This window comes from Methylobacterium sp. JK268 (genome assembly GCF_054052225.1).
Map to the genome: position 1 here is coordinate 1 of NZ_JBSVZN010000032.1, position 57,337 is coordinate 57,337.

A 57,337-nucleotide genomic window follows, 5' to 3' on the forward strand; every position below is an offset into this window, starting at 1 on the left:
AGTGGTCTGAGTTAGAAGAGGTTTGACAGTTTAGCCGGGTAGGCGGATTGTTGGGTACTTCCTGATGGAGGTGCGCCATGTCGCGTGGCCCAAAGGCAGTCGCTCTCGATCTCAGCCGGCAGGAGCAGGGTGAGATACAGCGCCTGCTGCGCCGACACGGGACCGGGCGGGCGCTGGTTTCGCGCCTGCGCATCATCCTGGCCTGTGCCGAACCGGGCGCGACCAACCTGGGGGTGGCGACGGCACTGGGGGTCAGCCGCCAGACGGTGGCGCTCTGGCGGGGCCGCTTCGCCGCGCATCGGCTGCCGGGGCTGGTCGACGCGCCGCGCTCCGGCGCGCCCCGCAGCATCGATGACGAGGCCGTCGAGCGCCTGGTCGCTCTCACTCTGGAAGAGGCACCGGCCAACGCCACGCACTGGAGCACCCGCGCGATGGCGCGCCGTACGGGCATGAGCCAGAGTGCGGTGTCACGCATCTGGCGCGCCTTCGGTCTGCGGCCGCACCAAGCCGACACCTTCAAGCTCTCCGCGGATCCGGCGTTCGTGGAGAAGGTGCGCGACGTCGTCGGCCTCTACCTCGCCCCACCCGATCGCGCGCTGGTGTTGTGCGTCGACGAGAAGCCGCAGATCCAGGCGGTGCAGGGTACGGCTGCAGCCTTTCCCCTCCGGCCGGGCCAGGCCGAGCGCGTGACACACGACTATCGCCGGCATGGCACGCTCGACCTGTTTGCCGCCCTCGACGTGAAAGCCGGAACGGTGATCGGGAGTTGCAAGCCGCGTCATCGCAGCGTCGAGTTCCGCGCATTCCTGGAGCAGGTCGAGAGCAGCGTCGCACGCGATCTGGAGGTGCATCTCGTGCTCGACAACCTGAAGACGCACAAGACGACCCTAGTGCATGACTGGTTGGTCCAGCATCCGCGGTTCCACCTTCACTTCACGCCGACGAGCGCGTCGTGGCTCAATCTCGTGGAGTGCTGGTTCTCCGTTCTGAGCCGGCGTCGGCTGGAGCGCGGTGCGTTCAGCAGCACAGAGGGCCTGGAGGCCGCGATCCGAGACTACATCGCCGAAACCAACGCTCATCCCAGGCCATTCGTCTGGACCAAGTCAGCCGACGCGATCTTGGCCAGTGTCAGCCGATTCTGCACACAGATCTCTAACTCAGACCACGAGGAGTGGCTCACCATCAACGAGGCGGGACGGGCCATCGCGACGTCACCCTACGCCACGCCGGCGCTCAAGGATCTTTGGCTGGAGATCCGGCGGTCCTACGAGGAGACCGGCGTCGGCTGGGCCGCGGGCCGCGAGTGGCGCGGCGCGATGGCCAAGGGCACCGAGGTCGCCGCCTTCCGGCTGCACCGGTCGGAGATGGACGCGCTCGCCGCCGCCATCGGGCGCGGCCGGGACCGGCTCATGACCGACGAGTGGCTGAACGCGAAGAAGGTCGCCGCGCTCCTCAACCAGAACCCGGACCGGGGGAGGTTCCGCGAGGTCTGGGACGTCCTCCTCGAACGCCTGGGGGCGGGGAAGCCCGCCGTCCAGGACGGCGTGGCGCTTCGGATGGAGGGGCGCCTGCTGGCCGGCAAGTCCGTCCCCTGCCTCCACGTCGACGACGTCGACGCCCTGGGCCGGATCACCGGCGGCCGCCGTTCGGCTGGACCGAAGGGGGACGAGTGGCTCGGCATGGCCGACGCCGCCGCGCTTTTCGGGAAGCACCAGTCGGACCCGACGTTCCGGAGGTCGTGGCAGGACCTGGTCGCGGCGGCGTGCCAGGGGCCCGTGCTGGATGGAGCCCGCCCCGTGAGGATCGAGTTCAGGACCGCGACGAAGGCGGTCTGGTGCCTCCACCGGGACGAGGCCGAATGGTTCGCCAAGCGGACCTGGCCGAGGCGGCACGGCCCGGCGCGCAAGCCCTACGTGCCGCTCGCGGGCTTGCGCCACGACGAGGCCGTCGATGGCATGCGGGACGCCTTCGACCTGTTGGCCGAGGAGGTGGACGGCTTGATCGCCGACGCCTCGCCCGTCTCGCTCCTTGGTCGCGAGGGCCTGCGCTTCGAGCGCCTGCCGGAAGGCGGCTTGGCCGTGCACCCGGACGACGTCGCCGGGTTCCTCGAAGCCGTCGGGGAACTCTCAGGGCCGGCCCACGCGCCGTGACGGGCACCCGCGTCCGCGGGTAGCCCGGCGTCGGCGCCGTCGAACGACCTCGTGGCCCCGCGGCCGGGCTGCGCATGACCTCGAACCATCTCCTCCGGCATCCTGGCGCCGGCGACGCCAGGAAGGTCCGAGCCCCGCACCGTGCTGGCGGGCGAGAGGCCGAGGCTGACGAGGTCGGGGACAGGGTTGCCGATGACGGTTTGGTCGAGGTCGCGTACCTGGGATTCGGCCCCACCCCCGGCGTCGGGAAGCGGACCCAGGTTGAGGAACACGCGCCGACATCACGTGCGGCACAGCCTGCACTAAAGCGTTCGCGGCGTTGCCACGAGCGCGCCCCTCAGGCTCCCTCAGCCTCGGAGGGGCAGAGGAATTCGGTCATCGTTCATTTGGGGTTGATGGCCCCTCCTGAACTTCTCCAGCGCCGCCCTCAGGCGGCGAGGAGCGTCCCGGGACGACGCACGGCCCGACGGCCCGCGTTCGCGCCCCCGAGGGGCTGACCCCCCTCGCTCGCGGCCTTCACCGCGAGACCTCGGTCCTTGATCACCCCGGCCGAGTTCACGTCCCGATGCTCGTCCAGCCCGCACGGGCAGACGTGACGGCGAAGGGACAGCGGCTTCGGAGCCACCGCCTTGCATCGCCGACACTCCTGCGACGAACCCCTGGCGTCGACGCAGATCATCTCGCCACCGGCCCTGGTAGCCTTCCAAGGAGCCGACACTGCCAACCGAGACACCACGGTTCGAAAGCGCGGCTCGCGCGCTCCGGATGCCGCCACCCGCCCCGGCGGGGCGATGCGGCGGCCTCGAAAAGGTCCTGCGCCGGCGGTCTCGTCATCCCCGAGCCTCCAGGGCGAGTTCCTGCATGTCCGCGGCTACCATGGCGGCGAAAGCCGCAACCTCCCCGGACCGGAGGTCCGCCCGGGAGTTCGGGCCGTCCCGCCGGACGGCCAAGGCTTGGTCGAGGACCGGCGCCCAGCACTGCGGGAACGTCATCAGTCCGTATAGGCCGGCATCGGTCTTCGTCGTCAGTCGCCCAGTGAGGAGGGTGTAGTGCAAGCGCGCGGTACCGAGGACCAGGGAAGACGCCTCCCATGCCGGCAGCGCCTCGCCACGGGCGGCCGCGACCGCCTCCGCCGCCAGCAGCAAGAGATCGCGGTTGATGTCCCGTATCGGGACGCGATGCTCCAGCCCCGGCGGCGTCGCCCCTCGGGCGGCGACCGCGCCCGTCGCAAACGCGTACCGGTCCGGTGCCCGGCGCCCATGCGACCCGGTGGGCAGGAAGCGTCCGCGCCGGACGTGCGGTCCTGACGCCTCCCACGTCCCGAGGCGCAGCTCCTCCTCAGTCACGTAGATCCCGTCGAGGCATGAGAGCGGATGCCCAGGCCCGATGCCGCGGTGAACGGCTTCGACCGCGTGGGTGTGGCCCGGACCCTGCGTCGCGGCGACGAAGTTCACGTCGCTCGCACCGGGCCGGAAGTCGCCCGAGACGGCGGAGCCCACGAGGTGAAGGGACCGGACGAGACCGGGTAGGGCGGCATCGACGACGGCGAGGTATGCCCGTGCGGTCTCAGCCGCCGCCGTATCTACCGGCGTCGAAGCGGCCCAGGACGAGCGCAGCAGCGGGATGCCCTTCAGGCAGCGCTTGGCGGGGCGCGTCATGATCGCGAGCTCCTTCCGTTCGCCGCTCGCGCGGAGCGGACGGGGCGACGCCGCGCCTCCGCGGCGGTCGCGGCGGCGTTCCTCCGGTCGACGCCGGCAGGGCCGGACGCGCCGTGGCCCTGGGATGGGGAAGCGGCCGTCCCGGACGACAGGTCGGCGTTCACGGCACGCCCCCTGGGTTGGCGAGCATGGCGGGCGAAGCCGACGGGTCGCCGCGCCCGCCATCCTCCGGCGCCTGCCCGGTTGCACTCGGGCGGAGTGCGAAAAGACGCGGCAGCGTCGGCTCACCCGAGGGCGGCAACGGGCGGACGCCCAGCCGTTCCGGCGTCTCGGCACCGAGCCGACGCAGGACCTCCGCGCTGACGACCACGTCCAGGTCGTCCTCCTTGGCACGCCGCTCGATCCGCGAGAGGTCGTTCATGACCGTCCCGAGCACCGTGAACTCGGCGCGCCGGCCATCGTCGAACACGCCGGCCAGCACCGGGCCGCAATGCAGGGCGGCGATGACCCGCAGGGTCGGGCACCCGGCCCTGCGCCGCTCGCGGTTCAACGTGGCCAGGGCCCCGAGCGTCGCCTCCGCGGCGGCCACTGCCCGTCCGGCCTGCTCGCCGGCATCACCATCGAGGAACAGCGCCAGCACCCCATCGCCGACGTACTTGTCGACCACGCCGCCGTGCGCCGTCACCGCGTCGTGGACGAGGCGCCGGAAGTCCAGCAGCCAGGCGACGGAGATTGCAGGCGGGTACGCCCTGGCGAGCGCCGAGGAGCCCCGCAGGTCCACGCTCAGCAGGGTCGCGTGGCGCTCGGCCACGGAGGCCGTGCCGCCCGTGCGGACGACCTCCGTGGCAACGCCGTCCGGCAGGAACCTGGACAGCATCAGCCGCTCCTCCCCGGCGCGCGACGCAGCCGCGGCCGCGGCGCGCGTCCACGCGGCCGTCGCCACGACGAAGCCCGACGCGACCGCGAACGCGGCGAGGCCCATGCCCTCGCGGACCAGGACGCGGGCGCCGTCCGACCCGAGTCGCGCGGGGTCGAGGAGCAGGGCCAGCGCGGTCGCCCACCCGGCGGCGACGAGCGACGCGAAAAGCGCGGCGAGCCGGGGCCGAAGACGCATCCCGGTCTGCAGCAGGAACAAGTATGCCGGCAGGAGGCTGACCGCGTCGGTCGCGAGGTGGGCCTCGCCGGCATACCGCGGCACGTGGTCGGCGACGACGTACACCGCGATGGCCGCGTCGGCGCACGTGGCCGCGAGCGGGAGCCGGGCGCGGATGCGTTCGGACCGCGCCCGCGCGCCGGCCGCCGCCAGCAGCGTGACGACGCCGTAGGCCCCGAGCACGACCCAGTGGCCCGCGCGGTCGCCGTGGCCGTAGTCGGCGAGGGCGCCCAGCAGGAGGATGAGGACGACCCCGAGCCGCGGGGCCAGCGCCCTCCGCTCGAAGCCCTGCTCCACCCGGGCGGGCAGCTCCGCCGAGGACGGCTCGGCGGGAGCCGCCGCTGATGCGGGACATGGGGGCATGCCGCTCACCGGGATGTCAGGGCGGCGGGTGCGCCGCCCGCGGGCGGCCCGCCCACATGCAACGTGACCGGCACGTCGAAGCGGTCGAACCTAATGACGGCCGGGACCGTCGCGCCGTCCGGCAGCTCTTGCCGGAGGGGCCCGACGTCGACCCACGCCGTGCGGTCGCCGAGCCGGTAAACGTCGCCGGCCCCGACGCTCACGCCGGCCATCGCGGCGCTATGGCTCGCGCCGAGGAACCCGCGCACCTGCGACGGCTCGCCCGTGCTCAGGAGCAGTCCCAGCAGCACGGCCCGCTCCGGCCCGTCGTTCTCGATGGTGAACGTGACCCGGCTCAATTCGCCGGATCTCGCCGGCGTGGCGGCGATCCCCTCGATGCGGATCTCGCCCGCCGTGGCGCCCTCGTCGTGCGATAGGGCGGGGCCGGCCACGAGGGCAAGCGCCCCGGCCAAGGCAAATGCCCGGAACAAGTTCGTGGTCTTCACAAGTCAATCCTGGTTCGATGGCCTGGTTGGTCCCTCGGCACGACCGACCGGCGCGGGCCTCGCCGCTGAGGCGGGCGGAGCGCGGCGTCTGGCAGTCCGATTCGGGACACGCGGATGGCCGGCGGTCGCGCCACCCCACCCCGTCCGCCGCCGCCGCGACCGGGCAGCCGATCCCGGCCCGGTGCCGGGCGGCGTCAGGCGAACGGCCGGAGGGGGTCAGGTACGGGACATGGCCTTGCCTTCGAGCAAGGACGCGAACCGGCCGACCGGGCGACGCGATGGCGTCCGTGGAAGCCATCGCGCGGGGCGGATGGGATGCCGCCCGGGTTCAGGCCGCCCTGGGTGGTCGCTCGATCCTGAACGGCGCGCAGCCGTCGACTTGCTCGTCGTTCACGACACGGCGGTCGGCCGTGCGGCCGGGAGGGGCCGAGAGCCCGGGCGCGGGCACGGGCTCGAAGGCGTGGCAGGCGAAGCCGCAACAGGTGGGGGCACAGCCCTTGCCGCCGGACGCGTGGTGCATGCAGCCGTCGTCCTCGGGCCTGGCCGCGACGGACGCCCTGGCGTCCCCGTGAGGACCGGCCGCCATGCCGTGGAGATGGCCTTCCGCGCCGAGCCCGCGCTGGAAGCCGTCCGCGGCGTGGGATGCGGTCACCTCGATGGGCGCGGACGCGCGCCACATGCCGGCCGGGAAGGCCGCCAGGCACGCCGCGACCACCGCGACGAGGATGATCCTCAACGAAAGCAAGGTTCGTCCACTTCGAAACACGCCGCGTGAAATGTCTCACGTCTGGGTCGGACAACGCAAGCCGGGCGGCGCGGGGTCCAGGCGTTCGCGCCGGTGGACCCCGCGGGCGCGTGCGTCAGGCGGCCAGCGCCCGGGCCTCGTACCCGGCCCGCTTGAGCGCAGCCACCACACCTGGCGCGTCGACCGCGCCGCGGATGGTGATCTCCCGGCTGGGCAGGTCGACGTCGACCCTCGCGTCGCCGTCGAGGCCCCGGACGGCACGCGTGACGCCCTTGGCGCAGCCGCCGCAGCTCATGTTGGACACGTGGAAACGCAGCATTCCTGTCTCCCATTTCGCGCGTTCCCGTCCCATGTGGGCCTTCCAACGATAGGAAGGTCAAGAGCCGGTGACCGCCCTTGCGGCGGGTGCGGACGCGGTCCGCCCGTTGCCTTGGTTCGGGTGCCCCGCATCGCCGGGGAGCTGTTGACCTTCCCATCGTTGGAAGCCCTATCTGTCCGCGGAAGTCGCGACAGAGGAGGGCACCGGCCATGGTCCAAGACGTCGTCCAAACTTCCACCCGCCATGCCACCCCGGGGCGGCATCTCAGCCTTCCCGTCGAAGGCATGAGTTGCGCATCCTGCGTCGGGCGGGTCGAGGCCGCGCTCGGACGGCTGCCCGGCGTCGCCGGAGCGACGGTCAACCTGGCGACCGCACGCGCCCACGTGCGCTTCTCCGGTCTCCCCGACGCACCGGCCGCCGTTCGGGCCATCGAGGAGGCGGGCTACGCCGTGCCGGAGGCCCGGACCGAGGTCGCCGTCGCCGGCATGACCTGCGCGTCCTGCGTCTCGCGCGTCGAGCGGGCCCTTGCCCGCGTCCCCGGGGTGACAGGCGCCGCCGTGAACCTGGCCACGGGACGCGCGACGGTGCGTCACCCGGCGGGCGCGGTCACGGAGGCGGACCTCGTGGAGGCCGTGGAGGTGACGGGCTACGAGGCGCGGGGGATCGGGGAAGGCCGGGGCATCGATCCGGCGCGCGAGGCGCGCGAGGGCGAGGCGGCCCGCCTGCGCCGCGACCTGCTGGTCGCGTTCGCCCTCGCGCTCCCGTTGTTCGCCGTCGAGATGGGGTCGCACCTCGTCCCCGCCATCCATGGTTGGGTTGCCGGAACGATCGGCATGCGCGCAAGCTGGGCCGTCCAGGCGGCGCTCGCGGGCCTCGTCCTGTTCGGCCCGGGCTTGCGCTTCCTGCTGAAGGGCGTCCCGGCGCTGCTGCGCGGGCACCCGGACATGAACTCCCTCGTGGCGCTCGGCACGAGCGCGGCCTACGGCTACTCGCTGGTCGCGACCTTTCTTCCCGGGCTGCTGCCGGCGGGCGCCGGGAACGTCTACTACGAGGCGGCGGCCGTCATCGTCTTCCTCGTCCTGCTCGGGCGCTACCTCGAAGCACGGGCGAAGGGGCGCACGGGCGCCGCCATCGAGCGGCTGGTGTCGCTCGCGCCGAAGACGGCGCGCGTGCTCCGGGACGGCGGCGAGGCCGAGGTGGAAGTCGCCGCCCTGCGCGTCGGGGACATCGTCCGGGTGCGGCCCGGCGAGCGGGTCGCGGTCGACGGCGAGGTCGTCGCCGGCTCCAGCCACGTCGACGAGGCGATGATCACCGGCGAACCCGTCCCGGTCGCCAAGAATCCGGGCGACGTGGTCGTCGGAGGCACCGTGAACGCGACCGGGGGGTTCGACTTCCGCGTCACGGGCGTGGGCGCCGACACGGTGCTCGCGCGCATCGTGCGCATGGTCGAGGAGGCGCAGGGCTCGAAGCTCCCGATCCAGGCCGCCGTCGACCGCGTGACCGGCTGGTTCGTCCCCGCCGTCATGGCGGCCGCCGCCGCGACGTTCCTCGCCTGGATGACCTTCGGCCCGGAACCCGCCCTCGGCCTCGCGCTGGTGAACGCCGTCGCCGTCCTGATCATCGCCTGCCCCTGCGCGATGGGCCTCGCCACGCCGACCTCGATCATGGTCGGAACCGGGCGGGCGGCCGAACTCGGCGTCCTCTTCCGTCATGGCGACGCGCTCCAGGCCCTCCGCGAGGTGGGCACGGTGGCGTTCGACAAGACCGGGACGCTCACGGAGGGGCGCCCGGAACTAGTCGACCTCGCGCCGGCGACAGGCCTCGGCAGCGACGAGGTGCTGGCCCTGGTCGCCGCGGTGGAGGCCCGCTCGGAGCACCCGCTCGGCGCCGCCGTGGTGGAGGCGGCGAGGCGCCGCGGGCTGCATGTCGGCCCCGTCCAGGACTTCGAGGCGGTTCCGGGCTTCGGCGTCTCCGGCCGCGCGGCGGGCCGCAAGGTGGAGGTGGGGGCCGACCGGTTCATGGCCCGCCTGGGCTACGACGTCTCCGGCTTCGCGCCCGAGGCGGCCCGGCTCGGCGGGGAGGGCAAGACCCCGCTCTACGCCGCGGTCGAAGGCCGGCCCGCCGCCATCCTCGCCGTCGCCGACCCGGTACGGGAGAACTCCCCGGCCGCGGTCAGGGCCCTCCGGGCGCTCGGGCTGAGGGTGGCGATGGTCACGGGCGACAACCGCCGGACTGCCGAGGCCATCGCCAGCGAGGTCGGGATCGACGAGGTCGTGGCGGAGGTGCTGCCCGATGGCAAGGTGGCCGCCGTGAGGGGGCTGCGCGCGGCCGTCGGCGCCAAGGTCGCCTTCGTCGGGGACGGCATCAACGATGCCCCCGCCCTCGCCGAGGCCGACGTCGGCCTCGCGGTCGGGACCGGGACGGACGTTGCCGTCGAGAGCGCCGGCGTGGTCCTCATGTCGGGCGACCTGCGCGGGGTGGTGAACGCGGTCGCGGTATCGCGGGCGGTGATGCGCAACATCCGTCAGAACCTGTTCTGGGCCTTCGCCTACAACGTCGCCCTCGTCCCGGTCGCGGCGGGCGTGCTGTATCCCTTGAACGGGATGATGCTGTCACCCGTCCTGGCCGCCGGCGCGATGGCTTTGTCCAGCGTGTTCGTGGTCACGAACGCCCTGCGGCTGAGGCGCTTCTCGCCCCCGGCCGTCCCGGGCCCGGGCGGCGAGGGGAGGTCCGGGCCCGTCCCGGCGCCGGGGCGGATGGCCCCGGCGGAGTGAGCGGAGTGTCGCCATGTTGAACATCGGGCAGGCCGCCGAGGCGTCGGGTGTCTCGGCCAAGATGATCCGGTATTACGAGAGCATCGGCCTGATCGTGAAGGCCGAGCGCTCGGCTTCCGGCTACCGCCATTACGGCGACGCGGACGTGCATGCGCTTCGTTTCATCCGCCGCGCCCGCGACCTCGGCTTCTCCGTCGAGCAGATCGCCGACCTTCTGGCCCTCTGGCGCGACCGGGACCGGGCGAGCGCACAGGTCAAGGCCGTGGCGCTGGAGCACGTGGCGGCGCTGAACAGGAAGATCGAGGAGCTGCAGGCGATGGTGCGCACGCTGTCGGACCTCGCGGAGAACTGCGGTGGCGACCACCGCCCCGACTGCCCGATCCTCGACGATCTTGCGGGCACGGGGAGCGAGGTGCCCGTGGCTTCGCCCGCGCCGGGGCATCGCTTCGGTGCCGGAACGCTTCGGGGAGGCAGTCGAGCCAGGAGACCCGGGGCAACGTCCCCGGGGTGAGACGCCGCCGGAGAGACCCGCCCGACTTTGGCCGAGGGCCGAGATGGTCCCGACGGCGGCCCGGGCGGTGACTTGCGCCCTGTCGGCCTCGCCTCGCCAGGGACTGCACCCACGGCGGACGCGTGCGCGACCCCGTCCGCGCTGATCCGGCCCGGCTCGTCGCTTGCAGGCGCGGCACTCACGCTGCCTCGAAGATGGGACGAGAGATGCGAATGGTGACAACTCCGCCCGCTGAAGCAGGCGGCTTCTCGGCGCAGCTACGCGGCAACCCGCCCGCTTACGCGCCGAAGGCCGTGTCCCGGCCCGAGATCGAAAGCCCACTGATGCACGACCATCGCCGCCGCAACGTCGCGATCCAGAACCGCACCGCATTCGCAGGCGTGGGTTCGGGTCGCGAGTGTCTTGGCCTTGATCGTCCCGCATTCGGGGCAGGTCTGACTTGTCCCGCGGGGATTGATCAGCACGACATCAGCACCGGCACTTTCAGCCTTGTACTGGACGAGTTGAACGAGAAGAGACCACGCGGCGTCGTGAACGGACCGGGCGAGCATCCCGCGCTTGAGTCCGGCCATGTTAAGGTCTTCGAAAGCGATGCCCTGGTAGCGCGAGACCAAGGATCGCGAGAGCTTGTGCAGGTGATCGCGCCGCTGCCGGGCGATCTTGGCGGACCCGGCCGCGAGACGCGCCTTGGCCTTGTGGCGGCGCTTCGACCCACGCTGGCACCGGGCGACCGCGCGCTGCCTCCGACGCTGCGCCTTCTGAGCCTTCCGGGCGTGCCGGGGAGCCTCGACTGTCTCGCCGTCGCTGGTCGCGATCAGGCTGTTCAGTCCGAGGTCGATGCCGACCGTGCCGGTCCCGCAGTTCTCGGTCAACGCGGCCTCGACGCTGAACGCGACGTACCACTTGCCCTGCTGGCGGGTGAGGATCGCGGTGCCGAGCTTCGGGTCCGGCGGCAGGTCGCGATGCCAGACGGCCTTGATCCCGCCGGGTACGCCGACGACGCCGATGCGGCGGTCCTTCTTCAAGGTGAGCCCGTCACCGACCCGGAAGGTCGCGGCGTGGTAGCGAGCCGCGGCCCGGAACCGTGGGAAGCCGTGACCGCGCTTGAAGAACGCCGCGAAGGTCTGATCCAGCCTGCGGAGAACCTGCTGAAGGGCGGAGAACGACCAGCGGGCCAGCCCGTCCGGGTCGGCCGCGCGGCACGCCTTCAGTTCGGACGCCTGATGCCCGTAGCGCAAACTCAGGCCTCGGCGGCGGTAGGCTTCGATGCGCTGTTGCAGGCAAGCGTTGTACAAGCCGCAGAAGTCTCGGAGCATCGCATTGAGAGCGGCGGCCTGCTCTCGGTTCGGCCGGAGCCTGTACTTATAGGAGCGCACAGCCATCGCTCAGACGCCCTTCTGCGCGGCGATGTAGGCTTCGACCGTCTTGGCGCTGACGTGACCGACACTGCCTGCATAGTAGGAGCGGGACCACAGCGTCGGCAGACGCGAGCGCAGCGCCGGGAACTCCTGGCGCATCAGCCGGGAGGATCGGCCCTTGAAGCGGTTGACGATTTCGGCGACGGCGAGCGTCGGGTCGGCCTCCACGAACAGGTGGACGTGATCCGGCATCACCTCGACGGCGTGGACGATCATGTCGGCCTCCGCTGCGACCTCGGCGATGATCTCCTTCAGCCGCGCGTCGAAGGGCGCGGTCAGGACGGGACGCCTGAACTTGGGGCACCACACAAGGTGGTACTTCAGGCTGAAGGTCGCGCCCGCATTGCGCCGGTATCGGGTCATGCCAAACGTTATACATTTGGCACGGGTCTAACTCAACCCCGCGGCACCGCCGCATTCCCCCGTCGCCTAAAGGCGACGGTCCCCTGCGGAGCCTAATTATGGGCTCTTCTGGGCGTTCGCGCTGGGCAAGCCTCAGGCTCCGCGGGAAGGCGTCCCTGCGACGTGTTCGCTCAAGCCTTTGCGACCGCCTCCTGACCCGCGCGGCCGAGCTCGATGCGCAGGGCGATCTCGGAGCGCCGAGCGGAGTAACCCGGCGCCACCATCGGGTAGTCTGGCGGGAGGCCCCATTTTCGGCGGTACTGCTCCGGCGTCAGGCCGCGCGTGCCCAGATGCCTCCTCAGGGACCTGTAAGGCCTGCCGTCCTCCAGGCTGATGATGTAGTCGCGCGTCACCGTCCCCTTGATCGCGACGGCCGGCGTCGGTGCCGTCACGGGCACTGCCGGCTGGCCGGCCGCCATGGCGCGAAGGGTTCCTTCCACGAGCTTGATCAGATCGGGGACATCCGCCGCGCGTATGGCGTTTCCCCGCACGAAGGCGGAGACGACCTCCGCCGTCAGTGTCAAGACGCGGTCGTTCGAACGTACGATTGCCATGATGAGATCCTCTCCTGTCGAAGCCGTCCGACTTGCCCGAAGCCGCGTCGCTGGCGCGCCCGGCCCGGGGTGGGCGAATGGATCGGGTACCCATGACCCGCAGCCAGCGTGGCGGGATCAGGGCGGCGTCCATGATTGCATCGCCCTCGGGCGAGGGAGCCGCCGAGCCGGAGGTACGGCGGCATCGGCACCACTGCTGCCGCGGCGGCATCGTGATTGCGCGTGGGGATGCGTTCCCTGCGGGTCCACGCCGGACGCCGTCGCCGGGACGAAGCCGCTTCAGGCGTGCGAGCGCGTGCTACGCGAAGGGTTTCGGAGGTTTCCGCAGCGCTTCGAGAAGGGCATCAGGGTGGCCGCGTTCGGCTGACCAGGCTACCGGGCGCGAGTACCGCCAGGACTGGGCGGTCGGCTCGGGCACAGGCACCGACAGGTACGCGTGGCAGGTGCAGCCCGTGCAGCAGCCGGGGAGGTGAGAGGCATCCGACGCTCGCCCGCCTGCGCAATGGGAGATCCGCGCCACGGCGCCACGGCTGACCGTGCGGGCGACCCGCTCCCCGGCCGATGGCCCGGCGCCGTGCGCATGCCCGCGATGGGCATGCGCCGCAGCGGACGACGCTAGGACCGCGACCATAAGGACAGCGGCCAAGAGCCTGCAGGTATGCCGAGCAAACGACTTCACGTCCGCAGGCTATCACATCTTGGCCGGCAGTAAATCGGTCGCCCGGTGGAGCAAGGTGTCGAGCGGGTAAGCTCGGCCTTCGCCGCCTGCGCGGGGGCGTACGATCCGGGTCCGAGCGCCCGGCCGGCGTGCCTGATTGTATGGCGACTCGCCCGGGCCACCGCCGTCGACCACGCAGGTGTCGCGGTCGACGGCGGCGAGACGCCCGGATCGACCCGGGCGGTGTGTCGCGACGAATGGCCGGGCAACGGGGCATCGCCCCGTCTTGCCCGACAGCCGAGACACGCCCCCCGCGTCACGGTTCCCGTCACCGAGCGGGTGGCTCGGACGCGCGACCGCGGCGCGCGACGTTCATGGGGGCAGGCCGAGCCGAGGCCTCCCACCGGTCCAGGAAAGCCTTCAGGTGGGGCCTGTGCACCCCCTCGCGGCGGAGATAGTCGACGAGACCGCGCATGGACGCGTCGTGCCCGGCCTCGTCGGACTGACCGCAGAGGTAGGACCACCTGAAGTACAGCCCGAGGGTGTTCAGGACGTCGCACTCGCAGTAGTCCCGGACGCGCTTGATGTCGCCCTCGGCGACGAGGCGCTCGACGTTCGAGCCGTGCTCCCCCGCCTTCCCGGGCAGGCCCATCGCGGCCGCCATCTCGTCGAGGCCCATGCGCGTCGAGGCGCCATGCGCCGAGAGCAGTTCCAGCAGGTCGGCGTGGTACTCCTGCGAGTACCTCGCGGCGTACCCAGACCATCTGTCGCCCCGCCGGTACCATGCGCCGGCCGGGATGCCATGGACGAAGGCGCGCAATTGCAGGACGGGCACGTCGAACGACCTGCCGTTCCAGGTGACGAGCCGGTGCGCGCCGGCGTCGAAGAGCCGCCAGAACCCGCGCAGCAGGCGCTCCTCGCCCCAATCAGCCTCGCCACCGCTCCGGCAATGCTCCACGACGTAGGTCTCCAGGCTCGTCGCGGGATCGGTCACGATGCGCGCCCGGGCGTAGGAGACGGCGACGACGCGGTGCCAGGCAGGTTTCGGGAACCTGTCCGCGGGCCAGTCCGACGGCACAAGCTCCGTGTCCGGGACCGTCTCGATGTCGAGGCACAGCAGCGTCGCCGGCCGCGTCGCCGGCGCGGGGCGCCTGGACGCGGTCAGCCGGTCGGGGGCGTGCCGCGCCGGGACGGGGCGGCCGCGTGGAGGCGGCGCGGGGAGGGGCAGGACGCCTTGGGCGGGTGACGGCATCGTGTCAGGTCTCCAGCACGAAGGAGGGATGGAAGGTTTCGGGGCCGCCGCGGCGGCCCCGCGGGTTGGCGACGACGCGGGTCCGCCCGATCCGGAGGTCCACCCCTCGGGGCACGTGGCCGTGCACCCAAAGGACGGGGGCGCCCCACGCCGTCATGAGGTGCTCCAGGTCGGAAGCCTGCGCGGCCGCGCCCCAGTCGACCGGGAGCCCATGCGGGGGTCTCGGCGCCAGCGAGCGGCGGCTGGGCGCGTGGTGGGTCAGGACGACGGCGCGGTCCCCCGGCCGCGTGCCCTTTACGAGCGCGACCGGGGAGGTCCCGAAGCCTCCCGACTGGACCTTGATGCTGACGAGCGCGTCCTCGATGAAGGCGCGGCTCCGGGCGTGCGCCCCGGCGGCGTCATGCGGCAGGTAGCGGGTGCGCGGGCCGAGCCGGATGCGTTGGCAATCCGGATGGTACCGGCGGGCGTACCCGCGGGCCAGGGTCGCCCTGTCCCGTCCCTCGATGCCCCAGTCGGTCCAGAGGGTGCTGCCCAGGACCTGGACGCCCGTCCCGTCCGCGTCGGCGATCCGGACCGCCTCGTCGGAGAGCAGGGTGATCCCGAGGCGGGCGGCGAGGGCTCGCCCCTCGCGCAGGGTCTCCGCCTTGCCCCTCCCGTTCCAGAACTCCGCGTTCCCGGGAACGAGCACGACGGGCCGCTTGCCCTGGCGGCCCGCGAGGTTGTCGGCCAGCCAGGACAGGGACGTCGCCAGGTCGCCCGACACGTTCCCGGCCACCAGGAGCGCGTCGAACATGGGCAGGGGGTCCGGTAGGCGGAGGGGCGCCAGGTCGACCCTAAGGTCCGACATCACCCAAAGGCGCAGGTTGGCTGCCGGGAGGCTCGCGGGAACCTGCTGCGGGACCGGCGTCGGCGTGGCATGGCCGGCCGGCGGCGGGACGTGGCGCGTCATCGCGGATTTCCCTTGGTCGCGCGCCCGCCCGCCTCATGCTCGGCCACCATCGCGCGCAGCGCGTCGCCGCCGATGACGCGGCGGTCGAGGAGCGCCTCCGCGACCGCCTCCACTGCGTCGCCGAAACGTCGGACGAGCTTCTCGGCCTCGGCCTGGAGCCGGGCGAGGTCGGCCTCGACGGCGCCGCGCAGGCCGGGGTCGTCCCGGAGCGCGCGCGCGACCTCCTCCATGGTGCCGCGGTAGGCGAGTGCGTCGCCGAGGCCCATCGAGGCGTGGATGCCGGCGACGAACGCCGTGGCCCGGGCGAGGTCCGAGGTGGCGTCCCCGCCCGCGCCGGCGCTGGCCTCCCCGAGGAAGACGGTCTCTGCGGCGCGCCCGCATAGCAGGAAGATGACCATGCGCTCCAGATCGTCCCGCGTGGGTGAGGAGCTGAGGAGCGGCTTGATGCTGGTCGCGCCGGCGGAGTCGCCGCGCAGGACGAGGTCGACCTGCGCGACGCGCCCGACCCGCAGAACCTCCGCCCCCACGCCGTGCCCGGCCTCGTGGAGCGCGCTGCGAGCCCGCTCCTTGTCCGAGCGGCCGTCCGCAGGCGCCACCACGCCGAAGAGGTCGTCGGCCCGCAATGGCCGCCCCTCGGCGCGGGCTCGGCCCCGGGCTTCCAGGACCCAGGCGGCCACCTGCGCGCCGGTTGCACCGAGGGCGAACTCGCCCAGCGCGGTGAGGTCCACGTCCGCGAGCTCGGCGCCGAGGTGGTGACGGAAGATGGCAGCCAGGTCGGGCGCCTGCGGCGGCTCGATCCGGATCACCCGGTTGAGCCGTCCCGGCCGGATCAGCGCGGCGTCGAGCTTGTCCGCATGATTGGTGGCCCCGATTATGCAGAGATCGGCCGCATTGTTTGCTGTGTAATTATCAATGGTTAAGAGCATGTGCGTAACTATAGGATTCCAATATTCGCGAGATCGCTCTGTCATTGTCGCTCTATTGGGTATACTGTCTATTTCATCGAGAAATATTATAGACGGAGCTAGAGACGCAGCGTTCGAGAATTCAGTGTCGATCTGTTTGATCACTGCATCTAAATAGCCGCTTGACGATGAGAACCAAGCGGATACAGAGGTTATGATGAGGGGAAGGCCCGAAGCTTTTGCAAGAGATCTTACGTAAGTCGATTTGCCGAGCCCTGGCTCGGAAGCCAATACAACGTTCCTGTCGATGCTGCGGAACGGGATCTGCCCCCGCTTCCAGAGGCCGAGGTCGCGAAGCAGCCTCTCGCCCCATTCGTGGGCGGCGCCGAAGCCGCACAGGTTCTCGAACGCGGGCGCTTCCGCGGCGGAGGCGTCGGCGACCGACCTTGCCTCCTTCGCTGCGACGAGCCGGTCGACGCATGCCCGGGCCGACGTACCGCGGATCAGGCTGCACAGCTCCCAGTATCCCAGCCCCGCCGCCACGCGCGCCGGCAGCGCGGGCGGGCGCTGGCCGGTGACCGAGCGGATCACGCGCATGACGACGTCGTTCGAGGGGATGGCCACGCGGATGCGCACGTCCGCGGCGGCCACGAGCGCCGCCGGGAGGTGGCGCTCGCAGGCGTGCGACACACCGAGCACCCGGCCGCCTTCCGCGAGGATCCTGGCGACCTTGTCGTTGCCCTTGTCGGGCCGGTCCTCGGCTCGGGAGGAGCCGGTCCGGGCGAAGGTGACCGACCATTCGCCCAGCGCCCGGCATGCCCCCACGACCGGGTCGACCCACTCGGCCGACGGGACCTCGACCACCATGGCGAACGGTCCGGTGCGCGGGACGCGCCGGCGCGGGCGGGCGCCGAGGGCATCCTCCACCGCAAGGCTGGCGAGGGTCTCCGTGGCAGGCATGCGACGACCCCGGCGGTCGGCCGGGGTGGGGGCGGCCTCCGCGTCGTCGAGGTCTTCGCGCAGGAAGGCAAGGTCATGCATGGGAGGTCTCGCGCGTGGGGGTCGGCGGCGCCCGGAGGGCCGACGCGGACCATGGTGGCGGTCGGGTTGGCGAACCGGCGCAAGCGCCCGGCTGGGGCCTCGCGCGGGAGCCTCGATGCGGAGGGATGGCGGCCCGCGCCGGGCGGGCGAGGCCAAGGGGCGGCGCTGGCCGCGCGGTGCCGTGTCCGCTAGCGACCGCCGACGTCGGCGGGGGTGTCGCCGAGGTTGCCCCGGCGTGCCAGGACGGCGAGGTTGTGGGCCAGGACGAGGGCGGCCACATCGCAACCGGCTCGCGCGTGGACGAGCAGGCAACTCATCGCGAGGTCGCCTGCGAACCCGTCCGATCCCCGGCCGTGCAGGATGTCCACGGCAACCGCGACCAGGGCGGCCGGATCGCCGCCCAGGGCTTTGCGCCACAGCCGATGGTGAAGCAGGACGGGGCCGGCGAGCGCCCGGCGTACCTCGTCCAGCGTCACGGCGTCGACGGCGCCCGGCCCGAGCACGCGCCAAGCGGCAAGTGGGTGGCATGACGGGCGAGCGGCGGGCGGTCCCCGTTGGTCACCGAGGGCCGCGTCCTCGGGACCCTCGTCGTCGGCCGCGCGGGTGTGGGGCATGGGACCTCCGGGTCGGGCATGGCTTCGCCGTCCCGGCGGACGGCCGGGCGGCGCGGGTGGGCGTTTCCGGATGGAAGGGGCTGGGCTAATGCAGGCCGCCGCCCTCGCCGGGGCGGGCGGGCTTGCCGAGCAGGTAGTACCGCGACAGCGTCCGCGCCCAGGTCGCGCCGTCGGAGGCGTAGAGATCGGACGTCAGGATCCGTTGGCCGTCCCGGATGTTCGGGTGCCCATAGACGCGGCCGGTGACGACGCGGACCAAGCGCGTCGCCTCGCTCCAGTCCTCCAGGCGGGGGGCCGACGTCAGGTCCTCCCCGGCCGGCTTCACGCCGTCGCGGATGCCCTGGAGCTCGTCGGCGAGTTCGTGGAGCCGCTCGCCTGGCTCCCGCTCGTCCGGCGGCTTGGCGTGCGGGAAGGCGGTGCGGAGCTCGTCGGCGAGGGCGATCCCGTCGATGGCTTCCGCACCCGGATTCCCGGCCGCGGCCCGGAGGGCGGCAAGGAGGGTCAGACCGGCGGCGAGGGTCCTCGCCGTCCGGTCCCCCTCGATGACGCGGAGCGCCTCCTTGCGGCTCAGCGCGGGCAGGACCACGGGGAGCACGCGCGCGCGCCGCCCCGCGGCCATGTCGCCGAGGAGGCGCCCCACCGCGCCTTCGAAGGCTCGCGCGGCCGGGGCGCCCCCGCCTCGCCCGCACCCCAGGAGCCAGGGCGAGGGCGGCCCAGCGTTCGCGCCGGGCACCCGGCCGCCGCCGACCGGTGCCTCGTGCGTGCCGGCGGCCAGGGCGCACGCGGCGGCGTTCTCGTCGAACGGGGTCGGGCCCACCGCGACGACCGACACGTCGGCCAGCGCATGGACGGTCCGGTCGGCAAGGCACCGCAATGGGAGGTCGAGCACCACGTGACGCCCTGCCCGGACCGCCCGAGCGGCCTCCCGTCCGGCGAAGGCGCCGACGGCGCGCAGGGTCGACGCCTCGTGTTCCACCACCCGGACCCCCTCGGGCCGGATGGCCGGGGCGGGAAGGCGCGGCTCGCCGGGGAAGGTGACGCGCACGAGGGTCGCGGCGTCGCCTTCCACGTCATGGGCGTCGGCGAGGATGAGGGCGGCGTGCGCGGCGTCCGTGCGGCCGGCGCAGCCGAAGATGGCGGCGATCAAGAAGGCCTCCGTGTGAGGGGCATGCATCTCGACCGGCGAGCCGGTCAGGGCATGAACGCTTCGATCTTCGAGGTGCTACTGTGGCCACGAGGCAACCAATTGCCTCAGGCCGGGACCTTTCGGCCAATGGACACGCAAGAACAGGCGGAGGTGGCTTAGACTTGCGTTTTCCTGCCATTTGCCACGCGCGCCTCGGCGTTCCTCTCGTTCCCGTGAGGTAGGAATGCCGAGGGCGGCGAGGAACGGGGCGGCCTGGACTTCCCGTCATCCGTGCGTGAGCCAGGAGTCCTCCTCGTCGCGGACCGCCCGGTGCATAAGTCGGGCGGGGACAAGCGCGAAGTCGTCGTCCTGCCGGTCGAATTCATCGTCCAGGAGGTCGGCCGCCACCGCTTCGAGGTCACGCGGGTCCAGGTGCTCCGCCTCACGGGCAAGGGCATCGGCGAGGAGATGCGGGGCGAGCGGCGACCTGGTCCTGTCCAGGGCTTGGCGCCGGGCGAGACGCCCGCGACGGCGGACGTTCCCGGGCAGGTCGAACGTGGCGACGAGGTGCGGGACGGGAGTGGCGCGAGCGGTCATGTGTTTCCTCCTTCAACCGGCGAGGGTGCAGGCGCAACGGAAGCGGGGACGGGATGCGAAGCCTTCGTGGCGGGGCGCGGCGGGCCTGCGGCGCGGCACGAGGCGGCGAGCCCGCCGCGCGCGCTCGGCGCCCCCGGGGCGCGATGGCTCCTCCTGATCGGCGTTGTCCCCGTCCAGGTCGCGGGCGAGGTCCAGGAGCCTGGCCCGGAGTTCGACCCCGCCGGCCGTCGTCGGCCGTTCCAGGAGCGCGGCCACGTCGCCCGGTTCGATGGAAGCCGCGCGGGGATCCTCTGCCGCGAGACAGAGGGCGGCGGCGAGACCGGCCGCACGAGGCACGAGGGGAGGGCAGGGCTGCCCGTGCCGGAGAAGCGCCGCCTCGTCGCAGCGCAGGGGCGGCAAGGCGACGGGCAGCACGCGTAGCCCGGAGGGACGCGCGTGGGCGCAGCAGGTGAGCATCCACGGGGGCGCCAGGCCAGGGTCGGGGAAGGCGGTCACGCAAGCCATCGCGTACCGGGCGGTCGCGGCGGCGAGGGGCGTCGGCCCGTGGCAGACCACGGAGAGGTCGACGCCGCCGCGGACGACGCGGTCGGCAAGTCGCGCCAGCGGCAGTGCGACGGCGAGATGGCGTTTCTCCGCGCGGGCGGCGCCCAGGGCGTCCGTGAGAGCGGCGGGGGCGCCATGCCCGAGGTCTGGCCCTGCGTCCACCATGCCTGCAAGGCGTGCGAGGGCGTTGCCGGCCAGGAGGGCCGCCTGGTTTGCCGATGCGTCGTCGGAGAAGAACGCAATGATCACGGGAGACCTCCGTTGGTGGCCCGCTCCATTTCTGATTTTGGGATTATACGGCAAGGATTATTCTCCTGCCAGGAAAATCTCTATGCGCTGGAGGTTTGGCCGGGGGATGGTTAACGGAGTGCTGCGTCCCCGGACCGGGTCGCGCCCTCCATGTCCCAACTCCTGGTCCTGCGGCGTAGGATGATGGCCGCGGCCGCGCCGGTGGCGCAGGGTGGATGCCTTCCCCCGGCTTACGCCTTGCCCCACCCGAGCGGATCGCAGGCCCCGGCGCGCTGACGCTGCCCAGGAAGGGCCACCGACACCGGCTACGCCCAGTGGGTGCCTGCTCCGACCGGCATCCGCAACGCCGTCGCGTCCAGTTCCTGCGACCACACCGCCCGGTGCTGAAGGGAGTGTCGGGAAGAGGTACAGGAAACCCGCGGTGGTTAGTTAACCATGAAACGCACGAGCATCTTGCGCTTCGAGCGGCGACATTGCATTCTGACGGGCTAGCCTGCTATGATTTTTGACTTCAAGCTCGCTCGTCCGATGGGTGCGACGCAGGCAGGGCGCGACATCTTTCGATCCGCGCCGGTCCGCACCCCCGTGTCCCTTCCATGGGGAAGTCGGTTCGGACCTGGACCCGGACACTGGCTGAAGCATGGAGGTATGCAGGATCCCGCTCGCGACCGCTCCATGCCTCATCCATGCTTTTTCCCCGTTGACTCCCGGACCTGCCTGCTCCAGATTGGCGGCAGGAAAGGGCCGGAGCATCCATGCGGACAATTGCCGATGTGCTGACGGAGGTGCTCAGGGTCCTCGACGAGCTGGCCGCCCAGCAGCACGGCGTATTGCGGGCTCAGCTCGAAGCGCAGAACGCGGCGTTGGCGCTGCAGGCCAGGACTGCCGCCGAGCGCGCGAGGCTTATGGACCTGCTCACCGAAGTCGCTAACCGCGATGCGCCCGAGGGGCGCATTGTCACCCAGGCGGACGAGCGCGCCGGCTCGGACGAAGCTGCCGAGCCCGTTTCGCGCCTTCGGTCCCGCGTGGCGCAGATCATCGTCGACGCCTTGGCCGAAGCCGGCGATGCGGGGCTGTCGGGCAAGGAGATCAACGACATCATCATCAAGGCTGGATTTACTAAAGATAGCAGCGAAAAAGCCAAGTTATTCCTTAAGCGCAACGGCTGGGCGCGCCATGATAGCCACGCGATGCACTGGTATGCGCCCGGAAAAGGACCGCGTCATATCAAGGGCGAGAAAGTCATTCAGAAACGCGTAAACCCGGAGAACCTAGGTCGTATTAGGAAAAAACCCTGAAACACGCAACAAGGCAGCCCTGGTTTCGGGCTGGATGCCCAAAAGCCGAGATGTTGATCTGAGAGACCCACGATAACGGCCCGATACGGAGCACAGGCTGTCGCATCCCGCAGCCTGTCGGTCCACCGAATGAGTCAAGGGAAGATTTCGATGCAGCCATCGCCCGCACCGCAGGGACGTATCATGCAGCTTAGGTCACCGGTGGCAACGGCGCGCGGTCCGCCTCGACGGTCGAAAGCGCTGCCATGGCCGGTCACGAGGCACCTCCCCGGCGCGGTGTTGTCATCGCGCCGGGGAGACCTTGGCCGCAAGGCGTGTCCAACCACGCTTGCGGCCCGCTCGGCCATGTCGAGAAAGATACCTGAAACCGGCCGGTCTCGCAGGGTTACAAACCCCAGGAGGAATCCTCCTTATGCCCGCATGGCGCGACGGTCGCAAGCGGGCAGGGCGGATTTCCGCGAGTCCGTGCCGTGGTTATCCACAGCGAGGAGGACCGCGATTGCTCGACGACGACACCAAGGCGCTGGACGACGCGCCCGACATGGGGCTGGCCGATATGGTCGGCCTGATCGACGCCGACTTCGACTACCACCCCACCGATGAAGCCCGCTCAACGGCCACGACATCCGGCTGGGCCGAGGGCTGACGGCCGCCCGTCCACATTTCCGTAACATGAGACCGGCGGCCCCGCAACGGGCCGTCGCCGCGCCCCCTACCCCAACACTGCCAGAGCTCCGGCGCCTGGCGCCGAGCCGTGGGAGCCATTCGCCATGCGCGACGACACCATCCAATCGGCCGACCGCACCCTGTTCAGCATCGTCGGCATTGTCCTGCCCACCCATCGCGCGCCTCGCCGGCCCGCTCCTGCCAAGAAGGCGGCCGCGGACAAAGCCGCATCGCAGCCCAAGTGCGGCGACGCCGGCGCCTGAGAACTCAGCCTCACCGAGGCGGGTCGCCCGTCGGGGCTGCCCGCCCACCATCGAATTCTCGTCACGTGACCGGACCCGCGCCGCCATGCCACACGCCCGCAGTACACCCGACGCTGTCGTCGTACATCATACGCCGCCGCAAACGGACCAGACCGCCCGACGGCTGCGCCGCGCCGCTGCACTGGATGGTGCTGGCGGCGCAGGGGTGGCGCTTGCCGCGGTCGCGGCGGCCGCCCGCCGCTTCGGGGAAACCACCCAGCTTCTGCGCCAAATCCGTCGCGAGCGGCCGGAACGCAGAGGGTGGGCGGGCGCGGCGGCCTTGGCCGACCGGCATTGGATGACCATGCTTGTCGCTGAGGGGGGCGGCTGGCCGTCGGCGCTGCTCTCCGTGGGCACGGGCATCGACGCGGCCTTCAAGTCGGTGGCGGATACGGCGATCACGTGCCAGCCCGCTGGGCGGCGCGCATGAGGCCGATGCCAGCGCCGGCCCGGAAGGTGGTCACCGGTCGTCGGACGGGAGCCCTGACCGGGTATCACCCGAGCCGCAAGATGGCGGCGTTGATCCCGTTCGAGAGCCTCGTCGAACTGGACGCCCTCGTGGTCCTGGAAGCCGATTGCGAGGTCCTCCAGTTCGGGGCCCAACCGGTCACGTTCCAATGGCACGACGCCGGCGGTGACCGCCGCTACACGCCCGATCTCCTCGTCGTCACGGCGCTCGGCTGCACTTTTCGGGAGGTCAAGCCTGCACGCCGGCTTGCGCGCGACCCGACCCTGCGGGGCCGGAGGCGGCGCATCGAGGCCGAGTGCGCGGCGCGCGGTGCCGATTTCGAGGTCTGGACCGACAAGGAAATCAGGCGCGAGCCGCGCCTATCGAACTCCCGGGCGGTGCTCTCCGAGGGGCGGCGCGTCGGGGACGCATGGGCCGAGGAGCGCGTCCGGGCCGCGATGCCGAACTGCGCGACGGTCGGGGAACTGGCCTGGGCAGGCGGCCTGCCGCCGGTCCGCGCCCTTCGGGCGGTCATGCGCCTCGCCGCCCTCGGCGAGGCCGGCCTGGACCTGGACGCTCCCCTCGGGCCGTCCACCCGCATTCTCGCAGGTGCATCACGATGAGCGGAAGCCCACAGCGGTACGTCGAAGGGGACCATCTCCGGATCACGGAGGCGAACGGAACCCCGCGCCTCTGGGTCGTGCGCAAGCGCGCAGGCCGGGGTTGGCGACTGGAGCCGGTCGGCGGCGGCGACACGCGCACGCTGGCGGACGGCGACATCACCCGCATGCGGCGACAGATCGAGCACTACCCGCAGGGGCGGGCCGGATTGACGGCCGCCCAGGAGGAACTCCTCGAAAGGGCCTTCGAGAGCAACAAGGCGGAGGCCTGCGTCGAGGCGATGCGACGGGCCGAGTATCTCTGGCATGCACATCGGCTGCACAAGGAGGGCGTCCCCCTCGATAAGGCATTCGAACGCGCATCTTCCGAGGTGTTCGCGGAAAAGGGGGCCGTTTGGCAGCAGGAGGACGAAGCCGCCGCCGAGGCTCGCGAGGCGACGCGTGCCGAGCGCCGGCGCGTGCCCCCCGAGATGCTGAAGAGCCCTCCCAAGCCGCCGAAGCCCCTGGCCGCGCCCCGTCCCAGCACCATCGAGAGTTGGTACCATCCCTGGGTGATGGTGGGCCACGATATTCGCATCCTCATCCCGCTCATCGAGAAACGCGGGAATCGAACCTCACGTTTCAAGGGCGAGAGCGCCTGCATCCCGGAGAGGATGAAGTTCTACATCGAGACAAAATATCTTGATAAACGCAGAGCGTCCTTGAACGAAGTTCATAAACTGCTCAATAAAGAGCTTGGACTGAAGGGGCTGAAAGTAAGCTACAAGTGCTTCAGTGCACATCTTGAGAAAAATTACTCCGAGCATGAGGAGGTGAAGAGACGCTTCAACTGGCGTAGAGCCCATCTTGAAACCGGCGTGTTCAAGCGCAAGCGTCCGCCCGCGAAGCCGCTCGATGAGATCGAGGTCGATCACAGCCTTCTCGATATCATCGTTGTCAACGAAACATCGGGGAGACCTTTAGGAAGACCTTGGATCACGCTGGCATTGGACAGATGCACTCGAATGGTTCTCGGGGTGCATGTAAGTTTTGAGCCTCCGAGCTTCGCCTCGCTACAGCGATGTTTGGCCCACGCCTTCTGGCCCAAGGACCTCACCGGGTTGGGGCTGCGCAATCCATGGCCTACCGAGGGCATCCCTCGGCTGGTGTTCTGCGACAACGGCAAGGAATTTCACAGCCGGTCACTAAAACTCGCCGAATTGTCGATGGGCTTCACTGTCGTCAATTTGCCTCCACGCCAGCCATGGTTGAAGGGCAAGGTCGAAAGGATTTTTGGCAGGATAGGTATCCAAGTTTTCGATCTTGTCGAGGGAAAAACATTCAGCAATCCTGCCAAGAGATATGAGTACAATTCGGTCGCAACTGCCAAGATGAATCTCGCCGAGCTGAAGGAGAAACTACTTAGATACTTCATCGATGATTACCACGTCAACTTTCACGACGGCTTGAAAGGAGTGCCACTTGAGGAGTGGCAGCGGCATGCCGAGGTGGACCGGATCGAGGGTGTCCGCTCATTCGAGGACATCCGGCGCCTGATGGGCGCAGCCTTCCTGAAGCCGATCACGAACGTCGGCATCAAGCTCTTCGGGCTCGTCTACTACCACGACGACCTCAAGGCGCTACGCCGGCGGCGCGGGGGTACGACCAAGCGGTTCCACGTTCGCGCCGACCCGTTCGACCTCGGAGAGGTCGAGGTGCTCGACGAGGAGACGGGCCGGTGGCTCGTGGTGCCCTGCGACCGGCCCGAACTCGCGGCCGGCGTGTCGCTCCATCAGGCCAGGACCAACGACAAGCGGGCGCGGAGGCTCGCGGAAGGCGGGCCGGTGACCGACCTGCACCGGATCGAGGGACGGCGCCTCGAAGCGGAAGAGGTCGCCACCGCCCTGGGCGACACCGAGGCGAAGACCACCGCGGCGCGGGCGGCACGGTACGGGCTCGATAACGGCCGGTTCTTCACGCCGCTCGTCGGGCAGCCGACGCCCGCGAACGATCCCGCGCCTGTTCCCGCCGAGGGCGAGGCCGCGGCGGGTGAGGGAACAGGGGACCAGGCAGGGAGCACGGAGCCATCGGCAGGCGCCGACCCCGATGTTCAAGCGGCGATGCTCGCGATGATGGCCCAATGGACGAGGAGGTCAGCATGACGAAGGCGATGAACCAGGCGGCCGAAGCGGGGCCGAATATGGCTGGCGGCGGGGACGTCGTCGTCGACTTCGAGACGCGGACCGTGCCCCACCAGGCCCTGCTCGACGGCAAGGCGGAGATCGCGAAGCTGCAGGCCCGATACCGGCCCGAGAGGCGCCGCCGCTTGAAGGCGCGGGCACTGGTCATCGCCGGCCCCTCCGGGGCCGGGAAGTCCACCATCCTGGAAAGCTACGCCGAGGACTACCCGCACGTGACGGATGGCCCCGACGGCGACATCCGACGCGTGATCCTCGTCGAGGCCCCGAAGCGCCCGACGCAGAGGTCGTTCGTGGCGGCCATCATGCGTGCGCTCGGGTCGACGGCGAGGGACGCCTGGAACACGGACGAGATCATCGCGAAGATCGGCTGGCTCTGCGACGAGCTCAAGGTCGAGATGATCCTCATCGACGAGGCGCACCACCTCTGCGAGCACATCAGCCAGGACAACGAGGAGGACGTCTCCGAATTCCTCAAGAGCCTGCTCAACCGTCTCGGCACGCAGATCGTGCTCGCCGGCCTGCCGAGCCTCCTCCACCTGCGGGACTACCCGCAACTGCGGCGTCGCATGCAGCCGCCGGTCGTGCTCCACCCCTATTCCTGGTCCACCGTCGAGGGGCGCGCCGCCTTCATGGCGATGGTCGGCCTTTTCGAGGCCCAGCTCGGCTTGCCCGAGCCGTCGCTCCTCTTCGCGCACGAGACGGCCAAGCGGCTGTATTGTGCGACCGGCGGGTATCCGGGGCTCGTCTCGAAGACCCTGAGCGAGGCGCTGAGCATCGCCCTGGAGACGAAGGCGAGGCGCATCGACCTAACCCTGCTCGGGAAGGTCTGGGACCGGTTCGAGCCTGCCGGGACGCCCCAACTGTCCGTCGACCCCGACGCACGACCCGTGCCGGCGTCCCAGGTGGCTCGGGGAGCCGCGCGCAATCCCTACCTCTCCGGCAGCGACGCTTTCCTCAAGCTCTGGGCGCGGATGGTGCGGGAGCATGCGACCATGTCGGAGCGCGCGAACCGCCGACGCCCCAGGCAGCTCGCCTACCGTCCGGTCAGGAACGACGTGGAGGAGAGGCTCGCCGCGTGAGCCGGCAGACCGTCGAGCCGCTGGCGCTCCGTGTCCGCCCTAAGCCTCACGAGGGCGGGGCGAGCCTCCTCGCGCGCCTCGCCGCGCGCCACCGTGACGGGGACTTGGCCGCCTTCTGCCGCGAGCATGGGCTGAGCCTCCGGAAGCTCGGTTTCGGCCGCGGGGTCGACCGCTTGGCGATGCTCGCGGGCGTAGATGCGGCCGACCTGTTGCTGGCCTCCCCGAGGATCGACGCCCGCGCGCGTTCGGTCCGGATCGGCCACGCCGTAGTCGGACTGGCGGACTGGTCCAGGGACGGCGGTCGATTCTGCGCGCACTGCGTGCGCGAGGACGTCCTGCTCGCGCTGGCGGCCGGGCGCGACCCTGCCGTCGATATCCACCGCCGCATGTGGTGGGATGTCTCGTCGGTGACACGCTGCCCGACGCACGGAACCAGGTTGGGCGCCGCCTGCCCGTGCTGCGACACCGGTCTGGCTTGGGGAGGCATCCCCGGTCGGTGCGGGCGATGCGGCTGCGGCCTGGCAGCGTCCCGCGCGCCGGACCTACAGGGGCATTCGGGCTTTTCCGAATACGCGGCCGCACGGCTCGCAGGCTGGCCCACCGACGTTCCGCTCCTCGACGGCATGGACCTCAAGGATGCGGTTCCGCAGATGGAGCGGCTCGGGTTGGTCATCACGGCGCCTTCGTCCGCCCTCAAGCCACGCCGCGACGCCGCGACCGCGGCGGACATCCGCGAGGTCGCGTTTCGCGCGCTGGCGTCCTGGCCGACGGCGTTCGAGGCGGCGCTCGACCGTGGGCTCTCCCGGTCGCGGGGCGAGCGGACCAGGGCCGGGCTGACGGGGGCGTACGGATGGGCTTACGAGCACTGGGCCGCTAAGCTCCCGCATGCCTCGGCTTTCGGGTCAGCGGTGCGCTCGACGATGCGTGCCCATGCAATAAGGCACGGGGTGATCTCCGACCGGGAAGGTGCGCTGCTCGCGGCACCGTCGCCACGCGCCTCCGGGATCACCGGGGCGGCGCGTTCGATGGGGTGGGGCTTCGTGCGCGCCAAACGGGAGGCAGCCCGACGTGGCTTGGTCCCGCTCGGGGCGCGTCGAGGCGTAGGCATCCGCATCTCCTCGCAAGAGGTCGCCGCCATCCTGAGGGATCAAGCCGAGTTCGTCGGCATCGTCGAGGCATCCCACCTGCTGGGGATCGGCAAGGTGCAGGCAGGCAGGATCGTCGCGGCCGGCCTGCTCGGGGCGTCAGAGGCCAAGCCCACTCGCATCCGTCGGGAGGCGTGCGAGGATCTGGTTCGTCGTCTCGCGGCCGGCGCGAACCGCCTCGAAACGCCGCCAGGCGGCATCCTCCCGCTCCCGGTGGCCTGCCAGGCAGCCGGGGTCCCGCTCGACCGGGCTTGCCGTTGCATCCTCGCCGGTGACGTTTCCCCCTTCGGCGTGGTCGGCGACGGCAAGACCCTCGCTCAAGTCCTCGTGGATCCGAAGGCACTCAAGGCGGGACGTTCCGACGGCACCCTCAGCATCGAACAGGCCGCAACGGAACTACGCTTGCACCACGAGGCCGCGCGCCACCTCGCGCGCGCAGGGTTGCTGGGACGGCGATGCGGGGCGGCGACGCGGGTCGACCGCGCTGGACTGGCCCGGTTCCGTGCGGCATACGTGACCGGAAGCGAGGCAGCTGCCATGGTCGGCACCTCGCCGAAGGCCGTCGTCTCGCGGCTTGGACGGCTCTCCATCATCCCTGTCGCCGCACCGCCGGCGTGCAGGCAAGTCATCTTCCGGCGGACCGACGTGGAAACGGCAATCCACGCGTTTCTCGGACCCGCCGCGACGGACGCGCCGCTTGCCCAAGGAGCCGCCGAAACCCGCCCGCGACCGACGCAAGAGGGATGAGGAGTTCGAGCCGCGCGCGTTGCGCGTGCGCTTCCGGCCCGAGCCGGCGTATTCGCTGTTCGGTCGCCTGGCCGCCAGGAACGGCGAGACCTCCTGCCGCGCCTTCGGTGCGGAGGTCGGGCTGCGGTATCTCGGGGATGTTCTGGCGGGACGAAGGATCGCGGCGGTCGAGAACCTCGCGGGGCTGGCCGGGGCGAACGTCGCCCGATACACGGCCGTGCGCTCCGGGGCGGGTCAGGTGGTGCTCCTGAACGGGGAAACGCTCCTGGCGCGGTCCTGGGCGCCGAAAAAGCAACGGTATTGCCCGCGCTGCCTGGAGGGCGACCTGCGCGGAACGGTGGAGAACGACGGCCCGCGCCCCTTCCGCCCATACCGCCGCACTTGGTGGGACGTCACCCACGTCGACAACTGCCCGATCCACTGTTGCAAGCTCCTACGCGCCTGTCCCGTGTGCGCGGCGCCCATCGACGTCGATTATGCTTCGCCGTGGCAATGCCGCTGCGGCGGCGACCTGACGAAGGCGGTCGCCACTCCGCGTTCGCCGTGCGAGTGCTCCGTGGACCGATACGTGGTTGGGCGTCTCGGCGGATGCGAGCCGCTCCCGTTGCCTGTCCTGGACCGCGTCACCTTGGAGGCAGCCGTCTGGGCGGCCTTTTACGTCGGCTGGATCGCGGATCATGGCCGAGCGCTCGACATGCGCCAGGCCGACGACGCCACCAAGGCGGCGGCGCGTCGGCGGGGGCTGGAACTGCTCGCCGATTGGCCGCTGTCGTTCAAGGCGTTGCTCGATGCCATGGTCGAGGACGTGCCGTCGCGTGACTTGCAGAACCTGTCGCCCCGGACCGCGTACGGCGCACTCTCGATGTGGCTGGCCCGGTCGCCGGAACCGTCGCTTGAGCCGCTACGGGAAATCGTACGCAGCCATGCCGAGACGTCGAGGCGCTCCGCTCCCAGGGGGATTTCCTTCACCGAAGCCGCTAACCGGTTGAGGGTGACGCGCAAGACGTTCCTCGCAATCGCCCGGCAACATGGCCTCGTTCCCACAGGCACCAACCTTCGGTCGAGGATCGTGCTTGACGATGAGACTGTATCGAAGGTTCGCGACCTGCTGACCCAACCGTTGGGACAACGGCATGCCGCCAAGTTCCTCGGGATCAGCGTCCCGGCCTTCCAGCGCTTGGTCGATGCCGGCGTGGTCGCCGCCCACGATCCAGTCGTGACGAGCCGCCGCGACAAGACCTATTCGCCGCAGGAGCTGGAGCGGCTACTCGGCCGGCTGGCCGGGGACGCTCCCGAACGCCAGGGGCTTGAAGGGGACGACGCAGGATTGCCGGCGGCGTCGTTCAAGGGGCGGGTCGGATTGGACCGTTTACTACCGGCTATCCTCGATGGTCGCGTAAGGCCCAAGGGGAGGCTGCCGTCCGCCCCGGGCCTGCAAGGTATCATCGTGTCCGTCGGAGATGTCGTCTCCCTGCACGGGCAACCTTCCGACAGCATGCTGCTGGAGGAGGCAGCGAAGCGGTTCGGAGTCAACTACTGGGGTTTCCTCGGTCTGGTCCGATCCGGGCTGATCCCCGCCCGGAAGGCTCTCGGCAGGACAAACAAGCGCTGGTGGGTGCGCAAGGACGATTTCGACCGCTTCTGTGATGAGTACGGCACCGTTCGCCATCTGGCCGAACGGCACGACCTATCGCGCGTCGTGACGCGCGCCATCATCGACAAGCTCGGCCTGAAGCCTGCCTCGGTTCCGCAAGGGCACTTCGTCGAGGTGTATCGGTTCCGTGACGCCGAGGCTGCCCTGGCCAATTCCTGGGAAGCGCGGGACCATAGGGCTACACGGAAACGACGGCCCAAGCGCCCCTTCTCGTGATCGGATCGACGCCTTCGCGCTTCAGCGCAGGCAAGCTCCTCACCGAATTGGGTGAAAAGCAGCAGGATTCCCGACGCAATCGGGTACAGCTTTTCAGGGGGATATGGGTTAAGAAAGCGAAATCCCTTTATTTTTCAAGGGGCGCTCTGGAAGTCTTTATGGGAAGAGGCAGATCCGGACGATCCGTTCGGAAACCGTCTCAACAGCCCGCGCGGCGCTTGAGCGAAGCCGGTTTCCGCATCGCCGAGCAATCAACCGGCAACCGGATGAAACGGGATCCGCTTCGATCAAGCGGATCCCGTTTCACTTGGTCCCGACGAGCCGGAGCAGCTTGGCGTATTGCTCGACGTTGCGGCTCTCGCAGATCTGGCTGTCGAGGTAGGTCCGCACCGCGCCCGACAGCCACCAGCTCATCGAGACCGCCTTGATGGGCCCCGCATCCTTGGTCTCAGGGGGGCCGGGCCGGTGCGCCAGGGTGCACGCGCCCGCCTTGTAGTCGGACGGCACCCGTTCGGAGACCTGGAAGGTCAGCACCTTCGCCACGACCTTCCGGGCGATGCCCGCCACCACAATCTGCCGCCGCCGCGCCGCGAGGATCGCCTCCGCGGCGTGGCCGTCGCGCGTGTTGACCAGGGTCTTCACCGGCGCGACGGTGGCGTCGTACCACGCCTGCCTCTGCTTCCCGCGCTGCGCGACGTCCGGGTCGCCCACGGTCTCGGAGCGTGGATTGTTGGTCACGTGCAGGATGACGGGCGCGGGAAGCCCGGGTTTGACCGCGGCCATCGCCTCGGCGAGCTGGAGCGCGGTGGTGATCCCGTCATTCTCGAAGTAGCCGCCGTCGACCACGAAATCCACGGCCTTCCCGCGCAGCTTATCCTTGGGGTCCCGCTCGCTCCGCCGGATGGTCGCGGGCGGCGAGATCAGCGGGAAGCGGGCGCTCGCCGTCGCGGCGGTGGACAGGCTCAGTCTCGGCGCCCCCGGGTCGGGCACCGCCGTCCCGCCCCGGCAGGCGCGCGCCGCACCGAGCGTCTCGATCAGGTCGACGGCCGCCGGAAACAGCGGCACGGGCGTGTCGCCGCTGCAGCGGAACGGCAGCAGGTCGGTGGCGATCGAGCGGCGCCCGTCGATCACCGAGGTCGTGTTGAGGACGAGAAGCGGCGCCCAGCGCGCCGGCCCGTGCGGGAAGGCGCCGAGGGCCCGGCCGAGGCCGCTCTCGGTCGTGCCGTCGGAGCCGACGAGGCGCCGGTAATGGTCCTCGAAGGCCCACTCCAGCAGGATCGCCCGATCCTTCATCTCGGCGTAGTGGAAGGGGAAGCCGAACAGGTCCCGGAAGGCGAGGCCGATGACCGGTCGCGACAGGAAATCGCCTGCCGTGAGGGCCTGAAGGCAGCTGCGCCACGTCCAGCCCTCCGTCGGCGCGAGCGCCTGCCCGAGCCAGGAGGTTGCGTCGGCGCGGCAGGGCGGCGTCCCGTCCGGCCCCGCGTCGTCGAGGGCGGCGCGGATCACGGCGGCGCCCACCGATCCGCCGGACACCCCGGAGATCGCGAAGAGGCGGCGGCCGAGGTCGACCTCCTTCAGGGTGAGGATGTCTCCGACGATCGAGGCCGTGAAGTAGGCGGCCCGGCTCGCCCCGCCCGCGCTCGCCAGGATCACCGGGCGTGCGCCGCAGGGCGTCGCCTCCGCCCCCGGCGGCAGGTCGCAATTGAGGCGCACCCAGCGATCGATCGCCTCCGCGAGGTCGAGGCGCGCCGCAGCGCCGGGCGGCATCGTGCGCAGGTCGTGGAAGCGCGTCACCAGGCCCGTGGCGACCGACAGGACGGTGATCGCGAGGGCGATCACCGGCACGCGCCACGCGTGGGACAGGGCCGACAGGAAGGCGAGCAGCGTGACCGGCAGGGCGAGCACGACGATCAGGAAGTCGGCGCGCGGCGCCAGGTGCTCGAGGAGGGACGGCCAGACCAGCGCCGCGACCCAGACGGCGGCGAGCGACAGCATCAGGGCGACCCCGACGAGGTCCGCCCGGACGGTCCCGCGGATCCGGCGCGCGCGGCGTCCGGTCTCGGTCGCGAGATCGGCGAACCAGAACGGCTTCGGCTCGACGAGGAGGCTTCCCCCCTGGCCGGTCCAGAAGGCGCGCAGGTAGCTCGGCCATGACAGGATGCGGGAGGCCGGATCGACCAGCCGGCGGCGCAGGACGATCACGGCCGCGTAGGCGAGGCCCGCGGCGGCGAGGAGCGCGAGGAGCCGAGTCGGGTCCACGATCCCAAGCGACACCCGCGCATCGCCGAGGTCGTGGGTGGCGCGGGTGATGCCGATCCCCACGGCGGCGAGGCAGACGAGACCGAGGAGGCGAGGGATCCAGGCGGCCGCGACCCCGTAGCGCTCGACGCGTGCCGCGCGCGCCTCGGGCGTCAGGGGCAGCGCCCCGCGGCTGGCCGCCCAGGCCTGCTGCTCGAGAACCTTGCGGCCCGCGTAGTGGACGATCAGCGCCCAGAACAGGACGAGGACGAAGAACCCGCTCCAGTAGGCGGGATAAGGGTCCTCCTCCATGAACAGGTCCCGCGCCTGGTCCACGAGCCAGAACAGGCCGAGGCCGGCGGCGGCGCTGGTCGCGCTCGCCCGGCAGACCCAGAGCACCCGCAGCCAGTTCAGGGCGCGGTCCCATGCGCCAGCGCGTGCGGGAGGCGCGGCGCCGCAGCGACCATCGGTGGGGTGATCCATGGGGCGACCTCCATCGTCTGGTGCTTGGCTGACGGTGCCGGTCGGGATCGGCGCAGCCGCCCACCCCCCGCCCCGACCATGGTCGTGGCGCCTGAAAAGGTTTTTCCAGATATCGCTTGTCCCGATTCTTCGAGCACAACGGGTGACCGGAAAGCCGTCAAATCATCTTGGCGATTCAGATTTTGTCAAGATTTTAGCCGTGGCAATGGCGCGAGCCGCAATGGTCGCCTATCTTGGAATTTGAGTCAGGGTTGGTTGCCGACCGCGGATTTTTTAAAAAACAGACGCATAGGGAACGGAAGTAAAATGCAATCCGAGGAGATTTTTATTTGTTAGATTTAAGCAAAAAAATCGAAGTTATTTCTGATCGAGCAGGACGCCGGGGGCGGTTGGAGCGCTGAATGGTCCGGCGTCGCTGCGCGGGTGCCGTGCTTCGGGGCACCGCCAGCGGCAGCGATCGGTCGTTACGGTCCTGTCCCGGCCGGCGTTCCTGCGGCCCGCGAGGCGATCGCCGCGATCGGCGCGCCCCCAACAGCGGACCCTGGCCGATGAAACCAGGAACCGACCACCTGAAACCACGCTCCCCTCTTCCGGAGGAGAGCAGCGTCAGCGGAAGGAGGTCCGGATCCCGCACGGGACTCTGCCGCGAAGCGGCTCCGAATGCCAAGACCGGTATTGAAAAGCAGTCGCTTTCCGGAGTCTTGCGGAAGTTTCCGGGTCGCATTCCGCTGGCGCTGCATGCGCGCAGGCCCGGAACGGGCCCGAAAAGGGGGTGAGCCCCGCGGCCCATTTGACCGCGCCGCAAGCCGGTGTCGATCCACCGTCACCTCGGACCCGTTTCCGGCGGACCGAGGCGCAGCAGGAGACCGTCACGCAGGCCGCGCCAGAGCGCCGAGCGGATCTCCGCTCCGGCGCGCTCTCGGACCAGGTGAACGGCCATTCGCAGCGGCAGTGCGACGAGCCAGCGTGCCTTCAGTCCGGCCGGGACGTGCCCGAGGCGCAGCATCGCGAGCTGGTTGCGGACCGCGGTGTAGACGCGCGAGGGCGGCTGGTCCGCGACGCAGAGGCCGAGCGGCAGGCGGATGACGCCGCGCCCGAGGGCATGCGTCATCGGGACGTCCTCCGCGCGCCACACCGAGTAGCCGGCGGTCCGCGCCCGCAGGCACCACTCGATGTCGATGCCGTCGATGAAGTAATCGTCGCGGAACGCCCCGACCGCGTCGAGCGCCTCGCGCCGGATCAGGGACCCGGAGGCGATCACGAAGGGCACCCGGGCCAGCCGCCCGCCCACGCTCCCGGCGCGCTCGGCGCCCGGTCCCTTCAGGCCCTCGCCCCCGGGCGCCACCGGCCTCGGCCCGACGACCGCCGGGCGCTCGCCCGCCGTCTCCAGCCGCGCGAACCGTGCGCGGAGGGCGGAGACGCAGTCCCGGCCCGGCAGGCTGTCCTGGTCGAACAGGATGAGGAACGCGAAGCCGCCCGACCGCGCCCGCGCGGCGGCCGCGTTGTGGGCTGCCCCGAGCCCCTCGTTGGTGGGCGCGCGCCGGACAGCGAGGGGCGTCGGCGACGCGACCGCGCGGAGCGCCGCTTCGAGGTCCTCCGGACAGGGCGAGTTGGCCGCGATCAGGATCGCGTCGACCTGCGGCGCAAGGGCTGCGACGAGGCGCAGCAGCGCGGCCGGATCGGGGTGATGGGTCACGATCCCAGCGAGCACGCCTGGGGCAGAAGACATGCGGGAGCACTCCGTGGGACGATGGTGCCGGCACCAGGAAGTCCTACCTGACGTAAAGTCAATTTTGGCCACCTGGGCGATGCCCTGGGTTGCGGGACGCGGGTTCGCCCTCCACGTGAAGGTTGTATGTGGGAAAGTTTCCCACGTCTAGAGGCCGACTGTCCTCGTTGGCCTCGCACTCCCGAACCTCGCCCAAGCCGCCTCGCCCAAGCCGCCTCGCTCAAGACGCCTCGCGGACGGCCGCGCATGGACGCCGACCGTCGTGCCGTCGAGCCGGAGGAAGGGCCGGAGGTGCTCCGAGGCACCGCCGACCGACAGGCGCGGGCATAAGGTGCGATCCGAACCGGGCGTCGCGACGGTCGCGACCACGGTCACTCGGGCATCGCGCGGAGGATCGGGCGAGCGATGAGGAAGAAGCTCAGCACTCGCCAGACGCTGCTGATCCTCGTGACGGTGAACGCCGAGGCGATCACCCTCGCCGCGAGCCTGTGCCTGGTGGTCCCGCTGCTCGCCCTCGTGATCCTGCACGCCGGGGCCGGAGCCAGGCCCGGGACCGGCGGCGTCGACACCTGCGTGTCGCGGGGCGGCCACTGGGTGATCGGCTTCGAGCGCGGGTCCTCCGGGGGGCGGATGTGCTTCGACGGCCGTTAGAGCCGACCCGCGTCGGGGAGGCTTGCGCCCGCTTCAGGCGGCAGGACGATCGGCGCGCGCGCGACGTCGGTTCTTCCTGTCAACTCCGCCGCCGGCATGCGGGGCCGCTTCGCGGCGACACCGTGCTGGTTCCTGGATCGTCGTCCGCTGACGCTGCCGTTTCATCCCCAAGGGACGGCGAAGCCGATGACGCCTTGATGCCAGCCGGAGCCGACCCATACCCGGATCGCCGTGTGTCGTCGCACAGCCGCGGCGCCGCGCCGAGGGCCTGCGGCATCCCTCCTCCGGCGTTTCGCTCAATCCGGCACGACGATCCGATCCAGCCCCTGGGGCGGGGGCGGGAAGCGCGGGTTCATCGCCGCCAGCGTGTCGGCGATCGTGCGCGCCACCGCGAGATTGCGGAACCACTTCTGGTTCGCCGGCACCACGTGCCAGGGGGCGAAATCGCTGGCGCAGCGCGTCAGCGCGTCCTGGAACGCCGCCTGGTAGGCGTCCCAGGCCTCGCGCTCCACGAGGTCCGCCGGGTCGAACTTCCACAGCTTCTCGGGATCCCTGAGGCGGCTCTCGAGCCGGCGCTTCTGCTCGTCCCGGGAGATGTGCAGGAAGATCTTCAGCACCGTGGTGCCGGACAGCGTCAGCAGCCGCTCGAAATCGACGATCAGGCCGTAGCGCTCGCGCCAGACCGGCTCGGGGACGAGCCCCTTCACGCGGGCGATCAGCACGTCCTCGTAGTGGCTGCGGTTGAACACGCCGATCATGCCGCGGCCCGGGACGCGCAGGTGGTAGCGCCACAGGAAATCGTGGTCGAGTTCCTCCCGGCTCGGCGTCTTGAAGGACCAGACCTGGCAGCCCTGCGGATTCACGCCTTCGAAGACGTGCCGGATCGTTCCGTCCTTGCCGCCGGTATCCGTCGCCTGGAGGATGACGAGGAGGCTGCGCCGGTGCTCGGCGTAGAGCCGCTCCTGGAACGACCGGATCCGGGCCCGCTCGACGGCGAGCGCCGTCACTGCCGCCTCCTTGTCGGAATCCCGCGGCGCCCGCGGGTCGACCGCCGCGAGGGCGAAGGGCATCCCCGGCCGCACCACGACCACGCCCGGCGCCGCCACGGGCGGCGTGCCCGCGTGCGGACCGAGCGCGCCGGGGCTCACCGTCTCGAAGGCGGCCGCCGCCGAGGCCCAGGCCGCCGAGGAGGGATAGGGGGCCGAGGACGGAGCGGGGCCGGGCGCATCGCCTTCGGCCTTGCGGTTGTGCTTGTTCTTCGCCATCGGGGACAGGAGCGGAAGGGGAGAGCGGGATGCGAGCGTCAACGGGACCGGCCGAGCGGCGTTCCGTCCCGGCCGGAGGTGCGCCGTGAGCCGGCCCGCCCTCTACTTCGTGCGCCACGGCGAGACCGATTGGAACGCCGAGGGGCGTCTCCAGGGCCAGCGCGACACGCCGCTCAATGCCCGGGGCCTCGCCCAAGCCGAGGCGGCGGGGGCGATCCTCGCCCGGCTGCTCCCCGACCCCGCGGCGCCCGCCTACCTGGCGAGCCCGATGACGCGCACGCGGCACACGATGGAGCGGCTGCGCGCCGTCCTCGGGCTGCCGCCGGAGGATTACGCGACCGACCCGCGGCTGAAGGAGATCGGCTTCGGGGCCTGGGAGGGCCGCACCTGGCGGGACCTGCGCGAGACGGACCCGCGGGCCTACGCGGCCCGCAACGCCGACCGCTGGGGCCATCGCCCGCCGGGCGAGGGCGCGGAGAGCTACGCGATGCTGGTCGGCCGGGTGCGCCCCGTCCTCGACGGTCTCGACGGCCCGACCGTGATGGTGGCCCATGGCGGCGTCGCCCGCGCGATCCTGGTCGCCACCGGCCACGCGACTGAGGCCGAGGCCCCCCGAAAGGACATCTGGCAGGGCCGGGTGCTGGTCATCGACGCGGGCGGGCACCGTTGGATCTGAGCGCGGCCGTTGCGGGGCGGGCGAAGACGGGCACAGGATCGGATCGGCGCCGCGAGCGTTGCCGCATCATGTCCGCGACACATCACGCAACCGACGGTCCGTCGCCCGCGCGGGTGGACGGCCCGGCGGCCGAGAGGGTAAGCCACGGCGGTCCGAGGGCGTTCGCCGCAAGGCCGTCCGGCCGGGTGGTTCCTCGACCCCGCGGCGGGGCCCCGGCCCCGTCGCCGCGGCTTCGTCCCCATGCCGGTCGAGGGCGGTCCCGCACGGACCCGGCCCCCGACCCGCGCGCAGGAGGTCGCCCCGCCGGGCGGCGCCCCGAAGAGACGGCCCGGATCGGCCCGGGTCCGTGGAGCAGAGCATGAGCCAGACCGCCGGGATCGACCGCCCGACCCTCGCCGCGCCCGAGACGCGGGCCGTGCTGCGCGGCGCCGCCCGTCCCGACCTCCTGCGCGACGAGGTGCTGGCCGAGGTCTTCCGCGACTCCGCGCGCCGCCGCCCCGACCATCCGGCGCTGATCGACGGGGCGGGCCGACCGGGCGCCCGCCTGACCTACGCGGAGGTCGACGCGCGCTCGGACGCGATCGCGAGCGGGCTCGCGTCGCGCGGCATCGGCCCGGGCGATGTGGTCGGCCTGTGGATGGCCCGCTCGCCCGACCTCCTGGTCGCCCAGATCGGCATCACCAAGGCGGGCGCCGCCTGGCTGCCCTTCGACGCCGAGGCCCCGGCCGACCGCGTCGCCGTGTGCCTCGGGGACGCGGGCGCCAAGGCGCTGATCGTCTCCGACGCCCTGAAGGGCCGCGCCCCCGGCGGGACCCCGGCCCTCACCCCCGCCGAGGCGGCCGCGGAGGCGCGGGGCCCCGCGCCCGACCTGCGCGCGGCCGGGATCACGCCGGAGCACCCGGCCTACCTGATCTACACCTCGGGCTCGACCGGCGTGCCCAAGGGCATCGTCATCAGCCACCGCAACATCTGCCACTTCCTGCGCGCCGCCAACGCCCTCTACGGCCTCGCGCCGGACGACGTGGTGTTCCAGGGCGCCTCGGTGGCCTTCGACCTCTCCATGGAGGAGATCTGGGTCCCCTACCTCGTCGGCGCGACCCTGTTCGTGGCGAGCCCCGCCATGATGGGGGACGCGGAGGCGCTGCCCGGGATCCTCACGGCGAACGGCATCACGGTGCTCGACACGGTGCCGACGCTGCTGGCCCTGATGACCCAGGACGTGCCGGGCCTGCGGCTGATCCTGCTCGGCGGCGAGGCGCTGCCCGAGCCCCTCGTCGCCCGCTGGGCCACCCCGACCCGGCGCCTGTTCAACACCTACGGCCCCACCGAGGCGACCGTGGTGGCGACCGCCGCCGAGATGCGTCCGGGCGAGCCGGTCACGATCGGCGGACCGATCCCGAACTACACCGCCTACATCGTCGACGAGCACCTCGCCCTGGTGGGCCCGGGCGTGCAGGGCGAACTGCTGATCGGCGGCCCGGGTGTCGCCACCGGCTACCTCGCCCGGCCGGACCTCACGGCCGAGAAGTTCATCGCCAATCCCTTCGGGGGCGACGGCTCCGACCCGGTGCTCTACCGCTCCGGCGATGCGGTCTCCCTCGACCCGCAGGGGCGGATCCTGTTCCACGGCCGCATCGACGACCAGGTGAAGATCCGCGGCTTCCGGGTCGAACTCGGGGAGATCGAGGCCCGGATCCGGGGGCAGGCCGGCATCGGCCAGGCCGCCGTGGTGCTGCGCCAGGACGACGGGGTCGACCGGCTCGTCGCCTTCCTGGTGCCCGAGCGCGGCGCGGTGATCGAGACGCCGCGCCTGCGCGCGGCGCTCGGCGAGACGATGCCGCCCTACATGGTGCCGGGACATTTCGAGGTCGTGACCTCCCTGCCGATCCTCGCGGCCTCCGGCAAGGTCGACCGCAAGGCGCTGCGCGCCGCGCCGCTGACCACGCCCGCGCCGACCGGCGAGCAGGAGGAGCCGGCGAACGAGACCGAGGCGGCCCTGCTCGCCGCGGCCAAGCGTGTCTTCGGCAACGTCGCGATCCCGTTCGGGGCGGATTTCTTCACCGATCTCGGCGGCCACTCGCTCCTCGCCGCGCGCTTCGTCGGGGCGGTGCGGGAGGTGCCGGTCCTCGCCGGCATCACCCTCCAGGACGTCTACGCCCACCGCACCCTGCGGGCGATGGCCGACAGCCTGATCGCCCGCACCGGGGGCGTCGGCACCGAGTCGGCGGTGCGCGACCTCTCCTTCGCGCCGCCGCCGCTCCTGCGCCGCTTCCTCTGCGGCCTCGCGCAGGCCGTGGTGCTGCCCTTCATCATCGCGCTCGCCACCGCGCAGTGGCTCGGCATCTTCGTCACCTACCTGCTGATCACCGGCGGCGAGCTCGGCTTCTTCGGCGAGATGGCGGTGCTGCTCCTCGTCTATGTCGGGCTCAACACGGTCACGGCGCTGATCGCGATCGCGGCGAAGTGGCTGATCCTCGGCCGCACCCGGCCGGGGCGCTACCCGCTCTGGGGGGCCTACTATTTCCGCTGGTGGCTGACCCAGCGCCTGACGCCCCTCGTCCACATCAAGTGGCTGCAGGCCTCGCCGCTGATCCGCATCTACCTGCGGGTGCTCGGGGCCAAGGTGGGCGAGGACGCGATCATCTCGGACATCGACATCGGGGCGGCGGACCTCCTCAGCATCGGCCGCGGCGCCTCGCTCGGCGGGCGCTGCGTGATCGCCAACGCGGAGATCGTCGGCGACGAACTGGTGATCGGGCGGGTCTCGATCGGCGACGGGGTCTCGGTCGGCACCTCCTGCGTCATCGGCGTGGGCGCGCAGCTGGGAGACCATTGCGAGGTCGGCGACCTCACCACCATCCCGGCCGGCACGGTGGTCGGCCGCGGCGAGATCTGGGACGGCACCCCCGGCCGCAAGGTCGGGGAGGTCGACCTCGCGGCCATCCCCGACCTGCCGCCGGTCTCGCCGGGGCGCCGCGCCGGCTTCCTGGTGATCTACGCGGCCCTGCTCGCCGCCGTGCCGGCGGTCGGCCTGCTGCCGATCTTCCCGGCCTTCTTCATCTTCGACCAGATCAGCGATTCCCTCGCGACGCTGACGGACGTCGACTACCACCTCTACCTGCCGCTCCTGACCTGGCCGACCGCCATGCTGATGACGGCCGTCACGGTCTTCCTGATCGCGGCGATCCGCTGGCTGGTGCTGCCGCGCCTGCGCGAGGGCAGCTACCCGGTCTACAGCGCCGTCTACCTGCGCAAATGGGCGGTGGCGCTCGGGGCCGAGGTGATGCTGGAGACGCTCTCCTCGCTCTTCGCCACGGTCTACATGCGGGCGTGGTACCGGCTGATGGGCGCCGGGATGGGCCAGGGCGCCGAGATCTCGACGAACCTCGCGGGCCGCTACGACCTCGCCACGGTCGGGCCGCGCAACTTCATCGCCGACGAGGTCGTGTACGGCGAGGAGGAGGTGCGCCACGGTATCATGCACCTTGCGCCCGTGAGCACGGGCGCGCGGGTCTTCGTGGGCAACGACGCGGTGGTGCCGCCGGGCGCGACGATCCCCGACGACGTGCTGATCGGCATCAAGTCGAAGCCGCCCGCCAACGACCGCATGGCGCCGGGCGAGACCTGGTTCGGCTCGCCCCCGATCAAGCTGCCGACCCGGCAGCGGGTCGATCTCGGCCAGCGCCAGACCTTCGAGCCGGGGCGGTGGCCGCGGATCGGGCGCGGCGTGTTCGAGGCCTTCACCTCGTCCTTCTCGCCGATGCTGTTCATCTCCTGCGCAATCATCGCCATCGACTACGTGTTCTACCCGGCGATCCTGGCGGAGGACTGGCTGGGGCTCGCCGTGAGCTTCGTGGTCACGAGCGTGGTGATCGCGGTGGTGCAGACGCTGGTGGTGATCGCCGTGAAGTGGGCGCTGATGGGCGTCTACCGGCCCGGCATGCACCCGATGTGGTCGTGGTGGGCGATGCGCACGGAGGCGGTGGCGGTGATGTATTGGGGGCTCGCGGGCCGCGTGCTGCTGGAGCACCTGATGGGCACGCCCTTCCTGCCCTGGGTGCTGCGGCTCTTCGGCACCCGCACCGGCCAGGGCGTCTGCCTGCTCTCGACGGACATCACCGAGTTCGACTGCGTGACGATCGGCGACTTCTCGTCGATCAACCGGCTCTCGGCGCTCCAGACCCACCTCTACGAGGACCGGGTGATGAAGGTCGGGCGGGTGACGCTCGGGCGGGGCGTGACGGTCGGAGCCTTCGCGACGGTGCTCTACGACAGCGAGGTCGGGGATTTCGCGCGGCTGCGCCCGCTCACCGTGATCATGAAGGGCGAGTCGATCCCCTCGGACACGGAGTGGGAGGGCTCGCCCGCGGTGCCGGTGGTGCACGCGCCGGGCGAGGCGGCGAAGGAGGAACGGGCGGCCGCGTGAGGCGGAACCCTCCCCCCTGTGCGGGGGAGGGTGCCCGGCGGAGCCGGGCGGGAGAGGGGACCCCCGGTGCCGCATGAGGCTGAACCGTGGTGACGGGAGCCACATCCTGAAGCGTGGTTCCCCTCTCCCGCAGAGGGGGGAGGGTGAGGGCGGCGCCCTTCCGCTACTCGGCCGCCTCAAGCGTCTCGATCGTCCCGACCGGCAGCCCGATGTCGCGCAGGAGCTGCGCGTCCGCGTCGGCTTCGGCATTGGCGGTGGTCAGGAGCCGCTCGCCGTAGAAGATCGAGTTCGCCCCCGCCAGGAAGCACAGCACCTGCGCCTCGCGGCTGAGCGCCCGGCGCCCGGCGCTCAGGCGCACCCGCGAGCGCGGCATCACGATGCGGGCGGTGGCGCACATCCGCACCATGTCGAAGGGGTCGACCGGTTGCGCCCGGTCGCCGAGCGGCGTCCCGGACACGGGGGCGAGCGCGTTGATCGGCACGCTCTCGGGATGCGGCGCGTGGTTGGCGAGCACCTGGAGCATCGCCACCCGGTCCTCGACGCCCTCGCCGAGCCCGATGATTCCGCCGCAGCAGACGCCGATGCCGGCGTCGCGCACGCGCTGCAGGGTCTCGAGCCGGTCGTCATAGGTGCGGGTCGAGACGATCTTCTCGTAGTAGTCCGGCCCCGTATCGAGGTTGTGGTTGTAGGCGGTCAGGCCGGCCTCGGCGAGGCGCTCCGCCTGGGACTGCGTCAGCATGCCGAGCGTGACGCAGGCCTCCATCCCGAGCCCGCGCACACCCCGGACCATGGCGAGTACCGCGTCAAAATCCGGCCCGTCCTTCGGGCTGCGCCACGCCGCGCCCATGCAGAAGCGGGTGGCCCCGGCCGCCTTGGCGGCGGCGGCCTCGGCCAGCACGGTCTCCACCGGCATCAGGCGCTGGCGCGGCAGTCCCGTCTCCTTGTGGTGGGCCGATTGCGAGCAGTAGCCGCAATCCTCCGGGCAGCCGCCGGTCTTGATCGAGAGCAGGCTCGCCCGCTGGATGTCGGCCGGGTCGTGGTGGGCGCGGTGGACGAGGGAGGCCCGGTGCACGAGGTCGAGGAGCGGCAGGTCGTGGATCGCCCGCACCTCGGCGACGGTCCAGTCGTGCCGGATCGCGGGATCGGGGCGCTCGGTCGTGGTGGTCATCGGGTTGGTCCCTGCGGTCTTTGCCCCGGCATAGACCGATCCGCCGCGCTTGTCCCGCCCCCCGTCCGGCGGGGCGGTTGCCAGGGGCGGGGGGCCGGCCCATCGTCGGGCGATGTCGCTCCCGGTGCCCCTCTCCGCCGTCCGCTCCTTCGAGGCCGCCGCCCGGCGCCGCTCGTTCAAGGCCGCGGCGGCGGAGCTGAACCTGACCGCGAGCGCGGTGAGCCACGCCATCCGCAAGATGGAGGAGGCGCTCGGCGTCGCGCTGTTCGAGCGGGCGGGGCAGGGGGTGTCGCTCACACCCGCCGGCGAGGCCCTGCTCGACCATGTCGGGCGCGCCTTCGAGGAGCTGCACCGGGGCCTCGACCTCGTGGCGGCCCGCGGACCCCAGCTCCTGCGCCTGCACTGCGCCCCGAGCTTCGCCGCGCAGTGGCTGACCCCGCGTCTCGCCCGCTTCCTGGCCGCCCATCCGGGCTTCGAGGTGCGGCTCGCCGCCGGCATGGACTACGCCCGCTTCACCACGGACGAGTTCGACGCCGACATCGTCTACGGGCCGCCGCGCGGCGAGGGGCTGGTGGTGGTGCCCCTCTGCACCGAGACCGTGACGCCGCTCTGCGACCCCGCCCGGGCCGCCCGCATCCGCGCCCCCGCCGACCTCCTCGGCGAGGTGCTGATCCAGAGCGACAACAAGCTCGTGCGCTGGCCGCTCTGGTTCGCCCGCAACGATTTGCCGGCGCCCCGGCCGCTCGGCGTGCGCTTCGACCGCAGCTTCCTCGCCATCGCGGCGGCCGCGGACGGGCTCGGCGTCGCGCTCGAATCCACCCTGCTGGCCGAGCGCGAGATCGCCAGCGGGCGCCTGGTCGCCCCGCTGCGCGGGCTCGCGCGCGACGTCGCATACGTAGGCCACCACCTCGTCTTCCCGGCCTCGACCCAGCGTCGCGCGCCGCTGCGCACCTTCGCGCGCTGGCTCGCGACGGAACTCGGCATCGAGCCGGGGCTGGGGGAGCTGGGCTGACATCTCCTGGTAGGTAATCCGCGCGGAGAACTCGCCCGTGGGTGGAATATTCGTCAAGTCCAATAATCGGACGTGCACGCTCAAATTCGCCCACCTCGTCATTCATTCGAATGATGTGGCAGATTGACGTTTCTACAGTCCAGCCAAGCAAGCGCTGCCAAAGATTAACGCCTCGCATTCCCGCTTTTCTTGTCTGTTGTTCGGTGTCATGGTGCGCCCGATCCCCGGAGGCCGCGGCCGCGACGCGACGTCGGGACCGGGGATGGCGGCCATCGCCTGCCTTCGGGCGGGCGGCCCCTGGGCCGCGCTCGGCCGCGGAGTCTCCGCGATCAGGATGTCTCCTCAAGGGAGAGGCGCCATGCAGTCGCCGGTCCTCCACCGTCATCGGGACGGTTCGTGCCACGTCTCCCATTGCCACCCGGAGCAGCAGCCCGGGGCGGTCCGCTTCGCCTGGCAAGTCCCGGCCGCGCCCCGCGCCCGCGGGCGGCTCCCGCGCCGCGGCACCGTCCTGGGCGCGTTCGGCTCGGCCCTCGCGCTCGCGACCGGGGCGTTCTGGGCCACGATGCTGGTCGACCCGCCGACCTCGGAGGCGACCTCCGGAACCCAGGTCCCTGCCGCCTGCCAGCAGATGGAGCAGCGCGTCCGGCCCTGGTTCGAGCGGGAGGCCGCGCACCGCGCCCGCCTCGGCGCCGCGGCCGGTCAGGGCGAGTTCAACCTCCTGCTCCTGTCCTACCAGTCGGCCCGGGCGCAGTGCCGGGCCGGAGCGGTCGGAGACGCCGAGCGCAGGTTCGCCCCGCTGGAGCGGCTCGTCCTCGCACGGGCCGCTCAGGGCCTGCCGCGCGAGGACGATTGAGGCGCGGGGCCGGCGATGCGGGCCCCCGCGACCTCCTCGACGGTTCCGACCGCCAGGCCGGCGGCGCGGGCCTCGGCCGCGGCCGCCGCGACGAGCCCCGGGACCGCGAGCCGGCATTCGGCCGGCCCCTGGCCCGCCGTGAGGTGGAGGAGCGTCATCGGCGCGCCTCCTTGGCGAGGCGCGCCGACCGGCGCTCGCGCAGGCGGGACTCCCTGTCGCGCCGCCGGTCCTCGTCCCGCGCGCGCGAGCACTTGAAGGTCACGAGCGGGTGCATCGTCGCGACCACCCGGCAGAGGCCGGCCGCGACCAGGTCGCCGACGACCGAGGCCGCGTCCTTGTAGGCCCCGGGCGCCTCCTCCCAGAGCAGGCGCTCGTCGCTGCAGACCACGACGCCCCCGAAGGGGTTCCGCTCCAGGTCGGCCCGGCGCTGGCGGCCTTCGAGCTTGCCCTTGGCCTCGTGCCGGGAGAGCTTGCGCCCGGCCCCGTGCGCGAGCGACCAGAGGGCGTCGCCCCGGTCCGGCACCGGCTCCACGAGGACGCTGATGTCCCCCCGGGAACCCGGGATGACCACGGGCCCCCGGTCGGCGGGCGCCGCGCCCTTGCGGTGCAGGTGGCAGAGGCAGCCGCCGACCGAGACCGGCGTCACGGCGTTGTGGCAGACGTCGAGGAGGAGCGTCGCCGAGACCCCGAGCGCCGCGCAGGCCCGGTGCGCGACGAGGTCGCGGTTGGCGCGGGCCCACGCGACCGCCCCGTCATGGGCCGCGAGATAGGCCGCTCCCTCAGGCGCCGCGGGGTCGACGCCTTCGGCCCGGAAGCGGGCGGCATGCTCCCTCAGGATCGCTTCGCCGAGACCGCGGCTGCCGGTATGGACCAGCAGCAGCGCCCGCTCCGGGTCGAGACCGAGGGCGCGGACGGCGGCCGGATCGGCCACCTCCCGCACGCCCTGCACCTCGCAGAAGTGGTTGCTGTGCCCGATCGTGCCCAGCGCCGCCTCGTGGCCAGTGGGGGACAGGCCGCGCGCGGCGCGAGCCAGGCCGCCGCGTCGCCCTCCCAGGGCGTGTCGAGACCGTCGAGGAGCGCCGCCGCCCGCTCCGGCCGCAGCCGCCGGAGCGGCAGGTCGAGCTGCCACAGCGCCATGCCGCAGCCGATATCCGACCCGACCAGCGCCGGCCGCACGAACCCGCGGGAGAGGAAGGCCGCCCCAACGGGGCTGCCCTTGCCGGGATGGAGGTCCGGCATGCCGACCGCCTCGACCATGCCGGGAAGCTGCGCCGTCCCGTCGAGCTGGCGCAGCGCGTCGCCCTCGATCCAGGTCGACGCGGAAGCGACCACGCGGACCTTCGGTCCGCGCGCCGCGATGGGAAGATGGCCCATAGGGGAAAGGTCCTGGGTCCCGCCCTCGGGCGGGTCACGCATGGGAACGGCGCCGGACGCGGGTCCGTCGGCCCATGACGCTGAGGCGCCGCCTCGCGGCGCGCTAGCGTCCCTGCCCCGTCTGCGCGGGGCGCGCGGGTGCAAACCTCACGAGCGCCTCCCTGGACAGCGACGGGCCGGACCGGCCCCGCTTCCGTTACGTAGCGCGGCGGCGGGACGGCCGCAAGCCGGACCGCCTCAGGGCAGGATCGCCAGCCGCAGGACGAGGGCCACGAGTTCCGCCTGGCGGCCGGTTCCGGTCTTGCCGAAGACCGCGGCGAGCTGGGTGCGGACCGTGTGCACGCTGAGGCCGTGCTGCTCGGCGACCTCGGCCAGGGTGGCGCCGCGGGCGAGGTGGACCGCGAGGCGGGCCTCGGCGGGCGTCAGGCCGAAGGCCCGCTCCATGGCGTCGGTGCTCGGGAGCGCGGTGTGGTCGAGGTCGAGGAGCAGCAGCAGCGTCGGCGGATCCTCCGCCCCCATTGGCGGCGCGGGCAGCGCCAGGACGACGAGCGGGCGCCGCCCGGGGCGTTCCACCAGGGTCCAGTCCTCGCTGTCGCGCGGCAGGCGCGTTCGTCCCCGAGCCAGCAACGCCTTGACGGCGGTGTCGCCGCCGCGATCGAGTCCCTGGCCGGAGGGACGCGCGCCGCGCGCCTCTTCGTCCAGGATCCGCTCGGCCACGGTGTTGCAGGCGAGGATGGTCCCGCAGGGCGACACGACGATGCCGCCGCAACAGATCCGGTCGAGAGACTTCAAGAACAACGACGCGACGACCACGCGAGCGCCCCCACGTCTCAGCGGCCTTCACAGCTAGTTGTTCAGCTTCGAAAGTCCACGCCAGTCTTGTGCGTTTTGGCACCGCTTGCGGCGCCGCCTCTCTCCTGTCCTCAAGTACGAATGCTGATGGCTTTCGTGGAAAACCAAGACCTGATCCAGTCCTCACCGACGTCCAGGCTGCCGAACAGCCGGGCGTCCCGCTTGGCAGGTCCGAGCCCGATTGGGAGATACGATCGCATCCAGGCGGGAACCAGGAGGGCGACCCGCGTGCGATCGCCCCTGACCGGGCGCGGCTCGTCCGGGGCGCGCGGGTCATCGTGGCGGGACGGCGCATTGATTCGTCCCCGGCGTCACCGGCCCTGGCGGATGACACCGTGAGGCGCCCGCGCGATGACGGGCTCCCGCTTTTCCGGACGACTGGAGCGTCAGCGGAAGGAGATCCGGAAAAGGGGAGCTTGATGGGACCCCGCGCGCCGTCCTGGCTGTCCGAGGCGCCGCTCTCCATCCAGGGCGGTGTCTCTCCGTCTAGAGCAACCGGTACTGCCGTGAGTCCGGCGCCGGCACCGCGAAGAGGTCGGTGCGCAGGGAGCGGCGCTCCTCCGCGAAGCCGAGCCGCCGGGCCGCCCGCCGCACCCGCTCGGCGAGGAGCCCGGCATAGGGGCCGGTCCCGGTGAAGCGCCGGCCGAACGTGGCGTCGTAGACCTGCCCGCCCCGGGCCTCCGACAGGAGGGCGAAGCTGCGCGCCGCGCGGTCGGGATAATGCTCGGCGAACCAGTCCCTCACCAGGTCGGCGAGTTCGTGAGGCAGGCGCAGCAGCACGCTGCCGCACTCGCTCGCCCCGGCCTCCCGGGCGCGGGCGAGCAGCGCCTCGATCTCGTGGTCGTTGAGGGCCGGGATCAGCGGCGCCATCAGCACCATCACGGGGATTCCGGCGGCGGCCAGCGCCCGGATCGCCGCCAGGCGCTTCTCGGGGCGCGGGGCGCGGGGCTCCATCCGCCGGGCGAGGACCGGGTCCAGCGTCGTCAGCGAGACCGCCACCCGCACGAGGCCCCGCTCGGCCATCGGGGCGAGGAGGTCGATGTCGCGCAGCACGAGGTCGGACTTTGGTCACGATCCCGACCGGGTGGTTGAAGCGCGCGAGCACCTCCAGCACCGCCCGAGTGACCCGGTGGTGGCGCTCGATCGGCTGGTACGGATCGGTCGCGGTGCCGAGCGCGATCACCCGCGGCCGGTAGCCCTTCGCCGAGAGTTCCCGCGCCAGGAGATCCGCCGCGTTCGGCTTGACGAAGAGCTTCGTCTCGAAGTCGAGGCCCGGCGAGAGCCCCGCGTAGGCGTGGTTCGGACGCGCGAAGCAGTAGACGCAGCCGTGCTCGCAGCCCCGGTACGGGTTGATCGAGCGGTCGAAGCCGATGTCGGGCGAGTCGTTGCGCGTGATGATCGTGCGCGCCCGCTCCGCGACCACCTCGGTGCGCAGGGCCGGGAGGTCGTCCTCGCGCTCCCAGCCATCCGCGAATGCCTCGCGGCGGGCCGGCTCGAAGCGGCCGGTCGGATTCGCGGTGGCCCCGCGGCCGCGCCGACGCTCCGCCGGCGGCGTGGACTCCGCGAGCCGCGGACCCGCCCCATCATCCCCGCCCGTCCTGACCACGCCCCGCTCCCCGGCCGATCCCACGGCGGAATACTAGAACATAAAGAGAACATCGGCAATTGCCGCGCATCGAGGCAGGACGGCGTTGCGCGACTTTGTTAAGGGCGCCCGATGTTCACGGCTGTCGTCCATGTCGCCCGCGCGGGAGGGCCCGAAGCGATCGAGGCGCTGGCCGATTCCCTCTCGGCCCTCGTGGAGGGCGTGGCGGCGGGGGTGATCGGGGACGCGGTGATCGTGGCGCGCGACCCGGACGACCGCGACCTCGCCCTGGTGGCGGACCGCACCGGCGCGGCCCTGGTGGCGCGCGGGGCCGATCCCTGGCTCGCGGCCGCCGCGGTGGCGCGCCGCACCTGGCTGCTCTGCCTGGAGGCGGGCGATCTGCCGGCGGAGGGCTGGATCCGCACCCTCGACCGCTTCGCCGGGACGGCGCCTCCGACGCTCGCCGTGGGGCGGCTGCGGCGCGGCCACGCTCCCCGCCTCTCCCGACTCGCCGCCCGCTGGGAGGCGTGGCTCGGCACCCGCCGCGTGCGGGCCGGCGACGTCGTGCGGCGCGAGGCCCTGGCCGCCGGGCTGCCCTTCGGCGCCCGGCAGCGGGTGCGGCGGCTCAACGGCGCGCTGCTGCGCGAGTAGTCACCCGGCTCCGCGGCGCAGGTGCTCGTCCAGGCGCGGCATGATCTCGACGAAGTTGCAGGGCCGGTGCCGGTAGTCGAGCTGAGCGGCCAGGATCCCGTCCCAGGCGTCGCGGCAGGCCCCGGGGGAGCCCGGCAGCACGAAGACGTAGGTCGCCCCGGCGACGCCGGCGGTCGCCCGCGACTGCAGGGTCGAGGTGCCGATCTTGTCGTAGGAGAGGCGGTGGAAGATCGCCGAGAAGCCGTCCATGCGCTTCTCGAACAGCGGCTCCAGGGCCTCGGGCGTGACGTCCCGTCCGGTGAAGCCGGTGCCGCCCGTGGTGATGACGGCATCGACGGCCGGATCGGCGATCCAGGCGCGCACCTGTCCGCGGATCGCCTCGACCTCGTCGCGGACGATGGCGCGGGCGGCGAGCGCGTGGCCGGCCTCGGTGAGGCGGCCGGCCAGGGCGTCGCCGGAGCGGTCCTCCGCGAGGCTGCGGGTGTCCGAGACGGTCAGCACCGCGATCCGCAGGGGGATGAAGGGACGGCTGGTGTCGAGGGGCATGAGGTGAACTCCGCCGCGTGAACCCTCCCCCGCAGACGGGGGAGGGCTCCTCCCTAGAGCTGCGCCGCCCGGAAGGTGTCGCAGGATTGCGTCTGGCCGCTGCGGAAGCCGGTCTGGAACCAGCGCATGCGCTGGGCCGAGGAGCCGTGCGTGAAGGAATCCGGCACCACGTAGCCCTGGCTCTGCTTCTGCAGGCGGTCGTCGCCGATGGCGTTCGCGGCCGCCAACGCCTCCTCGACGTCGCCCTGCTGGATGGAGTTGAAGCGCTCGTCGGAGTTCTTGGCCCAGACGCCCGCGAGGCAATCCGCCATCAGCTCGATGCGCACCGAGAGCTGGTTCGAGCTGCGCTCGTCGACCTGCTGCTGCTTCTGCTGCACCTTGCCGAGGATGCCGAGGATGTCCTGAACGTGGTGGCCGACCTCGTGGGCGATCACGTAGGCGTAGGCGAAGTCGCCCTTGACGTGGAAGCGCTGCTCCATCTCCTGGAAGAAGGAGGTGTCGAGATAGACCTTCTTGTCGAGCGGGCAGTAGAACGGCCCCATCGCGGCCCGGGCCATGCCGCAGCCGCTGCGCGTGCCGCCCTGGTAGAGCACCATCGTGGTCGGCGTGTACTGGTGGCCGGTCTGGTTCGGCAGCACCTGGCTCCAGACGTCCTCGGTGTTGCCGAGGATGGCGGCGGCGAAGCGGCCGCTCTGGTCGGTGGGGGCGCCGGTGCGGCGCTGCCCCTCCGGAGCCTGGCGCTGCTCCTGCGGCGCCCGCGTGCGGTTCAGGGTCTCGGCCCCGCCGATCAGGATCGACGGGTTGATGCCCGTGACCCAGCCGATGATGCACAGGATCACGATGGTGCCGATGCCGAGGCCGCCGGCCCCGCCGCCCGGGAAGCCGAAGCCGCCGCCTCCGCCCTCGCCGCGGCGATCCTCGATGTTCTCGGAGGTCCGAAAGTCTTCCCAGCGCATGGTCCGTCACCCGTTGGCTCCGGCCGGACGGCTACGCGGGCCGGCCTCCGGGCTCAAGAGTAATCGACGCCGCCCGGCACGGTTCCGCTTCAGCCGGCCGCGTCGAGGGCGCTCCGCAGCGCCCGGAAGTCGCGCCACGCGAGCCGCTTCTGCAGCGGTTGGCGCAGCAGGTAGGCGGGGTGGAGCGTGGCCAGGAGCCGGATCTCGCGCGTTCCCGTCTGGTACGGGTACCAGCGCCCGCGCGACTTCAGGATCCCGTCCGTCGTGCCGGCCAGCGTCTGCGTCGCGACTCCGCCGAGGCAGACCACGAAGTCCGGATCGGCGAGCGCCACCTGCCGCTCGATGAAGGGCTTGCAGGTGGCGATCTCCTGGGGCGTCGGGTTGCGGTTCCCCGGCGGACGCCAGGGCACCACGTTGCCCACGTAGGCGCTGGTGCGGTCGAGGCCGATCGCCGCCATCATCCGATCGAGGAGCTGGCCCGAGCGGCCCATGAAGGGCTTGCCCACCCGGTCCTCGTCGGCGCCGGGCGCCTCGCCCACGAACATGACCCGGGCCGAGGGCTCGCCATCCGCGAAGACGAGGTTCTTGGCGGTGAAGCGCAGCGGGCAGCTCTCGAAGCGGGCGAGGAGCGATTCCAGCTCCTCCAGCGAGGCGGCCGTGCGGGCGAGCTCGCGGGCGTCGCCCGCCGCCTCGCCGGGCTCGGCGGCGGCCGAGCGGCCGAAGGTGCTGGCGCGGGCGCTCGGACGAGGCGCCGCGGCGGGCCGGGCCGAGGTCAGCGGCGGCGGGGGCGCCTCGGGCTCCGGCGCGGGCCGGGCGGGCGCGCGGACCGCGCTCTCGGCGAAACGGTCGTGCGGCGCCTCGTCCAGCGCCGCGTCGACGCCGGCCGCGACGTGGAAATCGAGATAGGCGAGGAGGTCGCGGTCGTCCGTCATCCTCCCGATGTGGCAAGACTCTCGGCTGTGGACAACGGCCGGGCGCGGACTCTCCCGTGCGGCACGGTGCGCGCGGCCCCTCCGTCGGCTTGCGCCGCGGGCCGGGGAGTCGCACGGTCCGGGGATTGGAACCGCTTGAGCCTGCGCGAGATAGTTTATATGTGAACGATCTCGACCCGGGATGCGAGACGCGAGGGAGGGGACGGATGGAGTTGCCGGAACGCGAGGCGATGGACTTCGACGTGGTCGTCGTCGGGGCGGGCCCGGCCGGGCTCGCGACGGCGATCCACCTGAAGCAGCTCGCCGCCGAGGCCGGCACCGAGGTGTCGGTGGTGGTGGTGGAGAAGGGCGGCGAGGTTGGCGCGCACATCCTGTCGGGCGCGGTGATCGACCCGGTCGGCCTCGACCGCCTGCTGCCGGAATGGCGCCAGGACCCCGACCGTCCCCTGAAGACCGAGGTGGTCAAGGACGAGTTCATGTTCCTCGGCCCGGCGGGCGGCCTCTCTCTGCCGAACGTCGCCTTCCCGCGCCTGATGTCGAATCACGGCAATTTCGTCGGCTCGCTCTCGAACGTGAGCAAGTATCTCGGCCGCAAGGCGGAGGAGCTCGGCGTCGAGATCTACCCGGGCTTCCCGGCCGCCGAGGTGCTCATCGACGCGGCCGGCGCCGTGGTGGGCGTCGCCACCGGCGACCTCGGCATCGCCAGGGACGGGAAGCCGCGCGACGACTTCACCCGCGGCATGGAACTGCGCGCCCGCTACACGGTCTTCGCCGAGGGCGCCCGCGGCTCGCTCACCAAGCGGGTCATCGACCGCTACAAGCTCAACCAGCATTCCGACCACCAGAAGTACGGGCTCGGCGTCAAGGAGCTGTGGCAGGTCAAGCCGGAGAAGTTCCGCCCCGGCCTCGTCCAGCACACGATGGGCTGGCCGCTGCCCAACAAGGCCGGTGGCGGCTCCTGGCTCTACCACTTCGACGATCACCTCGTGTCCGTGGGCTTCGTCACGCACCTGAACTACGAGAACCCGACCCTGTCGCCGTTCGAGGAGTTCCAGCGCTTCAAGACCCACCCGATGATCCGCGAGGTCTTCGAGGGTGCCAAGCGCATCGGCTACGGCGCCCGCGCGATCATGGAGGGCGGCTGGCAATCGGTGCCGAAGCTGGTCTTCCCGGGCGGCTGCCTGGTCGGCGACTCGGCGGGATTCGTGAACGTGCCGCGCATCAAGGGCTCGCACAACGCGATCCTGTCCGGGATCCTGGCGGCCAAGGCGCTCCACGCCGCCGTGGCCGCCGACCGGCGCCAGGACGAGATCACCGACTACGACACCGGCTGGCGCGACAGCGAGATCGGCTACGACCTCAAGCGGGTGCGCAACGTCAAGCCGCTGTGGTCGCGATACGGCACGCTGGTCGGCGTCGGGCTCGGCGGCCTCGACATGTGGCTGAACGAACTCGCCGGGCTCTCCCTGTTCGGCACCCTCAAGCACGGCAAGCCGGATTACGCCTGCACCAAGCCGCTCAAGGACGTCACGCCGATCAAGTACCCGAAGCCGGACGGCGTCCTCACCTTCGACCGGCTCTCCTCGGTCTACCTGTCGAACACCAACCACGAGGAGGATCAGCCGGTCCACCTCCAGGTGAAGGACATGGGGCTGCAGAAGACTTCGGAGCACGACGTCTTCGGCGGCCCGTCCGCCCGCTACTGTCCGGCCGGCGTCTACGAGTGGATCGAGGAGGGCGGCGCGCCGCGCTACCAGATCAACGCGCAGAACTGCGTCCACTGCAAGACCTGCGATATCAAGGACCCGAACCAGAACATCAACTGGGTGACCCCGGAGGGTCCCGGCGGGCCGAACTACGTGAACATGTAGCCGGCACTGCGACCCTCCCCCTCTGCGGGGGAGGGAATCACGGCGGGCGCGACTCCTCTTAAGAAAACCACCGCTTGCGCTTGGCTCATTTCGTGCTTGAACTCTGAGGTGAAGTCACGGGATGCGCCGCGCCGTCGGCGAGAGGGAGGGCCTCCGATGCGATCCTCACGCCTGACCACGTTCATCTTCATCGGGATGCTGCTCGGCATCGCGGTCGGCTACGCCTGCAGCATCGCCTGGCCGGATCCCCAGACGTCGAAGGAGATCGCGGGCTACATCTCGCTCATCAGCGACATCTTCCTGCGGCTGATCAAGATGATCATCGCGCCCCTGGTCTTCTCGACGCTGGTGGTCGGCATCGCCCACATGGGCGACACGGCCGCGGTGGGGCGGGTCGGCGGCAAGGCGCTGCTGTGGTTCGTGGGCGCCTCGCTGTGCTCGCTGCTGCTCGGGCTCGTGATGGTCAACCTGCTGCGGCCGGGCGACGCCCTCAACCTGCCCCTGCCGGATGTCGGCGCCGCCACCAACCTCAAGGCCGCCTCGCTGTCGCTGAAGGAGTTCGTCACCCACCTCGTGCCCAAGAGCGCCGTCGAGGCGATGGCGAACAACGAGATCCTGCAGATCGTGGTGTTCTCGGTGTTCTTCGGGGTGGCGCTGGCCGCGCTGGGCGAGAAGGGACACGCGCTGGCGGAGGGCATCGAGGGGCTGGCCGACGTGATGCTGAAGATCACCGGCTACGTGATGATGTTCGCGCCGGTCGCGGTCTTCGCGGCGATCGCCGCCACCATCACCACCCAGGGGCTCGGCGTCCTCATCACCTACGGCAAGTTCATGGTCGAGTTCTACTTCAGCCTCGCGGTGCTGTGGGGGCTCCTGGTGCTGGCCGGCTTCGCCCTCGTCGGCGGGGGCGGCATCCGGCGCCTCCTCGACCTGATCAAGGAGCCCTTCGTGCTCGCCTTCTCGACCGCGTCGAGCGAGGCGGCCTACCCGAAGACCCTCTCGAACCTCGAACGCTTCGGGGTGCCGAACCGCATCACCAGCTTCGTGCTGCCGATGGGCTACTCGTTCAACCTCGACGGCTCGATGATGTACTGCACCTTCGCGGTGATGTTCATCGCCCAGGCCTACAACATCCCGCTGACGCTCAGCCAGCAGCTGACCATGCTGCTCCTGCTGATGGTGACCTCGAAGGGCATGGCGGGCGTGCCCCGCGCCTCGCTGGTGGTGATCTCCGCGACCCTCTCGACCTTCCACATCCCGGAGGCGGGCCTGCTGCTGATCATCGGCATCGACCAGTTCCTCGACATGGGGCGCTCGGCGACGAACGTGCTCGGCAACAGCGTCGCCACGGTGGCGGTGGCCAAGTGGGAGGGGCAGCTCACCCTGACCGATCACCGCCTCGACCGCGACGTCAGCCCGCTGCCCGAACCGGCGGAGTAGCGATGCGCGCCCTCTCCGTCGCGCTCGCCGCCCTTCTCGCCGCCGCACCCGCCCGCGCCGTCGAGGTGCTGACGGGCACGCTCCAGAAGGCGGCGGCGAGCGGCGCGGTGGTCGTCGGCTACCGGACCGCCTCGATTCCCTTCTCGTACCTGGAGGAGGGGAGGGCGGATCACCCGGTCGGCTACGCCATCGACCTCTGCCAGGAGATCGTCGACGACATCGGCAAGGCGATCGGCCGCGAGGACCTCGCGCTGCGCTACGCGCCGGTGACCTCGGAGAACCGCATCCCGGCCCTGGTCGACGGCACGATCGATCTCGAATGCGGCTCGACGACCGCCAATGCCGAGCGGCGGCGCAGCGTCGCCTTCTCCCCGGTGACCTTCGTGAGCGCGACGAAGCTGCTGGTGCCGCGCGGCTCCACCATCGCCTCCTACCGGGATCTCGGCGGCAAGCGCGTGGTGGTCACGGCCGGGACCACCAACGAGGGGGCGGTGCGGGCGCTCCTGGCGCGCCTGAAGCTCGAGGCGCAGATCCTGACCGGGCGCGACCACGCGGAATCCTTCGCGATGGTCCGGGACGGCCGCGCCGATGCCTTCGCCCTCGACGACGTTCTGCTCTACGGGCTGATCGCGCGCGCCGGCGAGGCGGGCCAGGGCTTCACCGTCCTGCCCGACAAGCTCTCCTTCGAGCCCTACGGGATCATGTTCCGCAAGGACGACCCGGCCCTCGCCGCCGTGGTCGCCGGCACCTTCGCGCGCCTCGCCGAGAGCCGGGAGTTGCGCTGGATGTACGAGAAGTGGTTCCTCAAGCGGCTGCCGGGCGGGGCGCGGCTCAACGTTCCGATGTCCGACGAATTGCGGACGAGCTTCCAGGTGCTCGGCCTGGACGAGTGAGGCACAGGCGTGGGGTGTCGCGCGACGCGTGACCTTCCGCAGGGGGTATGGCTGATCGAGGAGACCGGAGGTCTCTCGTCGTGCGCTTTCGTCTTTGAAAAGCGCTACGTTGGTAGAAAGTTGTGCCATTCCAGCTCGCGCGGGATCCCCTCTCCCGCACGGGCTAGCGTGTTCACACTTCGCCTCCCGGCATCAAAAAAGCGCTTCTTTCGCAGTTGCTTGAACGGAACCCAGGAGACCCGCGGGATCCCCTCTCCCGTGCGGGAGAGGGGTAGGGGTGAGGGTCCCGGACCGTGCCGTCATCAAGCGGCGACTGTCGTGCTGGCGGCGGGACACTTCAGTCTTCTTGCTGAACCACCTGGACCCTCACCCCTGCCCCTCTCCCGCACGGGAGAGGGGTTCCCCGCGCCACATCCGGGAACCATCGTGTGTCGACGCAAGTATCTGCCCTGTTTTTATTTTTCGCGCTCTGTGAATCCGCAAGCCCGTGCGGGAGAGGGGCAGGGGATCGGAGATCCCGCGTGAGGGTCCAGGTGGTTCAGCAAGTATTCTGACGTGTCCTGCTGCCAGCACGACAGTCTAAGCTTGATGACGGCACGGTCCGGGACCCTCACCCCTACCCCTCTCCCGCACGGGAGAGGGGATCCCGCGGGTCTCCTCAGTTCCGTTCAAGTAACTGTGAAAGAAGAGCTTTTTCATGCAGATAGGCGAAGTGTGAACACGCTAGCCCGCACGGGAGAGGGGTTCCCCGCGCCACACCCGGGAACCGTCGTGTGTCGTCTCATGTGTCGACGTAAGTATCTTCCATATCTGTATTTTTTGCGTTCTGTGAATCGGCTAACCCACTTGGGAGAGGGGAGAAGCCCCTCTTATTTTCCACGGACATTCCTGCCCAGAGCGGGAGCGCTTCGCGCG

46 protein-coding genes and 4 pseudogenes are annotated in these 57,337 nt (G+C 71.3%); 21 read left to right on the forward strand and 29 right to left on the reverse strand.

Translation table 11 applies throughout. The features are described 5' to 3' along the window. Window positions 1-77: 77 nt before the first annotated feature. Window positions 78-1,142, forward strand: a pseudogene (locus ACW9J6_RS26750) (IS630 family transposase); the annotation flags it as partial. 1,079 nt (window positions 1,143-2,221) lie between these two features. On the opposite strand, the pseudogene ACW9J6_RS26755 reads toward ACW9J6_RS26750, so the two are convergent. The 7 genes and pseudogenes from ACW9J6_RS26755 to ACW9J6_RS26785 all read right to left on the reverse strand — a co-directional run. Beyond that, window positions 2,222-2,413, reverse strand: a pseudogene (locus ACW9J6_RS26755) (DUF2252 domain-containing protein); the annotation flags it as partial. 164 nt (window positions 2,414-2,577) lie between these two features. Further along, window positions 2,578-2,925 carry a zinc ribbon domain-containing protein gene (locus ACW9J6_RS26760; protein WP_457119386.1) on the reverse strand — a complete coding sequence of 116 codons (348 nt, stop codon included), beginning with the start codon at window positions 2,923-2,925 and terminating at the stop codon, window positions 2,578-2,580. A gap of 55 nt (window positions 2,926-2,980) precedes the next feature. Beyond that, on the reverse strand, window positions 2,981-3,808 hold the full coding sequence (locus ACW9J6_RS26765; RefSeq protein ID WP_457119387.1) for an aminoglycoside adenylyltransferase domain-containing protein: 828 nt from the start codon (window positions 3,806-3,808) through the stop codon (window positions 2,981-2,983). Window positions 3,809-3,968: 160 nt separating this feature from the next. Beyond that, complete coding sequence (locus ACW9J6_RS26770; RefSeq protein ID WP_457119388.1) at window positions 3,969-5,324, reverse strand: adenylate/guanylate cyclase domain-containing protein; 1,356 nt, start codon at window positions 5,322-5,324, stop codon at window positions 3,969-3,971. Window positions 5,325-5,329: 5 nt separating this feature from the next. After that, window positions 5,330-5,809, reverse strand: a complete 480-nt coding sequence (locus tag ACW9J6_RS26775) for a hypothetical protein (RefSeq protein WP_457119389.1) — start codon at window positions 5,807-5,809, stop codon at window positions 5,330-5,332. Between the two features lie 328 nt (window positions 5,810-6,137). Beyond that, window positions 6,138-6,545: a hypothetical protein gene (locus ACW9J6_RS26780; protein WP_457119390.1), complete on the reverse strand. Its 408-nt coding sequence runs from the start codon at window positions 6,543-6,545 to the stop codon at window positions 6,138-6,140. Between the two features lie 124 nt (window positions 6,546-6,669). Then, window positions 6,670-6,873: a heavy-metal-associated domain-containing protein gene (locus ACW9J6_RS26785; RefSeq protein ID WP_457119391.1), complete on the reverse strand. Its 204-nt coding sequence runs from the start codon at window positions 6,871-6,873 to the stop codon at window positions 6,670-6,672. A gap of 209 nt (window positions 6,874-7,082) precedes the next feature. Between ACW9J6_RS26785 and ACW9J6_RS26790 the strand changes: the two genes are divergently transcribed. Together ACW9J6_RS26790 and cueR are read left to right on the forward strand one after the other, a co-directional pair. Further along, window positions 7,083-9,647: a heavy metal translocating P-type ATPase gene (locus ACW9J6_RS26790; protein ID WP_457119392.1), complete on the forward strand. Its 2,565-nt coding sequence runs from the start codon at window positions 7,083-7,085 to the stop codon at window positions 9,645-9,647. A gap of 13 nt (window positions 9,648-9,660) precedes the next feature. Further along, the gene (cueR, locus tag ACW9J6_RS26795; protein ID WP_457119393.1) at window positions 9,661-10,158 is read left to right on the forward strand and encodes a Cu(I)-responsive transcriptional regulator; all 498 of its coding nucleotides are present in this window, start codon (window positions 9,661-9,663) and stop codon (window positions 10,156-10,158) included. Between the two features lie 257 nt (window positions 10,159-10,415). On the opposite strand, the gene ACW9J6_RS26800 is transcribed toward cueR, so the two are convergent. The 10 genes from ACW9J6_RS26800 to ACW9J6_RS26845 form a co-directional block, all read right to left on the reverse strand. Next, entirely contained in the window at window positions 10,416-11,540 is a 1,125-nt protein-coding gene (locus tag ACW9J6_RS26800) for an RNA-guided endonuclease InsQ/TnpB family protein (protein ID WP_457119394.1), read from the reverse strand. Between the two features lie 3 nt (window positions 11,541-11,543). Further along, on the reverse strand, window positions 11,544-11,939 hold the full coding sequence (tnpA, locus tag ACW9J6_RS26805) for an IS200/IS605 family transposase (protein WP_457119395.1): 396 nt from the start codon (window positions 11,937-11,939) through the stop codon (window positions 11,544-11,546). Between the two features lie 170 nt (window positions 11,940-12,109). Continuing rightward, window positions 12,110-12,532 carry a MucR family transcriptional regulator gene (locus ACW9J6_RS26810; RefSeq protein WP_457119396.1) on the reverse strand — a complete coding sequence of 141 codons (423 nt, stop codon included), beginning with the start codon at window positions 12,530-12,532 and terminating at the stop codon, window positions 12,110-12,112. Window positions 12,533-13,518: 986 nt separating this feature from the next. Continuing rightward, window positions 13,519-14,442 carry a 3'-5' exonuclease gene (locus tag ACW9J6_RS26815; RefSeq protein ID WP_457119397.1) on the reverse strand — a complete coding sequence of 308 codons (924 nt, stop codon included), beginning with the start codon at window positions 14,440-14,442 and terminating at the stop codon, window positions 13,519-13,521. Between the two features lie 4 nt (window positions 14,443-14,446). Continuing rightward, window positions 14,447-15,391 (reverse strand): metallophosphoesterase, encoded by a 945-nt coding sequence (locus ACW9J6_RS26820; RefSeq protein WP_457119398.1) that lies wholly within the window; start codon window positions 15,389-15,391, stop codon window positions 14,447-14,449. After that, the gene (locus tag ACW9J6_RS26825; protein ID WP_457119399.1) at window positions 15,388-17,337 is read right to left on the reverse strand and encodes an AAA family ATPase; all 1,950 of its coding nucleotides are present in this window, start codon (window positions 17,335-17,337) and stop codon (window positions 15,388-15,390) included. The genes ACW9J6_RS26820 and ACW9J6_RS26825 overlap by 4 nt, the downstream gene beginning before the upstream one ends. A gap of 188 nt (window positions 17,338-17,525) precedes the next feature. Continuing rightward, window positions 17,526-17,951: a hypothetical protein gene (locus ACW9J6_RS26830; protein ID WP_457119400.1), complete on the reverse strand. Its 426-nt coding sequence runs from the start codon at window positions 17,949-17,951 to the stop codon at window positions 17,526-17,528. Window positions 17,952-18,036: 85 nt separating this feature from the next. Further along, complete coding sequence (locus tag ACW9J6_RS26835) at window positions 18,037-19,098, reverse strand: hypothetical protein (protein WP_457119401.1); 1,062 nt, start codon at window positions 19,096-19,098, stop codon at window positions 18,037-18,039. Window positions 19,099-19,362: 264 nt separating this feature from the next. After that, window positions 19,363-19,674, reverse strand: a complete 312-nt coding sequence (locus ACW9J6_RS26840) for a hypothetical protein (protein WP_457119402.1) — start codon at window positions 19,672-19,674, stop codon at window positions 19,363-19,365. 12 nt (window positions 19,675-19,686) lie between these two features. Beyond that, window positions 19,687-20,466 (reverse strand): hypothetical protein, encoded by a 780-nt coding sequence (locus tag ACW9J6_RS26845; protein ID WP_457119403.1) that lies wholly within the window; start codon window positions 20,464-20,466, stop codon window positions 19,687-19,689. Window positions 20,467-21,221: 755 nt separating this feature from the next. On the opposite strand from ACW9J6_RS26845, the gene ACW9J6_RS26850 reads away from it, so the two are divergent. From ACW9J6_RS26850 to ACW9J6_RS26890, 9 genes are all read left to right on the forward strand, one after another. Then, window positions 21,222-21,764 carry a hypothetical protein gene (locus ACW9J6_RS26850; protein ID WP_457119404.1) on the forward strand — a complete coding sequence of 181 codons (543 nt, stop codon included), beginning with the start codon at window positions 21,222-21,224 and terminating at the stop codon, window positions 21,762-21,764. Between the two features lie 499 nt (window positions 21,765-22,263). Next, window positions 22,264-22,410, forward strand: a complete 147-nt coding sequence (locus ACW9J6_RS26855; protein ID WP_457119405.1) for a hypothetical protein — start codon at window positions 22,264-22,266, stop codon at window positions 22,408-22,410. Between the two features lie 124 nt (window positions 22,411-22,534). Further along, entirely contained in the window at window positions 22,535-22,693 is a 159-nt protein-coding gene (locus ACW9J6_RS26860; protein WP_457119406.1) for a hypothetical protein, read from the forward strand. Between the two features lie 85 nt (window positions 22,694-22,778). Beyond that, the gene (locus ACW9J6_RS26865) at window positions 22,779-23,162 is read left to right on the forward strand and encodes a hypothetical protein (RefSeq protein ID WP_457119407.1); all 384 of its coding nucleotides are present in this window, start codon (window positions 22,779-22,781) and stop codon (window positions 23,160-23,162) included. A gap of 80 nt (window positions 23,163-23,242) precedes the next feature. Continuing rightward, on the forward strand, window positions 23,243-23,803 hold the full coding sequence (locus ACW9J6_RS26870; RefSeq protein WP_457119408.1) for a TnsA endonuclease N-terminal domain-containing protein: 561 nt from the start codon (window positions 23,243-23,245) through the stop codon (window positions 23,801-23,803). Continuing rightward, window positions 23,800-25,941 carry an integrase catalytic domain-containing protein gene (locus ACW9J6_RS26875; protein WP_457119409.1) on the forward strand — a complete coding sequence of 714 codons (2,142 nt, stop codon included), beginning with the start codon at window positions 23,800-23,802 and terminating at the stop codon, window positions 25,939-25,941. The genes ACW9J6_RS26870 and ACW9J6_RS26875 overlap by 4 nt, the downstream gene beginning before the upstream one ends. Next, complete coding sequence (locus tag ACW9J6_RS26880; RefSeq protein ID WP_457119410.1) at window positions 25,938-27,059, forward strand: TniB family NTP-binding protein; 1,122 nt, start codon at window positions 25,938-25,940, stop codon at window positions 27,057-27,059. Before ACW9J6_RS26875 ends, ACW9J6_RS26880 begins: the two co-directional genes overlap by 4 nt. Then, window positions 27,056-28,951 (forward strand): TniQ family protein, encoded by a 1,896-nt coding sequence (locus tag ACW9J6_RS26885; protein ID WP_457119411.1) that lies wholly within the window; start codon window positions 27,056-27,058, stop codon window positions 28,949-28,951. Before ACW9J6_RS26880 ends, ACW9J6_RS26885 begins: the two co-directional genes overlap by 4 nt. Next, window positions 28,902-30,821, forward strand: a complete 1,920-nt coding sequence (locus ACW9J6_RS26890; RefSeq protein WP_457119412.1) for a TniQ family protein — start codon at window positions 28,902-28,904, stop codon at window positions 30,819-30,821. The genes ACW9J6_RS26885 and ACW9J6_RS26890 overlap by 50 nt, the downstream gene beginning before the upstream one ends. Window positions 30,822-31,124: 303 nt before the next feature. On the opposite strand, the gene ACW9J6_RS26895 is transcribed toward ACW9J6_RS26890, so the two are convergent. Then, window positions 31,125-33,542, reverse strand: a complete 2,418-nt coding sequence (locus tag ACW9J6_RS26895; RefSeq protein ID WP_457119413.1) for a hypothetical protein — start codon at window positions 33,540-33,542, stop codon at window positions 31,125-31,127. An 823-nt stretch (window positions 33,543-34,365) separates the two neighbouring features. Continuing rightward, window positions 34,366-35,271, reverse strand: coding sequence for a glycosyltransferase (locus tag ACW9J6_RS26900; protein WP_457119414.1), 906 nt, complete (start codon window positions 35,269-35,271; stop codon window positions 34,366-34,368). 405 nt (window positions 35,272-35,676) lie between these two features. Between ACW9J6_RS26900 and ACW9J6_RS26905 the strand changes: the two genes are divergently transcribed. Further along, entirely contained in the window at window positions 35,677-35,922 is a 246-nt protein-coding gene (locus ACW9J6_RS26905; RefSeq protein WP_457119415.1) for a hypothetical protein, read from the forward strand. Window positions 35,923-36,218: 296 nt separating this feature from the next. Here ACW9J6_RS26905 and ACW9J6_RS26910 read toward each other — a convergent pair whose 3' ends face one another. After that, entirely contained in the window at window positions 36,219-37,187 is a 969-nt protein-coding gene (locus tag ACW9J6_RS26910) for a polyphosphate kinase 2 family protein (RefSeq protein ID WP_457119416.1), read from the reverse strand. An 85-nt stretch (window positions 37,188-37,272) separates the two neighbouring features. Between ACW9J6_RS26910 and ACW9J6_RS26915 the strand changes: the two genes are divergently transcribed. Beyond that, window positions 37,273-37,863 (forward strand): histidine phosphatase family protein, encoded by a 591-nt coding sequence (locus ACW9J6_RS26915; protein WP_457119417.1) that lies wholly within the window; start codon window positions 37,273-37,275, stop codon window positions 37,861-37,863. Between the two features lie 358 nt (window positions 37,864-38,221). After that, window positions 38,222-42,289: a Pls/PosA family non-ribosomal peptide synthetase gene (locus tag ACW9J6_RS26920; RefSeq protein WP_457119418.1), complete on the forward strand. Its 4,068-nt coding sequence runs from the start codon at window positions 38,222-38,224 to the stop codon at window positions 42,287-42,289. 163 nt (window positions 42,290-42,452) lie between these two features. Here ACW9J6_RS26920 and bioB read toward each other — a convergent pair whose 3' ends face one another. Beyond that, window positions 42,453-43,457, reverse strand: coding sequence for a biotin synthase BioB (gene bioB, locus ACW9J6_RS26925; RefSeq protein ID WP_457119419.1), 1,005 nt, complete (start codon window positions 43,455-43,457; stop codon window positions 42,453-42,455). Between the two features lie 112 nt (window positions 43,458-43,569). Here bioB and ACW9J6_RS26930 point away from each other — a divergent pair, with 112 nt between their 5' ends. Continuing rightward, window positions 43,570-44,469 carry a LysR substrate-binding domain-containing protein gene (locus tag ACW9J6_RS26930; RefSeq protein WP_457119420.1) on the forward strand — a complete coding sequence of 300 codons (900 nt, stop codon included), beginning with the start codon at window positions 43,570-43,572 and terminating at the stop codon, window positions 44,467-44,469. 358 nt (window positions 44,470-44,827) lie between these two features. Further along, window positions 44,828-45,322: a hypothetical protein gene (locus tag ACW9J6_RS26935; RefSeq protein WP_457119421.1), complete on the forward strand. Its 495-nt coding sequence runs from the start codon at window positions 44,828-44,830 to the stop codon at window positions 45,320-45,322. Here the strand turns inward: ACW9J6_RS26935 and ACW9J6_RS26940 are convergent. The 5 genes and pseudogenes from ACW9J6_RS26940 to ACW9J6_RS26960 all read right to left on the reverse strand — a co-directional run bounded on the left by ACW9J6_RS26940 (window position 45,295) and on the right by ACW9J6_RS26960 (window position 49,154). Further along, window positions 45,295-45,480: a hypothetical protein gene (locus ACW9J6_RS26940; RefSeq protein ID WP_457119422.1), complete on the reverse strand. Its 186-nt coding sequence runs from the start codon at window positions 45,478-45,480 to the stop codon at window positions 45,295-45,297. The two genes, ACW9J6_RS26935 and ACW9J6_RS26940, sit on opposite strands and share 28 nt — an antisense overlap. Continuing rightward, complete coding sequence (locus ACW9J6_RS26945; protein WP_457119423.1) at window positions 45,477-46,451, reverse strand: RNA ligase RtcB family protein; 975 nt, start codon at window positions 46,449-46,451, stop codon at window positions 45,477-45,479. The genes ACW9J6_RS26940 and ACW9J6_RS26945 overlap by 4 nt, the downstream gene beginning before the upstream one ends. Beyond that, window positions 46,445-46,738: pseudogene (locus ACW9J6_RS26950) on the reverse strand (RtcB family protein); the annotation flags it as partial. The pseudogene ACW9J6_RS26950 and the gene ACW9J6_RS26945, both read right to left, overlap by 7 nt. Before the next feature lie 195 nt (window positions 46,739-46,933). Further along, complete coding sequence (locus ACW9J6_RS26955; RefSeq protein ID WP_457119424.1) at window positions 46,934-47,488, reverse strand: helix-turn-helix transcriptional regulator; 555 nt, start codon at window positions 47,486-47,488, stop codon at window positions 46,934-46,936. A gap of 546 nt (window positions 47,489-48,034) precedes the next feature. Continuing rightward, window positions 48,035-49,154, reverse strand: a pseudogene (locus ACW9J6_RS26960) (PA0069 family radical SAM protein). Between the two features lie 111 nt (window positions 49,155-49,265). Between ACW9J6_RS26960 and ACW9J6_RS26965 the strand changes: the two are divergent. Next, complete coding sequence (locus ACW9J6_RS26965; protein ID WP_457119425.1) at window positions 49,266-49,784, forward strand: hypothetical protein; 519 nt, start codon at window positions 49,266-49,268, stop codon at window positions 49,782-49,784. On the opposite strand, the gene moaB is transcribed toward ACW9J6_RS26965, so the two are convergent. The 3 genes from moaB to ACW9J6_RS26980 form a co-directional block, all read right to left on the reverse strand. Then, complete coding sequence (moaB, locus tag ACW9J6_RS26970) at window positions 49,785-50,330, reverse strand: molybdenum cofactor biosynthesis protein B (protein WP_457119426.1); 546 nt, start codon at window positions 50,328-50,330, stop codon at window positions 49,785-49,787. Window positions 50,331-50,383: 53 nt separating this feature from the next. Next, the gene (gene ypfJ, locus ACW9J6_RS26975; protein WP_457119427.1) at window positions 50,384-51,286 is read right to left on the reverse strand and encodes a KPN_02809 family neutral zinc metallopeptidase; all 903 of its coding nucleotides are present in this window, start codon (window positions 51,284-51,286) and stop codon (window positions 50,384-50,386) included. Between the two features lie 89 nt (window positions 51,287-51,375). Next, on the reverse strand, window positions 51,376-52,218 hold the full coding sequence (locus tag ACW9J6_RS26980; protein WP_457119428.1) for a uracil-DNA glycosylase: 843 nt from the start codon (window positions 52,216-52,218) through the stop codon (window positions 51,376-51,378). A gap of 206 nt (window positions 52,219-52,424) precedes the next feature. On the opposite strand from ACW9J6_RS26980, the gene ACW9J6_RS26985 reads away from it, so the two are divergent. From ACW9J6_RS26985 to ACW9J6_RS26995, 3 genes are all read left to right on the forward strand, one after another. Further along, window positions 52,425-54,089 (forward strand): 4Fe-4S dicluster domain-containing protein, encoded by a 1,665-nt coding sequence (locus ACW9J6_RS26985; protein WP_457119429.1) that lies wholly within the window; start codon window positions 52,425-52,427, stop codon window positions 54,087-54,089. Window positions 54,090-54,245: 156 nt separating this feature from the next. Then, window positions 54,246-55,529, forward strand: coding sequence for a dicarboxylate/amino acid:cation symporter (locus ACW9J6_RS26990; RefSeq protein WP_457119430.1), 1,284 nt, complete (start codon window positions 54,246-54,248; stop codon window positions 55,527-55,529). 2 nt (window positions 55,530-55,531) lie between these two features. Further along, window positions 55,532-56,422 carry an amino acid ABC transporter substrate-binding protein gene (locus ACW9J6_RS26995; protein ID WP_457119431.1) on the forward strand — a complete coding sequence of 297 codons (891 nt, stop codon included), beginning with the start codon at window positions 55,532-55,534 and terminating at the stop codon, window positions 56,420-56,422. Window positions 56,423-57,337 lie beyond the last annotated feature (915 nt).

Coding starts and splice junctions, on each gene's coding strand:
- ACW9J6_RS26765 (WP_457119387.1), bottom strand. CDS start 3,808: ATGACGCGCCCCGCCAAGCGCTGCCTGAAGGGCATCCCGCTGCTGCGC.
- ACW9J6_RS26770 (WP_457119388.1), bottom strand. CDS start 5,324: ATGCCCCCATGTCCCGCATCAGCGGCGGCTCCCGCCGAGCCGTCCTCG.
- ACW9J6_RS26785 (WP_457119391.1), bottom strand. CDS start 6,873: ATGCTGCGTTTCCACGTGTCCAACATGAGCTGCGGCGGCTGCGCCAAG.
- ACW9J6_RS26790 (WP_457119392.1), top strand. CDS start 7,083: ATGGTCCAAGACGTCGTCCAAACTTCCACCCGCCATGCCACCCCGGGG.
- cueR (WP_457119393.1), top strand. CDS start 9,661: ATGTTGAACATCGGGCAGGCCGCCGAGGCGTCGGGTGTCTCGGCCAAG.
- ACW9J6_RS26800 (WP_457119394.1), bottom strand. CDS start 11,540: ATGGCTGTGCGCTCCTATAAGTACAGGCTCCGGCCGAACCGAGAGCAG.
- tnpA (WP_457119395.1), bottom strand. CDS start 11,939: ATGACCCGATACCGGCGCAATGCGGGCGCGACCTTCAGCCTGAAGTAC.
- ACW9J6_RS26810 (WP_457119396.1), bottom strand. CDS start 12,532: ATGGCAATCGTACGTTCGAACGACCGCGTCTTGACACTGACGGCGGAG.
- ACW9J6_RS26815 (WP_457119397.1), bottom strand. CDS start 14,442: ATGCCGTCACCCGCCCAAGGCGTCCTGCCCCTCCCCGCGCCGCCTCCA.
- ACW9J6_RS26820 (WP_457119398.1), bottom strand. CDS start 15,391: ATGACGCGCCACGTCCCGCCGCCGGCCGGCCATGCCACGCCGACGCCG.
- ACW9J6_RS26825 (WP_457119399.1), bottom strand. CDS start 17,337: ATGCATGACCTTGCCTTCCTGCGCGAAGACCTCGACGACGCGGAGGCC.
- ACW9J6_RS26830 (WP_457119400.1), bottom strand. CDS start 17,951: ATGCCCCACACCCGCGCGGCCGACGACGAGGGTCCCGAGGACGCGGCC.
- ACW9J6_RS26840 (WP_457119402.1), bottom strand. CDS start 19,674: ATGACCGCTCGCGCCACTCCCGTCCCGCACCTCGTCGCCACGTTCGAC.
- ACW9J6_RS26850 (WP_457119404.1), top strand. CDS start 21,222: ATGCGGACAATTGCCGATGTGCTGACGGAGGTGCTCAGGGTCCTCGAC.
- ACW9J6_RS26860 (WP_457119406.1), top strand. CDS start 22,535: ATGCGCGACGACACCATCCAATCGGCCGACCGCACCCTGTTCAGCATC.
- ACW9J6_RS26865 (WP_457119407.1), top strand. CDS start 22,779: ATGCCACACGCCCGCAGTACACCCGACGCTGTCGTCGTACATCATACG.
- ACW9J6_RS26870 (WP_457119408.1), top strand. CDS start 23,243: ATGGCGGCGTTGATCCCGTTCGAGAGCCTCGTCGAACTGGACGCCCTC.
- ACW9J6_RS26875 (WP_457119409.1), top strand. CDS start 23,800: ATGAGCGGAAGCCCACAGCGGTACGTCGAAGGGGACCATCTCCGGATC.
- ACW9J6_RS26880 (WP_457119410.1), top strand. CDS start 25,938: ATGACGAAGGCGATGAACCAGGCGGCCGAAGCGGGGCCGAATATGGCT.
- ACW9J6_RS26895 (WP_457119413.1), bottom strand. CDS start 33,542: ATGGATCACCCCACCGATGGTCGCTGCGGCGCCGCGCCTCCCGCACGC.
- ACW9J6_RS26900 (WP_457119414.1), bottom strand. CDS start 35,271: ATGTCTTCTGCCCCAGGCGTGCTCGCTGGGATCGTGACCCATCACCCC.
- ACW9J6_RS26905 (WP_457119415.1), top strand. CDS start 35,677: ATGAGGAAGAAGCTCAGCACTCGCCAGACGCTGCTGATCCTCGTGACG.
- ACW9J6_RS26910 (WP_457119416.1), bottom strand. CDS start 37,187: ATGGCGAAGAACAAGCACAACCGCAAGGCCGAAGGCGATGCGCCCGGC.
- ACW9J6_RS26920 (WP_457119418.1), top strand. CDS start 38,222: ATGAGCCAGACCGCCGGGATCGACCGCCCGACCCTCGCCGCGCCCGAG.
- bioB (WP_457119419.1), bottom strand. CDS start 43,457: ATGACCACCACGACCGAGCGCCCCGATCCCGCGATCCGGCACGACTGG.
- ACW9J6_RS26930 (WP_457119420.1), top strand. CDS start 43,570: ATGTCGCTCCCGGTGCCCCTCTCCGCCGTCCGCTCCTTCGAGGCCGCC.
- ACW9J6_RS26935 (WP_457119421.1), top strand. CDS start 44,828: ATGCAGTCGCCGGTCCTCCACCGTCATCGGGACGGTTCGTGCCACGTC.
- ACW9J6_RS26940 (WP_457119422.1), bottom strand. CDS start 45,480: ATGACGCTCCTCCACCTCACGGCGGGCCAGGGGCCGGCCGAATGCCGG.
- ACW9J6_RS26965 (WP_457119425.1), top strand. CDS start 49,266: ATGTTCACGGCTGTCGTCCATGTCGCCCGCGCGGGAGGGCCCGAAGCG.
- moaB (WP_457119426.1), bottom strand. CDS start 50,330: ATGCCCCTCGACACCAGCCGTCCCTTCATCCCCCTGCGGATCGCGGTG.
- ypfJ (WP_457119427.1), bottom strand. CDS start 51,286: ATGCGCTGGGAAGACTTTCGGACCTCCGAGAACATCGAGGATCGCCGC.
- ACW9J6_RS26980 (WP_457119428.1), bottom strand. CDS start 52,218: ATGACGGACGACCGCGACCTCCTCGCCTATCTCGATTTCCACGTCGCG.
- ACW9J6_RS26985 (WP_457119429.1), top strand. CDS start 52,425: ATGGAGTTGCCGGAACGCGAGGCGATGGACTTCGACGTGGTCGTCGTC.
- ACW9J6_RS26990 (WP_457119430.1), top strand. CDS start 54,246: ATGCGATCCTCACGCCTGACCACGTTCATCTTCATCGGGATGCTGCTC.
- ACW9J6_RS26995 (WP_457119431.1), top strand. CDS start 55,532: ATGCGCGCCCTCTCCGTCGCGCTCGCCGCCCTTCTCGCCGCCGCACCC.